Annotated in this window: 49 protein-coding genes and 1 pseudogene (1 of these 50 running past the window's edge); 20 read left to right on the top strand and 30 right to left on the bottom strand. The window is 57.0% G+C overall.

The features are described 5' to 3' along the window. Positions 1–402: the end of a 5'-3' exonuclease gene (locus AB4Y89_RS21260; RefSeq protein ID WP_442302948.1), read on the top strand. The gene continues 468 nt to the left of window position 1, outside the view; only the last 402 of its 870 coding nucleotides appear in the window; its start codon lies beyond the left edge, outside the window; the stop codon is at positions 400–402. 113 nt (positions 403–515) lie between these two features. Here the strand turns inward: AB4Y89_RS21260 and AB4Y89_RS21255 are convergent, their stop codons facing one another. Continuing rightward, positions 516–1,880, bottom strand: coding sequence for an amidohydrolase family protein (locus tag AB4Y89_RS21255; protein ID WP_442302947.1), 1,365 nt, complete (start codon positions 1,878–1,880; stop codon positions 516–518). 510 nt (positions 1,881–2,390) lie between these two features. On the opposite strand from AB4Y89_RS21255, the gene AB4Y89_RS21250 reads away from it, so the two are divergent. After that, on the top strand, positions 2,391–2,861 hold the full coding sequence (locus AB4Y89_RS21250) for a hypothetical protein (protein ID WP_442302946.1): 471 nt from the start codon (positions 2,391–2,393) through the stop codon (positions 2,859–2,861). Between the two features lie 260 nt (positions 2,862–3,121). Here AB4Y89_RS21250 and AB4Y89_RS21245 read toward each other — a convergent pair whose 3' ends face one another. The 7 genes and pseudogenes from AB4Y89_RS21245 to AB4Y89_RS21215 all read right to left on the bottom strand — a co-directional run bounded on the left by AB4Y89_RS21245 (position 3,122) and on the right by AB4Y89_RS21215 (position 14,611). Continuing rightward, positions 3,122–3,436 (bottom strand): Rid family hydrolase, encoded by a 315-nt coding sequence (locus AB4Y89_RS21245; protein ID WP_442302945.1) that lies wholly within the window; start codon positions 3,434–3,436, stop codon positions 3,122–3,124. 244 nt (positions 3,437–3,680) lie between these two features. Continuing rightward, complete coding sequence (locus tag AB4Y89_RS21240) at positions 3,681–3,887, bottom strand: hypothetical protein (RefSeq protein ID WP_442302944.1); 207 nt, start codon at positions 3,885–3,887, stop codon at positions 3,681–3,683. A gap of 141 nt (positions 3,888–4,028) precedes the next feature. Then, a complete protein-coding gene (locus tag AB4Y89_RS21235; RefSeq protein WP_442302943.1) occupies positions 4,029–5,069 on the bottom strand; it encodes a hypothetical protein in 1,041 nt (346 codons plus the stop codon). After that, positions 5,054–5,689, bottom strand: a pseudogene (locus AB4Y89_RS21230) (ABC transporter ATP-binding protein); the annotation flags it as partial. The pseudogene AB4Y89_RS21230 and the gene AB4Y89_RS21235, both read right to left, overlap by 16 nt. 343 nt (positions 5,690–6,032) lie before the next feature. Further along, positions 6,033–11,192, bottom strand: coding sequence for a DUF7948 domain-containing protein (locus AB4Y89_RS21225; protein WP_442303005.1), 5,160 nt, complete (start codon positions 11,190–11,192; stop codon positions 6,033–6,035). A 351-nt stretch (positions 11,193–11,543) separates the two neighbouring features. Then, positions 11,544–14,267, bottom strand: coding sequence for an ADOP family duplicated permease (locus tag AB4Y89_RS21220; RefSeq protein ID WP_442302942.1), 2,724 nt, complete (start codon positions 14,265–14,267; stop codon positions 11,544–11,546). Further along, positions 14,264–14,611, bottom strand: a complete 348-nt coding sequence (locus AB4Y89_RS21215; RefSeq protein ID WP_442302941.1) for a PadR family transcriptional regulator — start codon at positions 14,609–14,611, stop codon at positions 14,264–14,266. Before AB4Y89_RS21215 ends, AB4Y89_RS21220 begins: the two co-directional genes overlap by 4 nt. A gap of 956 nt (positions 14,612–15,567) precedes the next feature. On the opposite strand from AB4Y89_RS21215, the gene AB4Y89_RS21210 reads away from it, so the two are divergent. Further along, positions 15,568–16,089: a hypothetical protein gene (locus AB4Y89_RS21210; RefSeq protein WP_442302940.1), complete on the top strand. Its 522-nt coding sequence runs from the start codon at positions 15,568–15,570 to the stop codon at positions 16,087–16,089. 9 nt (positions 16,090–16,098) lie between these two features. Here the strand turns inward: AB4Y89_RS21210 and AB4Y89_RS21205 are convergent, their stop codons facing one another. Further along, positions 16,099–16,611 carry a L,D-transpeptidase family protein gene (locus AB4Y89_RS21205; protein WP_442302939.1) on the bottom strand — a complete coding sequence of 171 codons (513 nt, stop codon included), beginning with the start codon at positions 16,609–16,611 and terminating at the stop codon, positions 16,099–16,101. A gap of 29 nt (positions 16,612–16,640) precedes the next feature. Here AB4Y89_RS21205 and AB4Y89_RS21200 point away from each other — a divergent pair, with 29 nt between their 5' ends. Together AB4Y89_RS21200 and AB4Y89_RS21195 are read left to right on the top strand one after the other, a co-directional pair. Continuing rightward, on the top strand, positions 16,641–17,576 hold the full coding sequence (locus AB4Y89_RS21200; protein WP_442302938.1) for a tetratricopeptide repeat protein: 936 nt from the start codon (positions 16,641–16,643) through the stop codon (positions 17,574–17,576). A gap of 221 nt (positions 17,577–17,797) precedes the next feature. Further along, complete coding sequence (locus AB4Y89_RS21195; RefSeq protein WP_442302937.1) at positions 17,798–18,229, top strand: recombinase family protein; 432 nt, start codon at positions 17,798–17,800, stop codon at positions 18,227–18,229. Positions 18,230–18,233: 4 nt separating this feature from the next. On the opposite strand, the gene AB4Y89_RS21190 is transcribed toward AB4Y89_RS21195, so the two are convergent. From AB4Y89_RS21190 to AB4Y89_RS21180, 3 genes are all read right to left on the bottom strand, one after another. Beyond that, positions 18,234–20,375: a right-handed parallel beta-helix repeat-containing protein gene (locus AB4Y89_RS21190; RefSeq protein WP_442302936.1), complete on the bottom strand. Its 2,142-nt coding sequence runs from the start codon at positions 20,373–20,375 to the stop codon at positions 18,234–18,236. A 198-nt stretch (positions 20,376–20,573) separates the two neighbouring features. After that, positions 20,574–21,344 carry an SDR family NAD(P)-dependent oxidoreductase gene (locus AB4Y89_RS21185; protein ID WP_442302935.1) on the bottom strand — a complete coding sequence of 257 codons (771 nt, stop codon included), beginning with the start codon at positions 21,342–21,344 and terminating at the stop codon, positions 20,574–20,576. Positions 21,345–21,459: 115 nt separating this feature from the next. Further along, positions 21,460–21,924: a MarR family winged helix-turn-helix transcriptional regulator gene (locus AB4Y89_RS21180; RefSeq protein ID WP_442302934.1), complete on the bottom strand. Its 465-nt coding sequence runs from the start codon at positions 21,922–21,924 to the stop codon at positions 21,460–21,462. A gap of 126 nt (positions 21,925–22,050) precedes the next feature. Between AB4Y89_RS21180 and AB4Y89_RS21175 the strand changes: the two genes are divergently transcribed. Further along, the gene (locus AB4Y89_RS21175) at positions 22,051–22,728 is read left to right on the top strand and encodes a class I SAM-dependent methyltransferase (RefSeq protein WP_442302933.1); all 678 of its coding nucleotides are present in this window, start codon (positions 22,051–22,053) and stop codon (positions 22,726–22,728) included. 203 nt (positions 22,729–22,931) lie between these two features. After that, positions 22,932–23,681 carry a hypothetical protein gene (locus AB4Y89_RS21170; RefSeq protein WP_442302932.1) on the top strand — a complete coding sequence of 250 codons (750 nt, stop codon included), beginning with the start codon at positions 22,932–22,934 and terminating at the stop codon, positions 23,679–23,681. 278 nt (positions 23,682–23,959) lie between these two features. Here AB4Y89_RS21170 and AB4Y89_RS21165 read toward each other — a convergent pair whose 3' ends face one another. The 4 genes from AB4Y89_RS21165 to AB4Y89_RS21150 form a co-directional block, all read right to left on the bottom strand. Next, a complete protein-coding gene (locus AB4Y89_RS21165) occupies positions 23,960–24,868 on the bottom strand; it encodes an amidohydrolase family protein (RefSeq protein ID WP_442303004.1) in 909 nt (302 codons plus the stop codon). A gap of 26 nt (positions 24,869–24,894) precedes the next feature. After that, positions 24,895–25,212: a hypothetical protein gene (locus tag AB4Y89_RS21160; protein ID WP_442302931.1), complete on the bottom strand. Its 318-nt coding sequence runs from the start codon at positions 25,210–25,212 to the stop codon at positions 24,895–24,897. Positions 25,213–25,281: 69 nt separating this feature from the next. Beyond that, positions 25,282–26,157, bottom strand: a complete 876-nt coding sequence (locus AB4Y89_RS21155; protein ID WP_442302930.1) for an SDR family NAD(P)-dependent oxidoreductase — start codon at positions 26,155–26,157, stop codon at positions 25,282–25,284. A gap of 30 nt (positions 26,158–26,187) precedes the next feature. After that, a complete protein-coding gene (locus tag AB4Y89_RS21150) occupies positions 26,188–27,072 on the bottom strand; it encodes an SDR family oxidoreductase (protein ID WP_442302929.1) in 885 nt (294 codons plus the stop codon). Between the two features lie 121 nt (positions 27,073–27,193). On the opposite strand from AB4Y89_RS21150, the gene AB4Y89_RS21145 reads away from it, so the two are divergent. Continuing rightward, a complete protein-coding gene (locus AB4Y89_RS21145) occupies positions 27,194–27,775 on the top strand; it encodes a TetR/AcrR family transcriptional regulator (protein ID WP_442302928.1) in 582 nt (193 codons plus the stop codon). Positions 27,776–28,221: 446 nt separating this feature from the next. Beyond that, on the top strand, positions 28,222–28,755 hold the full coding sequence (locus AB4Y89_RS21140; RefSeq protein ID WP_442302927.1) for a DUF1097 domain-containing protein: 534 nt from the start codon (positions 28,222–28,224) through the stop codon (positions 28,753–28,755). 252 nt (positions 28,756–29,007) lie between these two features. Here the strand turns inward: AB4Y89_RS21140 and AB4Y89_RS21135 are convergent, their stop codons facing one another. The 4 genes from AB4Y89_RS21135 to AB4Y89_RS21120 form a co-directional block, all read right to left on the bottom strand. After that, on the bottom strand, positions 29,008–29,454 hold the full coding sequence (locus AB4Y89_RS21135; protein ID WP_442302926.1) for a VOC family protein: 447 nt from the start codon (positions 29,452–29,454) through the stop codon (positions 29,008–29,010). Positions 29,455–29,596: 142 nt separating this feature from the next. Then, on the bottom strand, positions 29,597–30,409 hold the full coding sequence (locus AB4Y89_RS21130; RefSeq protein WP_442302925.1) for a type 1 glutamine amidotransferase domain-containing protein: 813 nt from the start codon (positions 30,407–30,409) through the stop codon (positions 29,597–29,599). Positions 30,410–30,518: 109 nt separating this feature from the next. After that, on the bottom strand, positions 30,519–31,484 hold the full coding sequence (locus AB4Y89_RS21125; RefSeq protein WP_442302924.1) for a cytochrome P460 family protein: 966 nt from the start codon (positions 31,482–31,484) through the stop codon (positions 30,519–30,521). 558 nt (positions 31,485–32,042) lie between these two features. Continuing rightward, entirely contained in the window at positions 32,043–32,819 is a 777-nt protein-coding gene (locus AB4Y89_RS21120) for a class I SAM-dependent methyltransferase (RefSeq protein WP_442302923.1), read from the bottom strand. Positions 32,820–33,068: 249 nt separating this feature from the next. Here AB4Y89_RS21120 and AB4Y89_RS21115 point away from each other — a divergent pair, with 249 nt between their 5' ends. The 3 genes from AB4Y89_RS21115 to AB4Y89_RS21105 all read left to right on the top strand — a co-directional run bounded on the left by AB4Y89_RS21115 (position 33,069) and on the right by AB4Y89_RS21105 (position 36,088). Beyond that, positions 33,069–33,992, top strand: a complete 924-nt coding sequence (locus AB4Y89_RS21115; protein ID WP_442302922.1) for a LysR family transcriptional regulator — start codon at positions 33,069–33,071, stop codon at positions 33,990–33,992. A 182-nt stretch (positions 33,993–34,174) separates the two neighbouring features. After that, positions 34,175–35,047, top strand: coding sequence for an SDR family oxidoreductase (locus AB4Y89_RS21110; protein WP_442302921.1), 873 nt, complete (start codon positions 34,175–34,177; stop codon positions 35,045–35,047). Positions 35,048–35,287: 240 nt separating this feature from the next. After that, on the top strand, positions 35,288–36,088 hold the full coding sequence (locus tag AB4Y89_RS21105; protein WP_442302920.1) for a hypothetical protein: 801 nt from the start codon (positions 35,288–35,290) through the stop codon (positions 36,086–36,088). Between the two features lie 111 nt (positions 36,089–36,199). Here the strand turns inward: AB4Y89_RS21105 and AB4Y89_RS21100 are convergent, their stop codons facing one another. Next, complete coding sequence (locus tag AB4Y89_RS21100; protein ID WP_442302919.1) at positions 36,200–37,114, bottom strand: LysR family transcriptional regulator; 915 nt, start codon at positions 37,112–37,114, stop codon at positions 36,200–36,202. Positions 37,115–37,326: 212 nt separating this feature from the next. Between AB4Y89_RS21100 and AB4Y89_RS21095 the strand changes: the two genes are divergently transcribed. Further along, on the top strand, positions 37,327–37,788 hold the full coding sequence (locus tag AB4Y89_RS21095; protein ID WP_442302918.1) for a DUF3237 domain-containing protein: 462 nt from the start codon (positions 37,327–37,329) through the stop codon (positions 37,786–37,788). A 280-nt stretch (positions 37,789–38,068) separates the two neighbouring features. Here the strand turns inward: AB4Y89_RS21095 and AB4Y89_RS21090 are convergent, their stop codons facing one another. Beyond that, on the bottom strand, positions 38,069–38,779 hold the full coding sequence (locus tag AB4Y89_RS21090; protein WP_442302917.1) for an alpha/beta fold hydrolase: 711 nt from the start codon (positions 38,777–38,779) through the stop codon (positions 38,069–38,071). 14 nt (positions 38,780–38,793) lie between these two features. After that, entirely contained in the window at positions 38,794–39,417 is a 624-nt protein-coding gene (locus tag AB4Y89_RS21085) for a CGNR zinc finger domain-containing protein (RefSeq protein ID WP_442302916.1), read from the bottom strand. A gap of 166 nt (positions 39,418–39,583) precedes the next feature. Here AB4Y89_RS21085 and AB4Y89_RS21080 point away from each other — a divergent pair, with 166 nt between their 5' ends. The 3 genes from AB4Y89_RS21080 to AB4Y89_RS21070 all read left to right on the top strand — a co-directional run bounded on the left by AB4Y89_RS21080 (position 39,584) and on the right by AB4Y89_RS21070 (position 41,303). Then, positions 39,584–40,033 carry a group II truncated hemoglobin gene (locus AB4Y89_RS21080; protein WP_442302915.1) on the top strand — a complete coding sequence of 150 codons (450 nt, stop codon included), beginning with the start codon at positions 39,584–39,586 and terminating at the stop codon, positions 40,031–40,033. A 396-nt stretch (positions 40,034–40,429) separates the two neighbouring features. Continuing rightward, positions 40,430–40,945, top strand: a complete 516-nt coding sequence (locus tag AB4Y89_RS21075) for a hypothetical protein (RefSeq protein WP_442302914.1) — start codon at positions 40,430–40,432, stop codon at positions 40,943–40,945. Beyond that, positions 40,872–41,303 carry a TIGR03435 family protein gene (locus tag AB4Y89_RS21070; RefSeq protein ID WP_442302913.1) on the top strand — a complete coding sequence of 144 codons (432 nt, stop codon included), beginning with the start codon at positions 40,872–40,874 and terminating at the stop codon, positions 41,301–41,303. The genes AB4Y89_RS21075 and AB4Y89_RS21070 overlap by 74 nt, the downstream gene beginning before the upstream one ends. 123 nt (positions 41,304–41,426) lie before the next feature. On the opposite strand, the gene AB4Y89_RS21065 is transcribed toward AB4Y89_RS21070, so the two are convergent. Then, positions 41,427–44,426 carry an Ig-like domain-containing protein gene (locus AB4Y89_RS21065; RefSeq protein ID WP_442302912.1) on the bottom strand — a complete coding sequence of 1,000 codons (3,000 nt, stop codon included), beginning with the start codon at positions 44,424–44,426 and terminating at the stop codon, positions 41,427–41,429. A gap of 200 nt (positions 44,427–44,626) precedes the next feature. Next, positions 44,627–46,036, bottom strand: coding sequence for an amidase (locus AB4Y89_RS21060; RefSeq protein ID WP_442302911.1), 1,410 nt, complete (start codon positions 46,034–46,036; stop codon positions 44,627–44,629). Between the two features lie 113 nt (positions 46,037–46,149). On the opposite strand from AB4Y89_RS21060, the gene AB4Y89_RS21055 reads away from it, so the two are divergent. From AB4Y89_RS21055 to AB4Y89_RS21040, 4 genes are all read left to right on the top strand, one after another. Then, positions 46,150–46,713: a TetR/AcrR family transcriptional regulator gene (locus AB4Y89_RS21055; RefSeq protein WP_442302910.1), complete on the top strand. Its 564-nt coding sequence runs from the start codon at positions 46,150–46,152 to the stop codon at positions 46,711–46,713. A 450-nt stretch (positions 46,714–47,163) separates the two neighbouring features. After that, positions 47,164–47,697: a hypothetical protein gene (locus tag AB4Y89_RS21050; protein WP_442302909.1), complete on the top strand. Its 534-nt coding sequence runs from the start codon at positions 47,164–47,166 to the stop codon at positions 47,695–47,697. Between the two features lie 142 nt (positions 47,698–47,839). Next, positions 47,840–48,196, top strand: coding sequence for a PadR family transcriptional regulator (locus tag AB4Y89_RS21045; RefSeq protein WP_442302908.1), 357 nt, complete (start codon positions 47,840–47,842; stop codon positions 48,194–48,196). Positions 48,197–48,325: 129 nt separating this feature from the next. Beyond that, a complete protein-coding gene (locus AB4Y89_RS21040; RefSeq protein WP_442302907.1) occupies positions 48,326–51,022 on the top strand; it encodes an ADOP family duplicated permease in 2,697 nt (898 codons plus the stop codon). A gap of 343 nt (positions 51,023–51,365) precedes the next feature. Here AB4Y89_RS21040 and AB4Y89_RS21035 read toward each other — a convergent pair whose 3' ends face one another. The 5 genes from AB4Y89_RS21035 to AB4Y89_RS21015 all read right to left on the bottom strand — a co-directional run bounded on the left by AB4Y89_RS21035 (position 51,366) and on the right by AB4Y89_RS21015 (position 57,230). Beyond that, positions 51,366–51,920 (bottom strand): hypothetical protein, encoded by a 555-nt coding sequence (locus AB4Y89_RS21035; RefSeq protein ID WP_442302906.1) that lies wholly within the window; start codon positions 51,918–51,920, stop codon positions 51,366–51,368. A 191-nt stretch (positions 51,921–52,111) separates the two neighbouring features. Continuing rightward, entirely contained in the window at positions 52,112–52,570 is a 459-nt protein-coding gene (locus AB4Y89_RS21030) for a MarR family winged helix-turn-helix transcriptional regulator (RefSeq protein WP_442302905.1), read from the bottom strand. A gap of 43 nt (positions 52,571–52,613) precedes the next feature. After that, positions 52,614–53,495 (bottom strand): NmrA family NAD(P)-binding protein, encoded by an 882-nt coding sequence (locus AB4Y89_RS21025; RefSeq protein ID WP_442302904.1) that lies wholly within the window; start codon positions 53,493–53,495, stop codon positions 52,614–52,616. 536 nt (positions 53,496–54,031) lie between these two features. Next, positions 54,032–55,633, bottom strand: coding sequence for a hypothetical protein (locus AB4Y89_RS21020; RefSeq protein ID WP_442302903.1), 1,602 nt, complete (start codon positions 55,631–55,633; stop codon positions 54,032–54,034). Positions 55,634–55,877: 244 nt separating this feature from the next. Next, the gene (locus tag AB4Y89_RS21015) at positions 55,878–57,230 is read right to left on the bottom strand and encodes an alpha/beta fold hydrolase (protein ID WP_442302902.1); all 1,353 of its coding nucleotides are present in this window, start codon (positions 57,228–57,230) and stop codon (positions 55,878–55,880) included. Positions 57,231–57,671: the final 441 nt, after the last annotated feature.

Below are 57,671 nucleotides of genomic sequence, written 5' to 3'. Positions count from 1 at the left end.
GAACAGGGAGTTATCCAGAAGTTCGGAGTCAAACCAGGCTCCATTCCGGATTATCTCGCCTTGGTCGGTGACGCATCCGATGGCTATCCGGGACTGCCAGGGTGGGGCGCCAAGTCTGCTTCCGCCGTTCTCTCTCGCTTCGGCAAACTGGAAGCGATCCCGTCCGACCCACGGGATTGGCAGGTGAACGTTTCCAATCCGAAAGGCCTTTCCGAGGTTCTCAATAGTAAACGGGATCTGGTATTGCTATTCCGGGACCTTGCTACCCTTCGAACGGATCTTCCGCTCTTCGCAACCGTTGACGATCTGCTTTGGAAGGGTCCTACGACCACCTTTCCTCCCATAGCAGATCGCTTGGACAAGGCAAGCTTTTCGAAAGAGCGCGTTCCACGTTCCTCTTAAGACGGGAAGACCATTCGAATCATTGAAGCGCAGATCTATCGAATTTGAAATGGGAACGTCCCGTCTGTGCCCAGGTTTCTTATTGGGGTTGCAACCGACGCAAACGACAATACTCAAAACGCCGGGACACTCGCTGCAGCTGCAGTGGGTGCAGCGGCTACGTCGCTGAGTTTGTCGAGACTCTGGGGATGAGCGTCGTCTTTATAGATGACACCGGACTTCATCACGAAGTGAACTTCCTCGCAGGTGCGAATGTCCTTGAGAGGGTCGCCACTGACGGCGATAACGTCTGCCCACTTCCCAGGCTCGAGCGTGCCGGTTTTGGCGGTCCATCCCATCAGGTCAGCAGCGTTGACCGTGGCGCTCTGAAGCGCCGCGAGGGGTGACATTCCGTAGTCACGCACGTAGACGTTCAGCTCACGCGCGTTCAGGCCGTGGGGATACACGGCGGCATCAGTGCCCAGGGCAACCTTCACACCGGCATCGATAGCGCGTTTATGATTGGCGCGGGCTACGGAGGTCACGTTCCGCATCTTCTCCGCGTAGATTGCAGGCAGCTTCCCAAACTCGCGATTCCAATCGTAAAGATAGCTGGTGGGGACCAGGTAGGTGCCGTGTTTCTTCATTTCAGCGATGGAGGCGTCATCGATGTAGCTGCCGTGCTCGATCGAGTCGACGCCTGCCTCCGCAGCCCACAGGATGGCCTGCGCTCCGTGTGCGTGCGCAGCGACTTTGCGGCCAAGACGGTGAGCGTCGGTGACGATGGCCTGCATCTCTTCGAGCGTGTACTGCGACGCCTGCGGGTCATCCCCTTTGGAAAGCACTCCGCCTGAGGCGCCGATCTTGATCAGGTCGGCACCGTACTTGATGTTGGTGCGCACCATGTGCTGCACTCCGCCGATACCATCCGCTACGCCTTCGGCCTGCCAGCGATACTGCGCAGGCAGCAGGTTCTCATCCATGTGGCCGCCGGTAATGCCGAGCGCCGGACCGGAAACCTGCATGTGCGGTCCCGGGATATGGCCTTCGTTGATCTCATCTCGTAACGCGACGTCGGTCCAGCCATTTGCGCCGACATTCCGAACGGTTGTGAAACCTGCTTCGAGCGTGGTCTTTGCATTCTCCACGCCGAGGATGGCTTCCTTGCCGGGTGTCATGGAGAGTTCGAAATAAGGATCAAAGTTGTTGGCCCCGGTCAGGTGCGTATGTACGTCGATCAGGCCCGGCAGCAGGGTGTAGGCGCGCAGGTCAATTTCACGGTCACCAGCTTTTGCGGGAGTGCTGGAGGTGGCGGCGAGAGCGACGATGGTCTCTCCCTGCACGATGACCGTCTCGTCGGCCATCTCTCTGCCGGTGCGTACATCCACCACATGACCGGCACGTAACAGGGTACGGCCGGAGAAAGGCTTGTACGCTGGCTGAGCCAGGGCGGAAAGCGCGCCCAAAACGCAGCACACGACAGGCAGAGAACGAAGCATGACGGAGCACCTCACAGAAACGATGCAACCATCCTAACCGCTCTCTGGTCTGAGGACGTATCTCAATCGAAGGTCAGCGTTTGAGTCTCTTTGCAGAGAAAGCCGATCGCAAGAAAAGATGTATAGAACGCCCTTTCCACCCAAATGAACCTCCACCCGTGGCGAAAGAACGGTTCTCGCTTGATGACTTCAGGGCAACACACTCATCTACATTCGCTCGATCCGCACGAGCGTTCATCAGCGCATGCGGCTCTTATCTCGGATGAGTGGCGGCGAAGCGGTCAACGGGCCAGGGGGAGCACACGAGGTTGAGGAAGCCATTGCGCGGCCAGCTTGATCTACCACCTTCGGAATGGGAACGTCCCGTCTGTCCTCAGGTTTCCGTCCCCAGGTTTCCCGAGACTTCAAACCTAAGCTTCACCATTTGAAGTGCCAGTCCTGACATTTAATACTTCAGATCGATAGATTTGACGGTATTATGCCGCAATGCCGGTGAGGAAGAGTGACACGATGATGGCGCGGGTGAATCGGATCTTCCAGTTTGTGGGGTCCTGCCTGTTCTTAGTCTCGATGCTGTTGCCGGGGGCAAATTCGGCGCCCTTTACTGGGCCAGGTTGGCCTGGCTATTTCTGCGCAGGGGTATCACTTTCCACGATGTTGTCCCCAACGGCATATCTTTCATGGGCTATAGGGTTGCCGCTGGGTGGGTGGGCGAATGTGCTGGTTGTGGAAAGTTGGTTTAGTGCGTCATTTAAGGCTCTGAGGCGGGCGCGGCCGTTTGTTGCCGTAGCGATGGCTTTTTGCTTGTTTGCGACGCGGAGCTTTTTGAGGGCAAGCCTGTCGAAGGAAGAAAAAGATAAGTTGATTCCGATGGTAGGTTTTTATGTGTGGGGTACAGGGATACTAGTGATTGCGGCGACGGAGTTCGGATGGTGGTGGCTGGAGCGTAGAAGAGACTTCGAACTGTCGGCCGAAGCATAAGGCGGCGCAATCGTGAAATGGCACCAAATCGCCAATGCGCCCATTGACGGTTAGTACCCACAAGTCAGCTTATGTTGACTGATCACAACATCAACTGGCGATAACAGGACTTACCACTCATCGAATCGGAGCTTCTGGCAACAAGAACCGCTGCCGCCGTTGCGATTGCAACACCAGCTCCGTTATGCTGCCAGCCTATTAGCAGCCGACTCCGGCCCCCGGCAAGATCCCGTTGTTGTTGCTACTACGCGATGTGGCTGCTACTTCGACCGCACAGCGACCATGTCGATCTCTACCAAACCGCCTCGAGCGCCGGCGGGCAGAACCACCTGCACCGTGGTGCGTGCGGGCTTGTTCGGTTGATCTTTGGTGCCGAAGAACTGGGTGTATCCGGCCATCATTCCAGCGACGTCCATCTTGCCGTCTTTCTCAGGATCGCCTCCGAGATACACATGCATCATCACCACATCGCCCAGCGTTAGCTTCTGCGATTCGAGAAATTTTTGCAGGTCCTTGAGGATGCCCTCGGTCTGTGACTTGGATCCGGATGAGTCTTGATCTCCGGGTCGAGCCATCCACTCACATACAGCGTATCTCCGGCCCATACGGCCGCCGAGATTGGAAGATCAGCATTCGAGGGATTCTGACTAGGCGGCAACGGAATTCTTTTGATTTTTTGCGCTGAAGTTTCCATGGTGCGCGGAAGCGCGATTGCGCCACTGACGATGAAGGCTAGAGAGAGACCCATTACAAAGACGAGAGTACGAAGACGACGGTTCATGAAAGCTCCTTGCCGTAGAAGTGAGAGGATGCGCGCGATCATGCCACATCCTCCTTTTGAAACGCTCCCCATGGGCCGTCCATTATCAGGAGTGAATCGGAGTGGAGCGTCGTGATTGGATCGAAACGCATGGCGCGCAGTGCTGGAATATAGCTGGCTGCGAGTGCGACGGCGGTAAGCACAACGGTGAAGCCTCCTGCTCCCACAAGACCTCGAGTTTCAGCCAGAGACGAGTCCGACTGCATCCTCTCCGAAATGCCCCTGCACAGAATTTCGGCGCTGCAAAATGCCAAAGATCGGAGATTCGAATCATGAAGCCCAGATCTATCGAATTCGAAATGGGAGCGTCACGCCTGTCCACAGGTTTCCAGAGACGTGTTATTTGACTAAGCAGTCAGGGAGCATTTCCATAGCTGTTCACCCCAAAAGATGGAAACCACGTAGAGGGCGAAAGCAACGGCCCAGAGTCCCGTCCTTGCCGCTCCGATTCCAGCTAATCCGCCCAGGAGAACCTGTGCAACTCCGAAACGTGGATCTCCTCCGACGAAACGCCATCTACGTTGGTTCGCCCGCTGCCTCAGTGATGAGTACCGCCCGACTGCGATAGCGACCAAGCCAAATGCAATGCCTGTTCGTAGACTCAGGAGTGAAACCATGACGGCAAGCGGAATCAGGAAAGTCATGTCCTGCGTGACGAGCACTTTCCACCCTGCTATCGGTAGGAGACGATAGCGCAGCAATGCTCGCCCCTCATCCAGACAGAGCATGCGTTGCCCAATCGTGCTCATTGCGATACCCACGAATAACGCCAGCATCGGAAATGCTTCGGGCGCTGGTGCCCGCCCGAACAGTCGATACAAGGTTCCACTAACCGCTATAAGCAGCGCGGTCCAAAAGTCGAGCGTTCCCAGCAGCTCCCGCCATGTCTCTTGCGCGATCCCGCTGACGTCCAAGGGCGTCCTTGAAATGCTGAGGCCTGCAGGCGTCCTTATTTTGAATGGGAGACGGCAAACGGCGTATACGGCCCCATGCACGATGAGTGCCATTAGAAGAAAAAAGAGACCCGCGGCTAAGCCCATCCAGAACAGGTAGCCAAGAAACAGCACGATAAATAATGGATTCAACGCAAAACTTACGGAACTGAGCAAGAGTCTTTGTCTACGTGTCAGCGGCCACGTAGCGACTCGTTCCGGGGGCAACCTATGCTGTGTATCTACGGAAAAGGTAACAAGCAAAGGCGCAAGGAGGACAATTTGAAAGAGAAGCGTGCTCCAGAATGCTGCTTCCGGTGCCCTGCTTGTTAAACCCGCGACCATAATGAAAAGGATGCAGAACAGAAAGTTGTTGAAACGTACCGAGGAAAAGCTGCTCAGTTCTTTCAACATCAGTTTCTTCAGCAGGAACAGAAGGGCTAGGATCTGAGACAATCCAGCACCTCCGGCTGTGGTTCGCCGACGATGCTGAAATATACGTCCTCAACTCCTTCGTCTGCCGTGGATGGGTTGAAATCTGATTCAATGCGACCTTGGTTAAGAATGACTACGCGAGTAGCTATTTTCTGCACGATCGACAGAATGTGAGAGGTGAGCAAGATCGTAGCGCCATCGCTGGAGAGTTGGCCAAGCAGCATCTCAATGACCGCGGACGATGCGGGATCAATACCTTCAAACGGCTCATCCAGCAGCAGAACCCTCGGCTTGTGCAGCAGGGCCATAGCCAGGGCGGTCTTCTTCCGCATGCCGAACGAACAATTGCGTGCAACGGTGTGGCGTCCTTGTGTTAGATCGAGTAGTCCTAGCAGGTTCGTTGTTCGTGCTGCTGTTTCGCTTTTCGTGAGTCCATAAATAGGTCCAATTGCCATCAGGTTTTCGATGATGGTCAAAGACTCGAACAACCCGAGCCCCTCGGGGAGTACACCCAGATTTCGTCGGATTTCAACTCCATGATCTCGGAAACCCAGTCCACCGATGGACACGGAACCACTGTCTGGCTCTTCCAGCCCGGAGAGCAGGCGCAGCAGTGTGGACTTGCCAGCACCGTTAGCCCCTAGTAAGGCACAAATGCCAGGTTCTACGGCTAGGTCTATGCCTCGGAGAACAGGTCGAGAGGCATAACTCTTCGTCGCGGCTCTGCAGTCGATCACTCTGTTGGTCCCCCAAATCAGTTAACCATACGAAATATTCCGCGTCCGTTTACCAACCCGGCGCTCATTCCGCGACAACAGGGCAATGCGCTCATCCTCATTCGCTCGATAAGTGATTCGGCGATTTATCACTAATCCTGACGGGTGGCGTGTTTCTGGAGGCAACTCAGAAGTATAGATCCTCAGCAGGCCCCGCGCTGGTCGTAGAACATGACAAGCATGTCAATCTCGCTTCAGATATGTACGATCAATTGACGATCAACACGAGACCCTGAGTTATGACTGTTGAGCCCACGGATGCACTGATTGTGAGATTGTAGGTGCCGGCGGGCGTGCGGTGGATCTGTGTGGATCCGTTGCTGCCGGCGCTTCCAGAAGAGCAGCCGGAAAGAGCAAAAGGAGACAAGCATGCGAGCACGCTAAGGCCAAGGATCGCAAAGCGCCTTTTCCTGCGCGTGAGTATTCCAAGAGCGAAAAGCGGAGTGAAGCATAATCCGGCAAAGGTTACGTCTGGAATAGAATGCCTCGCAGCCATAGTCTGCCCGGTGGAGACGGTCACGGTGTAGTTTGCGACGCTTCCTGACGTGATCGTCACCGTGGACGGAGCTATGTCGCAGGTCGCATACTGCGGAGCTCCTGTGCAGGTAAGTTTGACCGTACCCGAGAAACCGGTGCCGCCGGCGATAGCGAGGGCGTATGTGGCTGTGTTTTCACCGCTCACGCTGCTCGTCGTTGATCCACCTGGCGAGGTGCCCATAGTCAGAGTAGGCACGCCAGTTCCTGCCAGTGTCACTGTCTGTGGAGTAGTGGGAGCGTTGTCTGTAACGGTAAGCGTGCCCGTCCGAGAACCTGTGGCAGAGGGAGTGAAGAGGACCGTAATCGTGCACGAAGTTCCGGCCGCAAGACTTGCTCCGCAGGTATTTGTTTCCGAGAAGTCACCAGTGGCCGCGACCCCGCTGATGGCAAGCGGCGCGTTTCCTGTATTTGTAAGTTGAATTGGTTGTGCACTGCTTGAGAGCGTCAGGGTTACGTTGGCGAAATCCAAAGAGGATGGAGATAAGGATGCACCCGGCAACGCGCCATTGATCGTAAATGCCGCGGAAACAGAGCTCCCCCCGCCTGGTCCAGGCGTATAGACAGCGACCTGCGCAGTACCCGCCTGAGAAAGGTTTGAGGCAGGAACCGTGGCTGTGAGCTGCTGGCCGCTGACGAAAGTTGTCGGAAGAGGCGTTCCATTCCAATCGATGACAGAATTCGAAAGGAAACTGCTGCCGCTCACCGTGATGATAAAGCTTGATCCACCGGCGATCACAGAAGCCGGTGAGATCGCATTGAGCACCGGACTTGGTTTTTGCGTGGATGCGGAGACGGCACTCGTTTTTACCAGGTAGACACCCGCATCGGAGAGAAAGGCGAACCCATTCGTTCCCCAACGGACAAGGTTGGACTGGATTGCGGAAGTGATCTGAGGGAAGAGAAGCGTCGCATCGATGGCATGGGACTTCAGGCCATACGCAGTGATGACAACGGCGCTGCTTGAGCCGACTGTCTGATCGCCGATGGTATAGAACTCGCCCAGTGATGAGTCGAGAGTGATGTTGTGCGTGTTGGGATAAGACGTTGCGTTATAAGTCGTTACCGGGAAGGTACCCACTTCGGTCCGGGTAGCCGGACTCCAGATTTGTCCTGCGCTCGTGTATAGCAACGTGCCATCGGAAATCACTTGGTTGCCTGTTGTGGTGTTGCCGCCGTGATTGGTCTCTGATAGGCGCGTGTAAGAAAGCCCGGCTGGCGTTAGGTTTGCTGTTTGGAAAAACTCTCCTGTGATCAGGAAAGGTAAGGCATATACGGTCAGGGGGCTTCCCGCCAGCGCGATGCTGCCGAAGTTAGGATCGGCCATGCAGCAGATTCCGTCGTTCGGTATATGATTCACGGCCCCGGAGTCGTTGTAGAGCGTAAGCCAGCTCCCTTGCGACATCAGCACCTGCTGCGGGTACCCGGGCACCGTTGCCAGGTCGGTCGCCGCTAAGTTCGTGCAGCTCGAACAGTAAAGATTCGGCGTGTAGGGAAACGTGCGCTCTACGGCGTTCGTGCTCAGGTTGATGCGCTGAACGGTCAGGTCGGTCTGGTTCGCGACGTACAGGTACGATCCATCGCTCGTCGCGGCCAGGATGCCGGGCTTGTTCCCAACGGCGATCGGCGTCTTTGGGGTCCCCGTTGTCGGGTCAATCGGAATCACCGTATTGGGGTTGCTTGCTGCGGTCTGAGAGTTGGCGGCGTAGAGCAGCCCCGTGGATGGAACGGACACAAGGAACGTTGGGCTGATCCCAATCGTCTGGTAAGGAGTGACAATCAGGCCCGCGCTGATACCGCCCGCCGGTTGCGGGTTCACTACGGTAAGGATTTGTTCTCCGAGGGCAGTGATGGCCCCAGCGGGAATGGTGGCTTGCAAGGTCGTGTTGCTCACGAACTTCGTTGTCAAAGGGGTGCCGTTCAGCTGAGCAACGGATTGCGGATAAAAGTTCGAGCCCGTCAGCGTTTCTATGGTTGCGGTGTTCAGCGGTACCGTTGGTGTGGTGAGTGAGGACAACATTGGAACCGGGTAAATGGCATCTCCGGTGCCAGTGAGAGCGACCGTGAGCTGTGGCGTTTGCGGGTCATTGGAGACGACCGTTACGGTTCCGGTTAGTGGACCTGCGGAGATAGGCGTGAACGAGATTGTGGCGACGCAGAAGGAGTTCGCGGCGATGCTCCGCGTCGTACAAGTCTGGTTTACCAGCGCGAAACCGGATCCGGAAACGGTCACGCTACTGATCGTCAGCGCCACTTGTCCCCTGTTGTAGAGAGCGAGTGTGCCGTTTGGAGCAGCCGTGCCGACAAGATAGTGACCGAAAGGAACGGGATTGGCCCCTGCGGAGATACTCGGTGCAATCCCTTGTCCCCCAAAGGCAACGGTTTTGGGAAGAGTCGCGGCGTTGGTTGAAAACGTCAGGGAACCCGTCGTGCTGGCGCTGCTGACCGGAGTAAACGTGAGTTGAATTGGGCACGCGACTCCCGGAGCGATAGAGCCGCAGCTCTGGGTGGCCACCACGGTCGACGCAGACGAAGTGATCGCATCAATGCTTAGCGCTGCGTTTCCGCAGTTTGTCAGTTGAACGGTCTTGCTGCTGGAGGTGTTCGCATTCACCTTTCCGAATTGGACGTTCAGGCTGCTGAAGCAGAGTGCCGGCGCCGCCACAGACATATCGATCTTCGCCACGAAGCTGTGCAGATAAGAAGTGTAAGGACTGGCGGCCGGTGGAGGAGTCGGCTCAAAACTGCCCGCGGTCGTTGGAAAATCCGTGGCAAAGGTCGTTCCCGCGGCGATTAGATGATCTTGCGGATCCACCGTCATGCCGCCGAAATTTGAACCTTCGTAGCTGGCGTTCCCAACGGCGTTGAGGAACGATCCGAACTTGACAGTGCTCAGGTCAGGGCTCATCTCCGCCAGCATCATGCCCCAGATGGTGCCCGTGCTGTTTAGCACGGTCACAAACGGACTTTGCATCGGAAAGTCCGGAGAACTCGTGGTGCCACCCACAAATACATTCAGCTTGCTATCCAGGCCAATCGCGGAAAAGGAGCTGGACTCATAGTTCTGGCCTACGCCTGTTCCGTCCAGGTACGTCGCAGCGAGTACGCTGGTTGCTCCAGGGGCTAGTTCCATGATGTATCCGGAACCGGATGCCGTAGAAGAGATGCTGCCGGTACTGGGTGCCTTTTGATAGGCATTCGCGCTCACAGGAAGTGTTGTCTCGGCCGTCTCACCGGCGATCCATAAGTTGCCGCTGGGATCGATGGCCAGGCCACCAGCGTTGTCTGTGCCCGGAAGATAACTGGCGAAGTCGAGCGCAGTAGCCGTCGCGTTCAGGCGCAGCACGACGCCCGCGGAGGGATTCGCAACATTCACATAAGCATTTGGAAACTGTGGCGCAACCACACCAGGGGTGGTCGTCAGACCCAGACCTCCCCAGCCAAGAACGGTCGCGCTGCCACCGCTGTCCACGGCAATAGCGGTTGGAAGAAACGCGTTGGTGTAAGACTGGGTAGAAGAATTCGATGCGTTGCCCGGAACAATCGTGGAGTAAACCAAGCCGCCGGACGTATCAACCTTGAGCACGAACATCTGATTGTAGGGGTATCCGAGTGGGCTACCTCCCAGTGTCCCGGGCGTCACGTTGAAGTTGCGGTCATCCGTCACTCCTGCAAGATACGCATTGCCCGAAGCATCAACGGCCACGCGGCCGTTCACACCGTTGGTGTAGTTTCCTTGCTCGCCGCCAATTCTGCCCGCATAATTCAGACCCGAACCATCAGGCTTGATGGAGGCGATGAAGTAGCAGGAGCTGGTGTATTGGCAGCTCACCGTGGAAGGAACGGAACCCGCGTGGGGAAAGTTGCTGGAGGAGGCGATGCCGCCGACAATTGCGTTCCCGGCTGAATCCACGGTGATCGCTCCGCCGAAATCACCGAAGCTTGTAGAGGAACCACCAAGATAAGTCGAATAGATTAGTGTCTTTCCGGTCGGGTCTAGCTTGGTGATGAAGACGTTCGTAGCGCCAGAGCCACCAAGTCCTGATTGAATGGGATTCTTCGTCGGGAAGTCCGTTGAAGTGGTGTAGCCGGTGACGAAAACATTGCCGCTTCCGTCTGTGGCGACGCCCGTCACGTGGTCCGCGCCGGTCCCAGCCAGGTAGGTAGCAAAAGTGATGACGGGATCGATCACCAGCGCTTGAGAGTGGTCATACTCGCCTAGTTCGAACTGGATTTGGTTGTCGCGTGTGAGATGGAACTTTGCCGAAACATTCGTTTTGCCTCCAGCCGAGATCTGGTAAGCGACGGGTTTGTGAAACTCGATCGTGCCACTGGGAGATACCATGGCCAGGCTTCCATCGGGCCGCAGACGTACCGAAGAAGCGCCTCGAACGGACAGCCTGATTTGTGACGGATCTGCACCCGGAGATACTTGAAAATCGTGCTCAAGCTCGTGGTCATTCCCATAAAAGTAGAGAGAAATGCCTCGGTAAAGCTCTTTGTACTCAACTTCCGAGTAAAGGGAAACATTTCGGATCCATCGTGACTCATCTGTTCCTATGAAATAGTTGGTGTGCCCGGCCAGAGGCTGCATGCCTTTGGGAGTAGCGTTTCCCCCGCGAAAGTCTATATGCAGTGGCTGTGAGGCGTTTCCGCGCAATACGATGTCCAGACCGTTGCTCGCGAACAAGGCATCAGCTCCATCGCGACGAAACCTGTACGCGTAGGGCTCAACAATCTGGCCTCGATTAGCTTCGAAGGCTATTGGCAGGGTCTGAGGCGCCTTCCTCGCTGCTTGTGCTTGGCTCAAGAGAGCAGTGAGGAGGCACAGCATAGAGGCGAAGTAGCAACGGGCAGGAAAGCGGAACATGGAAACCCCGGTAGAACTCGATCTGTATATCGCAGTGCTCCTAATTGAGGAAATGTGCGCTGAAGGCAACATATTCTACAATTCGGTCGATCACGGTGAGAGTCTACAGAATTGTAATCGAGAGGCGGGACCTTCATCTGATGCGGATTCCCAAACTGGGCAGTCGTTTCTGTGCGCTTTTCAGAAATTATTGGGAGAACGATTGTCAGTATCGAGAAGTAAGTCTCACGGAAGCAATCCGCCCACGCGTTCTCCATTGGCGCTAACAGGGCTTACCACTTATCGAAACATGTGAACGCGCAGCAACAAAGAAACTCATTCAGAGTGGAGCGTTGTGATTGGATCGAAGCGCATGGCGCGTAGCGCCGGAATATAGCTGGCGGCGAGTGCGACAGCGGTCAGCACAACGGTGAAGCCTGCGAAGGTGGGTAGATCCGTAGGCGACACGCCGTAGAGCAGACCGGACATGAGGTGAGAGGCGATGAGCGCACCAGCTACACCCAGTCCGGTGCCGGCGGCAGCCAGACTAACTCCCCGGCGCAGGACCATCTTCAGGATGGTGCCTTTTTGCGCTCCCAGCGCGAGGCGAATGGCGATCTCACGTCTTTGTTCATTCACGACATACGAAATCGTTCCGTAGATGCCGAGCCCGGCGAGTAGTAATGCAGTGGCTGCAAAAAATCCCACCATCTCCATCGAGAATCGCCTGACGGAGAGCGACGCGGAGAGCACCTCATCCAGAGTCTCGCCATGGAAGACCGGGAGCTCCGGATCGATGGATTGGATCTGCGTGCGCATCTGCGAGGAGATCGCGCCGGGATCGAGCTGTCCGCGAAGAAAGATGGCCAGGTCTTTGGCGGGGCGCTGGTAGACGCTGCGGTAGATCTGCGGAACGGCTGCGTCGGCCAACGATTCCGTGCGTGCATCGGCAATGACGCCGATGATCGTTGTCCAGGGTGGCGTGGTCCCCGTCCGCCGGTCGCGGCTATCCAGGCGCAAGCGGACGCGTTTGCCCAGCGGGTCCTGATTTGCCCAATAGGTAAGAGCGGCAGCCTGATTGATGACAGCCACCTGCGGCGTGTCTTCAAGGTCCTGATCGTTGAAGAGGCGCCCGCGCAACAGCGACACGCTCAACAGGTGGAAGTATTCGGGCGAGACGATGGGGCTATTGATCACAGGCGCCTCATTGTCCTTCATCTCGATGCCTTCGCGGAGCAATGGCAGCCGGCCGGGCTGGCTGTGGCCCAGGGGAAGCGCGGCTTCGTCACCGATGGCCGCTTCTTCTACGCCCGGCAGGGTTCGGCTGCGGCGAAGAATCTCGCGTACCAGGACCGCTTCCTGCGTGGCTGATCGGTAGATATCAGCACTGGGATCGTTAGGCCCGGGCAGCCAGGTTTGAATGGCCATGACGCGGTTGGGATTGAAGCCGGGCTGCACCTTGAACAGATCCCAGAAGCTGCGCAACAGCAGCCCCGCGGCGATGAGGAGCACCAGCGAAAGCGCCAACTCACTGATGACCAGTATCTGGCGGGCACGCGCACGTTCCCGTGATCCGCTGGAGCCGCGTCCTTCCTGGCGAAGCGTTCCGATCAAGTCGAAGCGGCTCATCAACCACGCTGGAGCAAGGCCAAAGACGATGCCGGTTGCGACAGAGACAGCCACCGCAAACATCAGCACGCCCCAGTTGATCGCTATGTTGTTCAGATGCGGAAGGCTCTCCGGAATGAGCCTCAGCAGGAAATGCTGGGCACTGAAGAGAATGGCAACACCGGCGAGTCCGCCAAGCACGAAGAGCAGCAGACTCTCGGCGAGGAACTGGCGGATGAGCCGCGTTCTCTGCGCTCCCAAAGCCTGACGAACCGCGATCTCACGGCCTCGCCCACTCGCCCTGGCGAGCAGCAGATTGGCGACGTTGACGCAACTGATCAGCAGGACCAGGCCTACCGCGCCGAACAGCAGAATGAGAGAGGAACGAATGCTGCCGACCACGGTTTCGGTCAGTGGAATCAGACGCACGGTCCATTGGGTCTGTGCCGGATACTCCCCCGGATATTGCTTCTTCAGCGAGTCAACCAGCGCATCGAGATGCCCCTGCGCGGCCGCAATCGAGAGACCGGGCTTCAAGCGCGCGATGACAGCGCGACTCGCCAGACGCAGATCGCGCTGCGCAGGCCGAAACGGCAGACCGGTAAAGCCTGCGCCCAGCCACAGGTCTACATTCTGCTCGTCACTGGTTGAGCCCTGATCGCGAAAGCCGCGCGGCATCACGCCCACAACACGATAGGCGTCGTTGTCCAGGCGCAGCACCCTGCCAACAATCTGCGGGTCCGCTCCGAACTCTTTCCTCCAGAGCCCGTCGCTGATTACAACCTCCAGGTTGTAGCCGGGAGTGGGATCGTTCGGATCGAAGGTGCGGCCCAACTGCGCGTCCGCGCCGAGGACCATGAAGTAGTTCGGCGTAACCTGCTTGAAGCTGAGACGCAGGGGCTGCTCACTGCCCGTGAGGTTCACGTTTGCGCCGGTGCCGGTAAGCGCCACGGACTGGAAGATTCCGGAAGCCTGCAGGTCTCTCCACTCAGGGATGGAGATGCCGACGCCGTGCGCGCCTACACCGGGAAGGTCGTCCTGAACGCGCACCAACTCAGTGGGATTTGGATATGGCAACGGGTGCAGCAGCGTGGCATCGATCACGCTATAGATGGCAGCGGTGGCTCCGATGCCCAGCGCCATGGTGCCGATCGCAATGACAGCGAATCCAGGAGATCTCAAAACCATGCGGACCGCGTAGCGCAGGTCGAAGAGCAGATTCTCAAAGAAAGGAATGCTTTGCTCGGCATGGTGACGCTCGCGGATGGCTTCGACCGGTCCGAGCTTGAGCGCGGCCTGTCGCCGCGCCTCGACAGGCGGCATACCGGCGCGCATGTTCTCCTCTACCTCAAACGCAAAATGCCCGGCGAGCTCTTCCCGCAGACGTTCATCGGTGCTCCGCCGAGTTACAAGATTGAAAAGCCGAATTCTGAACCGTCGCAGGAATCTCACGGTAAGTCCTCCGCCTTGACTTTGAAAAAGCGCGCGATGATCGCCGCGGTTTGCTCCCACTCGCGGGTCTCTGCCTGAAGCTGCTTGCGGCCGGCCGCGGTAAGCCGATAGAAGCGCGCGCGGCGCTTGTTCTCCGATACACCCCACTCGGACGCAATCGAGCCTTCATGCTCCAGCCGAAGCAGAAGGGGATAAAGCGTGCCCTGGTTCACAGCCAGAAGATCGCCGCTGATCTGCTCGATACGACGGGCAAGCCCCCAGCCATGCTGCGGCCCAAGGACGTCGAGTGTCTTGAGGACCATCAGCGCGAGCGTACCTTGCAAAACGTCTGGCTTTTCCTTCACGGGGCTTTCCTTCATGGCATATGAACCTTTAGGTTTCCAATAGGAGAATAGTGACACGCTTCCTTTTGGAAAGCAACAGGGGATTTTAGGATCCATAAGAGTGAAATAGCACCAAGGATTCGGGACGGGAAATTGTGCTTGGGCTGAATTTGCCCTCAGCGGCTGAAGCCGCTCGCGTTTCATGTCCGACTGCGGCACGGCTGAAAGCCGTGCCCTTAAGCAAAACATTCGCGCGTTGCGCGAACGAGAGGCTCGATGGTTGTTGCGCTTGGCGCAACTATTTCGCACCGGAGGTGCGAATGCCTTGCTTAAGCGCACGGCTTTAGCCGTGCGATAACAAGCCACAAAATACGGTGGCTTTAGCCGCTGAGGGCAAATTCAGTTCCGCCCGAAATTTGTGGGATATAGTCCAATGCGCAGTCACCCATCCACGGGACCATGACATTCTTTTTTTGACATTCTTGAGACCATCGAGCCTCTCGTTCGCACACCGCGCGAATGTTTTGCTCTGGCGTCCCCGATCGGCTCCGCTGGATGGAGTCGCTTGGTTACTGATAAGCGAGGAGAACCGTCCACTACTTGAATTTTTCTTTACAAGGTTTCTAATTGAATTGAGTTATGCAGCCGAAGAAGGCACTATAACGTTGCAGCACAGATTCTTTCGGAAGAGAAACGATGACAGATTTGCTTTACGTCAAGCGCCGTGATGATGACTCCGATGGCGGTGAGCCGCCAACCAAGCCTGGAACCCCAGTTCCACCAAACCCGGGAATCAAATAAGAAGAACACCCTCCTCCCGGAGGGTGTTCTTGTATTACAGAAGATTCTGCGCAGAAGAGACACGGTTCTTTTGGAAAAACAACAGGAGATTTAAAACTCCGAACGGGGCATCTTGAAGCGAGCTATGATGGGCCTATCCATGCTGTAGACTTCAACCGGACCCTAAAAAATCAACTATGCGATTCTCTGGCAAGCTTTTCGCAGTAGTCCTTTTCGCCTCCATTTCTGTCCTGGCTGAAAGCAAGAACCCGGCAGACTATCCGCTCCGTGTCCATGTCTATCCCCATCAGAAGGTTCATTTCTACAACGGCACCACCGAGGAAGAATCCAAGGGCGAGGGTATCGCTAACCTTTATGAAAACGGCATGCCGCACGGCGTCGAATTCACCTTTGACTGTTCGCAGAATGTTAAAGGAAACTCTGGATTTGAAACTTACCCCGCGAAGTGGAAGAAGCCCAATCAGGAACTGGTCGTACTCGTACCCGTGTTCGCTAAGACGAACGCCTACTTCACCTGCAACTTCAAAACCAGTGTCAAGGACGAGGTCTACGCGTTGAATAAGGGCAAGCTCATCAAGGTGCCGGGCGTTCAATACAAAGACTGGATGACGAAACACAACTACGATCCTGAACATGGCCTGAACACCCCTACCAATATCCAGCAAGGGAAGGAAGACAGCGGCGCACCGGCGAACTAAAACCTGCGTTTAATGCCTGATTTCAATAGGCGTACCGATGGGCACGAGTTTCCAGACTTCGTCCATTTCAATATTCGTCAGAGCGATGCAGCCGAAGGTCCAGTCGGGGAGCTGCTGCCCGGGTTTGACCCAGTCGTTTCCGGGCGGCAGCCCATGGATCATGATGTCTCCGCCGGGACCTACGTGAAGCTTGCGAGCGCGTTCGAGATCTACCGCGTTCGGATACGAAATGCGCAGGGACAGGTAGGCAGAGCTGTGCGCATTCCTGCCGGTGATGGTGTAGCTGCCTTCGGGGGTTTCGTTATCGCCTTGTCGCTGCTTTGCTTTGCCTGTGCCACGGCCAAGCCATACGTGGTAAACCTTTAGTTCCCTGCCTTGCGCATACAGTGTCATGGTGTGCGCGGATTTGACCACAACAATGCGATCGGCGCGGGTCGAATGGTTGACTGAAGTTTCCGCTTTGATCTCAAACGCAATAGAAGCGGTGATGAAGAAGACTGGACGCAGCACGTTCCTGAGCATGGGACAGACCCTGACAGTGGAATGGAACGATGCGAGCGTTCGGTGGTTCGACGAGAGCATACTACGGACAGAACGGTTTCGCCACCGCAGTCTATGGTGGCGAAACCATAGTGACATCGATGCCACAAGACCCTAATTCACTTACCAGCGAACAGATTGATGCCCTCTGGAGCATCAATGATCCAGTGAATGGCGAGACCAAACTGAAGAAGGCCTTGACCGAGTACCCCGCATCAGCCGATGAACTGCACACCCAGATTGCAAGATCCCAGGGGCTTCAGGGAAGATTCCACGAAGCATGGGAAGAGATCGCGAAGGTGTCAAAGGCGTCCTCGGGAGTTGTCCCGGTCAGGGTTCAGTTAGAGTCCGGACGACTGAAAAACACCTCGGGCGACAGAAAAGAGTCGCAAGCCTATTTTCTGAACGCCTTTGCCTTGGCCGAACAGGGGCATTTCGACTTCTATGCGGTCGATGCCGGCCACATGCTCGGCATCGTCTCAGAAGGACAGGAATCGGTCCAATGGAATGAGAAGGCGTTCAAACTTGCGACAAACTCGAAGGAGGAAAGAGCACAGAAATGGAGGGGCAGCCTACTCAACAACCTGGGATGGTCGTATTTCAGCGTGGGCGACTTCAATACGGCACTGATCACGTTTGAGTCCGCTCTGGACTTTCAGCAAACGACTGGCAATCCGGTGCGTATTCGTATCGCAAGGTGGGCTGTGGGCCGGTGCCTCCGCGCTTTGAAGAGATACGATGAGGCGTTTGCCATCCAAAATGACTTGATCCAATACCCTGAGCAGGGTTATGTCTCAGAAGAACTCGGAGAACTTCTGCTTGTTATGGGGCGCCCCGACGAGGCCAAGCCTCGCTTCAGAAGGGCATACGAGCTTTTGAGCCCGAGTTTGAGTTCCGACCCGAATGAAAAAACACGTCTTGCTCGGCTCAAGGAACTGAGCCAATAGAAGGCAGGCAGCCAACGGCGGATTCGCTCATCGAATCCCGCCCGTTCCTCGTGTACGTCCCGTCTCGATCTTGAGTTAGCCGAATTTCGGAAAATTGTCCGAATGCGGACAGCTCTGTCCGAAGATGTACAGCTTGCGAAAGCCGTCGCGCATCAGCCGCTTGATTTTGAAGCAAAATTCTTTGGCGTGGCGAGTGCAAGTCCATAGGCAGGAGGGAACACATGCCTTACTTTGAACGAATCAAGGACAGGATCTCCGGCCCCTTCAGCCCGACTCTAATCACCGAACGCCAGAAGGCCGGATGGCAATTGGTTTCGATCGAGTGGCGTCGAGAACTTCCGGCGTCGGAAGCACCTCATGAAGCAGAACACGCCGAAGAGATTCCGTACGGTCTTCGGCTATCCGACGATGGCCTGCGTTTGGAGATCGACCCCTACGAGAACTCGGTCTTGACGCAGATGATGGAGCTGCTGAGCCAGGATTTTTCCTATTCCCAGATCGTCAGTGACCTCAACGAGAAAGGACTGCGAACCCGGACCAATTCTCCGTGGGATCGTGTGAGCTTACATAAAATGATGCCAAGACTGATAGAGGTCGGACCCAGGCTCTTCGCGGGGGACAAGTGGAAGAGTTTGCAAACACGACACAAGTAGCCCCCTACTTCATCTTGATTCCAGCCGGGACAAAGCTCTCGCCCTTCAGATAGACGCCCAGGTAGACCGGGCTGGCGTGCTCGATCGTAATCGTCCGTTCCGCCTTTTCTCCTGGCTTGAGAGAAAACGGAATCTCCGGTGGCGTCACAATCCTGGCGTCGACACCCGGCTCGATCCACACCGCGAACACTCCGCTCTGCGCGCTCCGCCCCTGGTTCTCGATGGTTAGCTTTGCCTGCGTCGGGCTTACCGCCGTCAACCGGCGAGCCAGCAATGATGTATCGATATCGAGCCCCATGCCTTTTACCCATTCCGGATTCCACACCGCCTTCTCCGGATGAGCCTGGTTACCCACCGAGTCCAGGTTTTTCTCCGTCAGCTTGTCACGATAGTCGACCCAGATGCGGCACCAACAGTCGTTGTCGTGAATGGCATTGCCTGTGGGCAGCCCCGGTGTTTGGTCCAGAAATCCCGGCAATTGCGGATAGCGGCTGCGCCATGGTTCTTCTTTGTACGGCATCGCCTTCAACCGGTTCAGCAGCGCCGGGTTGGTACCGTCAAAATAGGCCTTTTGCCAACCCATACCGCGTGCGTCAAAGTGGATGCCGATGTCGTCGTCGACAAACTTGTTCTTCTCGAGAACGTTGTCATTGCCGCCGCCAATCTTCACGCCGCGGGCCGCCCCCCGAATCACGTTGCCAATCACAAACGACCCACTGGATTCGTCGTCCAGGTAAACGGCGTTTACATCTCCCAGGCCGAGGTTGTGGAAGTAATTGCCGCGCACCGTGTTGCCGCGTTCGGTGGTGTCCGCACCGATGTAGTATGCGCCCACGTCTCCCGTCTCCATCGATACGGTATGCACATCGTTCCCCTCAATCAGATGGTCGTTGCCGTGCACCCAGATGGCAAAGTGTGGCGCGTGATCGATGGTGTTGCCAGTGACGCGATTGCCCACGCCGGACACGCTAATTGCAGGCGTATAAGTGCGCGACCAGCGGGCATAGTCGTGAATATGATTGCGGGCAGCAATGTGCGCGGCAGCCGTGAGCGTCTTGCGGTCTCCGCCGTCGAGAACGATGCCGCCATCGCCAGTTCCGCGAACTTCCGAATCTTCCACTGCGTCCCCGGCCCCGCCGCGGATAACTACACCTGCGTTGCCGGTATTGGCTATGCTGCAATGCTCAATGCGGTCGTGGCTGCCGCCATCCATCACGATGCCGTCGGCGCGCGTCACCTCAAACGCGAGATCGCGGAACTCCACATACGACGCGCCTTCGACGCTCACCAGCGGCTTATCGAGCAGAGAGACCTCCGCCACTCCAGAAGCAATCGGAGACGGCGGCCAGAAGTACAACATACCCGCCGCGCGGTCCAGATACCACTCGCCTGGTTCGTCCAGTTCGTCCAGCATATTCACCAGCTGCCAGCGCTGCCCTGCCCTGTAGCCATAGGCAGGATTGGGCGCTGCGGTATCGATGACATGATGCGCCGTATCAATGGACGTGATGCGCTCGTAGTGATCGGCCCAGTCGTAATACCAGTAGCCATGTAACCACGCATCGGGGGCCTTGTCCAGGGCAATGCGCCACCGCGCTGCACGCTCCCCCTCATACGCAAACTGGCTCTGCGCTTTGTCCCTGGTGGCTGCGCCGGTGTACGCCCAGCCAACGTTCGGCCAGCGTGCCAGCGTCATCGGCTGGCCATTGAAAAATAACTCCAGACCTGCAACGTTCGCCCGCCCTTTGCCTCGCGAAACAATCTCTCCGTAGTTGGTGATTCCCTGCGCGCGCAGATCGGCGCGCAGAATCTCTCCCCGCCACTTCTTGAAGTTCTTTACCGGTACGCCACCAACAATCCGCACCCTCTCCCCCGGCACGGCGCGATAGACCATCGGCGCGGCTGCTGTCCCGCTATCCTCGGGGATAAGGGCGAAGGCCGCGGTTCTACGGTAGTCGCCACCCCGCAGCCAGATGGTGATGGGGGCGTCATGCTTCGCTGCACGCGCTGCATCCCGTGCTCGTTCGAGAGACGCAAAGGGCTGCGATTTGGTACCGGGATTCGTGTCCGCGCCTTTCGGCGAAACATAAAACTCTTCACCACACATCTGCGCCGCAGAACAAAGCACCAAAAGAACAAGGACCACAAAAGGCCTCACATACGTCAAGGTCAAAGTAACGCTCCCTGGATGCACATCCCTGCTTTCGCCACGCGATGTTTCATTCCGCGCGGACGACCGCAGGCGTGACCCCAGCCATTCTGTCATGCTGGTTGGGGCCGAGTCAGTACCGACAAACGCGCTTCACGGAAGGTCTGCCTACCGCTGCCGTACGGCGAAAGTGCTCTAACGCTTGCGCATGCGCAGGCTTTGCCAGCTTCCATCGGAGGTCCAGCCGCCATCGACAGCCAGAGCCTGGCCGTTGATGAAGCCACTCTGGGCCGGATCGGCGAGGAAGAGGATGGCGCGGGCGATGTCATCGGGACTCGCGAAGCGAGCCATGGGAACACGGCCGGTGATGTCATCGTCGGTATAGCCGCCGCCGGCCTGGTCGGCGACATCCATCTCTGTCTTGACCCAGCCGGGACAGACGGCATTCACACGAACACCACGCCCGCCCCACTCTCCGGCGAGAGTACGAGTCAGCCCGATGAGTCCGTGCTTGGAGGCGTTATAAGCCGTACGGTCACTGACACCGACCAGACCAGCGATCGACGCAACATTCACGATACTTCCCTCTCGCTGCGCGAGCATAACGGAGCCGAAGGCCCGGGAGAGAGCGAAGGGTGCGACGAGGTTTACCTCAAGCACACGGCGGAAGGCGGAGGCTTCAATGGTCTCAGCAGGAGCGATAAAGCTGATACCTGCGTTGTTGACGAGGACATCGACACGGCCCCAACGTTCTGTGACAAGGGATACAGCCCGCGCGATAAAAGCCTCGTCAGTGATATCACCAATCAGCGCTTCTGCTTCAGCGCCGGCCGCGCGCACTGCTGACAGCGTGGCTTCGCAGGGCTGCATATCGAGCAGCAGAAGAGTGTACCCAGCCTCACCGAGGACTTCAGCAGTTCTGCGCCCGATGCCCTGCGCGGCTCCCGTTACGATGGCAACTCGCATCTCTTCACTCTACTTGAGCGTCCGGCGGATGGCACCCAATGGCGTTATTGAAGGTGGCTATCGAAAAATTTCGCCAATGCCGTCATCCCGTATGCCGACTTCTCGGGACTAGTCTTCAACGTTTGTCTCTCTTAGCTCGCACCAGGGCGAGCGCTTCAAAGAAGCGGACGACCGCTTCGAGATCACGTTGCGAAAGAGTAGCGAGCTGCTGCCTGGTTGCGGCCTCAACACTTTCATACATTGCCGCGATATGGGCCAATCTCGACGGCACAAGGTTAATGAGAAGACTCCGGCGATCTAACGGGTTGGGATCACGGCGAATCAATCCGCTCTTTTCCAGCCGGTCGAGCGCGACCGTGACGCCCCCACTCGACAAACCCGTAGCTTCGGCCAGCCGACTCGGAGTAGTTGGCCCGTAGAGCTGCAGCATGTGAAGCATCTGCATATCGGTAAGCCCGAGCCCGACTTTCTCCGCCGTCTTCGCATTGAAGAAGATGCTGGAGGCGATGAATTTGCGGATCTCAAGCACAATACGATCGGCCGGAGTCACCGGCGCAGGCAGCTTCGCGATTGAACTCACTTCGACTTCAACTGGTGGCTTTTCTGAAGACGTTCGGCTTTTTTTCTTTGTAACCCTGGACATAGGCGTCTGCTTCTGATTTAGTATACAGATATCTTATTAACTAAGATATCTGGAGAATAAGACATGAGCGCCTCGGCAAAGGCATACAAAGGAATGGGCATGGAGGGCGGCATCGCACGATGGTATGACCGCACCACGCGTAAAAGCATGGAAGACTTTCGCGTGCTTGCCACAAGAATTGCAGCAATGGTTCCGGCAGGCGCCAGAGTGCTGGAAGTCGCACCCGGCCCCGGCTTCCTCTCCATCGAACTTGCAAAGCGCGGTTTCGACGTGTGTGCCGTAGACATCAGCCGGACCTTTGTAGAGCTTGCTCAAAAGAATGCGGAGGATGCCGGCGTAAAGGCCACATTTTTACGGGGAAACGCCTCCCAGCTTCTGATCGAGAGCAACAGTGTTGACTTTGTCATGTGCCGCGCTGCCTTCAAGAACTTCACCGAGCCAGTAAAGGCGATGCGCGAGATACTACGAGTGCTACGCCCCGGCGGCATGGCAATGCTCATCGACATGCGACGCGACGTGTCCATGCAGGACATCAAGCAATTCGTCCAGGGGATGGGGCTGAACTGGTGGAACCGCGTCTTCACCAACCTCACCTTCAAGCACATGCTCATCAAGCGGGCGTATTCGCTCGACGAGATTCGAACGATGGCAAGCGAGGCTGGATGGAAAGAGTTGCAAACCGAAACCTCACCAACGGGATTTGAGGTGATTGTAAGAAAGCAACGTTGCGACGTCGGATAAATCGAGCATGGACCTAAACTTCAGAGCCGACGTATCGAGTTCCTCTACAAAGTTCATTCTTTGAATCCGATGGAGTCAGCAATCCAGCACGATAAACGCGCTACCCGAAAGTTGTAAAGGTTTCACCGAGGTACAACTGTGCCCGAAGCGCACACATCGTAGCCATAATCTGCCCGGAGGCGATGACGGGAAGTGAGGCTGATATGACACACCGTGCTGGGTCCGTCCTATTCACGATTCTTCTAGCCGTCACTGGCTGCAAGCAATCTCACACCTCACCGCCCGCACCCACCCAGCCCCCGGTCAAGGCTGCACCCGCCACGCCGCTCTCTGAAAAGAAGGACGAACTCGGTACCGAAAACGCGTGGACGCCAGCATGGGATGTCTTCATTGAGAAAAACCTGCCGACCGAAATGCTCTCTGCCAAGGCTGCAAAGGCTGTAGCGTCGTATTGCCCGGCCTTCTCAACCGCCTCAGAAGTCGACAAGCGGGCGTTCTGGGCGTACACGATACAGGCCATGGCGGCCGCTGAAGCAGGCCTGAAACCCGAGGCAACCGCCCACCACACGCAGCCCGCCGTCGCGAAAACGGATAAGATCACGCACCGTCCCATGCGGCAAGAAGGCCTGTTGCAACTTTCTTATCAGGACGGAGAAACCTACGGCTGCGACTTCGATTGGCAGGCCGACAGCCGGCTCGGTCTCAAAGACCCAGCCCGCACGATCCTTCAGCCTGAGCGCAATCTTGCCTGCGGAATCCGGATACTGAAGACCCAAATCATTGACCATGATGAGCCTCTGCTCTCCCGCAGCAGCTACTGGTCCACGCTGCAACCGGGCACACAAAGCTACCGCGTCTTTGCAAAGCAGATGGCCAATGTCCCGCCCTCGTGCGGCAAGCAGATACCAAAATCCGCCAGACGGCGAAAGGCAACGCGCCGAGCACAACAGTAGTGAACGGCCATGTCTGCCGGTCGCGGAACCGGTCCGAAGTCAAATAGGTTCTTGAGCAGAACCGATCTTCGATTACCGAGGTCTTCGAGCCAGAAGCCGGCTGAACATAAGATCAGTCCTGATAAACGCCGATCGCGGCAGCGATCTAAGCTATCGAGCTGTTCCCTTCCTATAAGCCGACATCGGGACGGATCATGCTTCACGATGAGTGATTTGGCGATTATGCACTCGGGATCACCGTGGATCGATAAAGCGCATCTGTGGGAATTACCTTTTCGCTAGTGTGAAGGGGTTCCCGACATCACTAACCTTCCAGCGCTAAACACATACTGAATCTGTTCGGCATTGTGGATATCATTGAGTGGATTCGCTCGCAGTACCACCAGATCCGCACACTTTCCCGTCTCGACCGTGCCAATCTCCTTTTCAAGGCCGAGCGCCAGGGCAGCATTGCGCGTCGCCATCGCCAGAACTGCCTCGTTCGGTATGCCTGCCTGGGACAGTAGCTCCATCTCCTGATGCAGGCTCACTCCAGGAACGACCCACTCGTTCGGAAGATCTGAGCCCGTCGTGAGCAGAACACCCTCGCGATAGTACCGATCGACGATCTGCAGCATCCTGGGCCACGCGCGGCTCATTCGTGCAAAATCGCTCGGTGTCCAGTCGGCCGTCAAACCACCATCCTCCCAACTCTGTTGCATTGCTGCTGGAGCAAGACTTACATTCTGCTTTCCCCGATACTCCTCCGATGGGACGAACTTTGTCTTATAGGCAATAAGGGTCGGGTCATCTGAGATGTGATGTTGCTTTAGGCTTGCTATCACGGCACCGATTTCAGGTCCATTGACGTCCACCGATTCCAACCAGAAGATGCGGGCCTTGATCGGCCCCACGCTATTCTGCTCCGCTTGATATGCGGCTCTTTTGCCGGGAGGGAGCGCGCTTGCCGACCAGCTTACGGCATGTGCCACAAAATCGATTCCCTCTGCTGCAGCTGTCGGCCAATCCGTATTTTGCAGGTGTCCAATCACCTTCAGTCCACGTTTATGCGCTTCATCAATTGCAACAGCAGTCTGATTAGGGTCTGATTTAGCGTAGACCTTGATGTAATCGACTCCGGCTGCCGCCTGCCTGTCGACCTCGTTGCGTATCTCCTGTTCTGTTGAAAACGGCTTGCCGTTTAATATTTCGCCCGCCGTCAGAATGCGCGGCCCTACGACGATCCGCGCTTTACGTCCTCGCGTAACCTCACGGCCTCTGTGGCTGGAGCAGCAGGGTTTCGCACAGTCGTGATGCCATAGTCCAACAAGAGCTTTAATACTTGCTCGCTCGTCGCCCGGTCATAGCTGGAAAACGCGCCCGTCCGAAGGAACGTCACATGCGCGTGCATGTCGATAAATCCAGGCAGAATGTACTTGCCGGATACATCGAGAACGCGTGCATCTGCCGGGACAGGCAGGTTCTTTCCGATGGCTTGTATGTGGCCATCGCGAATTGCAACATCTGCTTGGTAGGGGGCTTTCCCGGTCATGTCGATAACCGTTCCGCCCCTCAGATATCCTTGCCTCTGGCTCGCGAATGGGAGATATAGATCCTGTGCTTAATTCTGATCCAGGGTTCCAGGGGCCCGTTGCTCAATCCACTCCGCCATTGATTTCTTCGGCTCGCCCATCGCTGCATTCGACACGTCCTCCCATGCTTCCCATGTCTTCAGCCGCTCCGCATATGCGGCACGGGCCCTGGGCAGAATAGAGTTACCCAGGCCAAGTCGCAGCGGAGGATTTTCCGCGTCCACGAGCTTCAGGATTGCTTCTGCCGTCGCTTCTGGATCGCCGCGTTCAACATGAGCAAGCTGTTTCAGGAACTGCTGCCGGAATTCCGCGTATGGTTCCAGAACATCCGCGACCTGTGAGGACTTTCCGAAGTCGGTTGCGTAAGCTCCGGGTTCAACAAGGGTCACCTTCAACCCGAACGCCTTCACCTCCGGCGCGAGGGATTCATGAAGCGCTTCGACAGCCCATTTCGTAGCGGCATAGAAGCCGATCATAGGCAATGATGCTATCCCCAGCCCGCTGGAGACACCGAGAATGTGACCGCTCCCTTGTTTCCGCAGTAAAGGCAGAGCCGCTCGGAGCACTCGGACCATGCCGAAATAGTTGGCGTCGAAGAGGCCGCGGATCTGCTCGTCGCTCGCTTCTTCAGTAGCCGCGAACAGGCTAGCGCCGGCATTGTTGACAAGAACGTCCAGTCGGCCGAAGTGCGCGTATGCCTGCTGAACTGCCTGCTCAACCTGCGCGGAGTCGGTGACGTCGAGGGCAAGGGGCAACACTGTGTCGCCAAAACGTTCCGCGAGATCGGTTACGTCTGCCAGTCTGCGGGCGGTCGCAGTGACCCGGTCGCCTCGTTGTAGAGCAGCTTCGGCCCAGATGCGGCCGAACCCGCGCGAGGCGCCGGTAATGAACCATGTCTTTTGCATTTTCGATTCCTCCGTGATTGTGGGTTAAGTTCAAGCCTCGGAATAACGCATGTTTCCGAGATCGGTAAGAAGAGAGGGGCCGGTGGGGTTCCATCCGAGCTTGGCACGGGTCTGCGCACTGGAGGTCAGAGGATCTCTCCCGGCGAAGAACCCGAGGAAGCCGAAGTGTTCCTGGGACTGTTCCTGCGCAATGGAAATGACGGGTGCATTCAAGCCACGGCCGATAGCCGTGGCAATGTCTTTGAGCGTCACTCCCTCTTCTGCGACTGCGTGGTAGCGGGCTCCCGCAGTGCCTTTCTCCAACGCGAGCCGGTAGAGCCGTGCGACATCCGAAACCTGCGCGGCCGGCCAGCGGTTTTGACCGTCGCCGATGTACGCCGAGACACCCCTCGCACGCGCCACCGCAATCAGGGGAGTGACGAGGCCCTGCTTTACGGTGTCGTGGACCTGCGGCAAGCGCATCACAATTGCGTGGATTCCACGATCCATCAGTGCGACAGCCGTCACCTCGGATACACGAGGAAGGGATGGAGAAGATAGCGGCGGATCGTCCTCTGTGGCAGCGCGGCCCTGAGCCACTCCCACGCCAGAGCTAACGATGAACGGACGGCTCGATCCCTGGAGCACAGCGCCGATGGTCTCGATGGCGCGCTTGTCCAACTCGCAGCTCTCCGCAAACTTTGACCAGTCATGCTGGAAGGCGGTGTGGATGACGGCATCGGTTGCGGCTGCTCCGGTGCGCAGACTCTCCAGGTCCTCCAGATCGCCTCGATGGGGCTCGGCGCCAGCGGCTTCAAGCGACTTTGCACCAACGTCCGACCGCGTCAGTCCAAGTACGGGATGGCCTGCGCCGACGAGTTCTTTTACGACGGCGGAACCGATGAATCCGGTAGCGCCAGTAACGAATACACGCATATGTTTCTCCTTGATCTCATGCGAGCTTGATTGACGAAAGGATGCGACCTCCACTAAAACGGAGGCAGCCTCCGAACAAATAGATATCCGGAGGTAGCCTCCGGATGCATTAATTTTGAAGATGACGAAGAACCATTTGACGACCGACCGGAAACCGCGCGCAGACGCTTTGCGCAATCACGAGCGCATTCTTGAAATCGCGAAGGTTGCCTTTACCAGCGAAGGCGCCAACACCAGCCTGGAAGAAATCGCGAAGCAGGCGGACGTTGGAATTGGCACCTTATATCGCCATTTCCCTACGCGCGATGAGCTGATCGAAAGTGTTTACCGAGCGGAGGTGGAGAAACTCGCGACAGCCGCGAGCCGCTTCGCCGAGACCATGTCTCCACTCGAAGCGCTTCGAGCCTGGATGCTGCTGCTGGTCGATTACATCGCAGCAAAGCACATCATTGCACCCGCTCTCAATACCATTGCCGGCGGCCCGTCCAGGCTCCATGAGGGGTCACGCACCATGATTCGGGGTGCGATCGGTGAGTTAGTGAAGCGCGCCAAGAAGAGTGGTGATCTGCGCAGAGATCTGGATGCGTACGACCTGCTTCGAGCGCTGATCGGCGCCTCCCATGTGGGCTCCGACGCCGACTGGCAGCAGAGCGGCAGGAGACTGGTAGACATACTCATCGCAGGCTCACGTCCGCTCGAATAGACCGCGTCCCACAAGACACGGCCTCCGCGGGCATGCCTCAAGCACCGCGCAGCAAAATCCAAGCGGCCTCACGCTTTCGATTCTTGATAACAGGGCAAATCACTCATTCAACTCGGGCGTGGTCTTAATCCCCGGAAACGCGCATTTGCGACAGCGATCTAAGCTATCGGACTGTTCCCTTCCTATAAGGCAGTGCAGGTCAAGTCAGAGTCTTTCGCTTGCTGAATGGGGAAAGCTGGTAAGAATCCGGCGTTGACCTCGGTCGCAGAGTGCCATGCCGCGTCCGCTGCAGACGCCACTTGTTCGCTTCCACTCCGATGGGTATTATTACGCCACTCGAACAAATGCAGTCGGCTGCAGCCTGAAATATAGGAACTCGGTGTTCTCGCCTCGACGTGATGCCACCTCACCGCTGATTAGTGAATTTTCAAGGGAACGACATGTCCATGAAGAAGATTGGAAACGCACTCCTGATTGGCAGCCTTGCCGGTCTTGCCACTTGGCTAACCACACCGCAGGTGCTCAACATTCCCACTTGGGCCGTATTTATTTGCTGGGCCTGTTACTTTCTCTTCGGCGCGGAGCCGCGAAAGTCCGGCAAGGGCCTGTTTCAGATGATTGTGGGCATCGTGCTCGGTGCCATCTTCCTCATCCTCGCGCCACACCTTACGCCGTTGCTCGGTCTTGCCACGTTTCCGTTCATGGTGTTTGTCGTAGCCGCCGGTCTTTCTTTCATGGAGTGGACTCCGCTGCACATCGTGGCGGCCTACTTCATCGGGCTGGCGCTTGTATTCGCATCTGGCTTTCCGCCAGACGTTCGCCATGTCCTCATCTTGAGTTCTGCCGTGGTAATGGCCTTCTTCCTCGGCTGGATCTATATGTCTTTGCGCACAGCGCTCTTCGCCGTATTGGACCGCCGCAACCAGGCAGCGGTCGCTGATTCCGGACAGACTCACCGTGATCAGGCGTTGCCGCAGTGACCACCGGAAAGCGGCCTTATCGGGAACTGCGGAGATTGGTCCCGTGAAGTCGGTTCAGGTAAGCGCTCCGATAAGCGTTCTCGTCCGGCCGCGAGTAGATTGGCGATCTCGTGCAGTCGTTGACGTCGCGCACGAGATCGCAGAGCCGAAGCCTCTTTTGCCGGTACCGAACCAGACAGTGTTTCCCTCTATATAGCTGACGAGTGGTCAACAACTCGCCCGGGCCATGAGAATGCTTTTTCGGACCGAGCGTCAACCGTACGTCTGGTCGGTGCTCTGTCCGACCTCGATGATATAACCGTCAGGATCACGGATGTAGCAGCGGATCTCACCGTACTTGGGGATTGGCGCCGTGATGAACTCCGCGCCTCGACTCTTCCATAACTGATAACACGCCTGAATATCTGCGACCCGGAAATTCAGAAAACTGTTGATGTGATTCGGGTCGGGAACGCTGAGCGACACCGTCGGCTTATCCGGCGTCGGGCCGCCCCCTACGTTCACAATCATCCAGATATTCGCGAGTTGAAGGTACCCGGGCGCGTTGCCGTCGCCTCTGCTCAGAATGCGCGCACCGAAGATGTTCTCGTAGTAATCGAGCGATCGGTTGATGTCGCCCACAGTTAGAAAATGCGCGATGCTCATCCCTTCTCGCGGAGGCATCTCATAGCTCTTCTGGTCGATTTGTACGCTACTCATTGACGGCTCCAATTCCGGTAAACGGTGCTTATCTGGGCGGTTGGCCTACACTTGCCTGATTTCAGGCGGCATCGTGAAAACCGACGAACGTGGTTTCATTGATATTTACGCCCTCCAAAGCTGTCGTCGGACTCTCCGATTCTTATGCCGCCGAAACCGACTTCGTCTTCGCATCGAGCGCCGGCAAAAGAAGTTTCAGAAGCTCGTAATCAGAGAACGGGTTCTGACCTGAGATCAACTCGCGATCTTGAACGACATAGCTCTTCCATGGAGGGAGCACACTCACGGCGCCACCCGCCGTGGTCAAGGCGAAGTCCGGATAAAAGAGGACCTTACCGCCAATCTCAAGCGGCTCGCGCTGCTGCTCTTCCGCTGTCGAAAAGATAGTCATCTTATATCCGGAATAGATCCAGCCTTGAGCCTTTGCGTGTGCTCCAGCGACATCGCCCGCCGACAGCGCGGCGACTACCTCCGTCGAATTCGGAAGAGCCGAAAGAAGTGAAATCGGGCCATGGCAAAGCACGGCCGTAGGCTTGGATGTTTTATGAAAATGTCTCATCACGGTGCCGGCGTCGGGATCATCGAGCAGGTCCATCATCGGACCATGGCCGCCGGGGACGAAAACAGCGTCATATCGATCCAGGCCTGATGCGATGACGTCCGCGATACGTGTTGGATTTTTGAGCCCAGTCAGGGTGTCACGGAATTTGAGATAGTCCTGCAGCTTAGCCTCGTCTCCACCGAAGAAGTCGGGGATAGCTGAATTGACATCCATTTGCGGCGTGTTGCCTTTGGGGTTAGCGAAAGTGATTTCGTAGCCCTCGTTCATGAGGGTGCGAACCGGAACCGTAAGTTCGTTGAGATAGTAGCCTGCGCCGGTATAAACCTTGCCATCTTTCAAGGGCAAGCCATGACCGCTCGAGACTAGCACCAGGACTTTTCCTTTTGTTGTCATCTTGTTCTCCTCTTGAAATCGGATTCTGTTTTTCCCGAATAGGGGCCCGCTTCGAAGATCATTGAGGCAACGGCTTAGAGCACAACAGGAACAGTCGGCGCATACCGCTTCACCGATGTCCATAATCCGTGAAGACATAGTCTTTATTCTTCACGCTTGTGTGGCACGTGAACCCGCACTTGGCGTCATTGCCCTGCGGCGGCTTGTCCGTCAAGTTGGCGAGCCTGAACTTACCGGATGCGGCTTCATACTCGAAGGCGCCGTAACCCCATCCGCCGCTGTCCGCAAATCTCCTGGAGTCCTTCAGCATGAAGTCAACGTCGTGCTGGGTGCCTGGCACCGTCGGCGCACCGGGTTCACTGGCATCCACTTTCGCGTTCCAATGGATCTTCGCCATCTTGGCGCCATCCGGAAAGGGCTTGCCATTACCGGGAATACCCGTCTTATAGGCGTCGATCATCACAGGATTCCCGAGGATCGCCGCGAGCTTATCTCCGTTATGGCTAAGGGAAATCACAGACCAGCCCTCGAAGCCTTTGAACTCTGAGAACGCAAGGCCATTCGGAATTTTCAGGGTGTACTTGTCCTGCGTGGAGATAGCGGTTTGTGTCTGCGATGGGGCTGCTGCGGAGGCGGAGACAGCGCCGGCGCGGGAAAGATTATGGATATAACGTGCAAGCTTCCAGGTGTCGTCATCGGAGATGCTCGACTTCCAGGCAGGCATGCCTGTGTGGCTAACTCCGTTCTGTATGATCCAAAACAGCTCCGCGTCGTTCCAGTGCTGCACATGGGGTGAACTCAGGTCCATGGCAGGCGGGGCCATGTTGCGTCCCACGGTGGTATCTCCGCGCGCTTCCGCACCGTGGCATTGGGCGCAAGCCCCAAGAAACACTTCCTTGCCCTGGCTCACCACCTCATCCGTCTGAGGCAGCGGATTCTTCATCTTCCCCGCCGCCAATGGAATGGTGACGTCTTTAGCCGCATTGGCCAGGCTGGTTTCCCCTTGGGAAGGCTGTCTATTCGCTGAACAACCCTGCAGAAACGCGCCCAGCATCGCGCCGGTCACGCCAAGCATCAGGTTGCGTCTTAGAACATTTTCCCTGTTGCCGGGTGGTCCGGAAGGGGTGTGCAGCGGCGTTTTCATTGAGGAAAACGCCCATAGATGCGAAAGCCCTACTCTACACCTACAGATAAAATGCTCTAGCGCCACGTTGCGGTTCCCGCCACGCAACCCACTCATCCACGGCAGTTCCACAACAGCTCTCATGCGTTCAGGCATCGAGTGTTCTCCTCTCTCAAAGAAAGTTTCCAGGTCCGATTCGGCGTGCGTCGCCTTTTAAACCTTTGATGTCCCTGGATCTGGAGTGGAGAGATCTATTTTTACTCCCGCGTTGGGAAGACGACCTTTGCCTGCTGCAGAAGGATGTCTCGAAAGTTCTGGGTCAACGAACCTGCGGCTTCACGCGCCCGCCGCCATCCGCGGCGACTGGCGAATCAGGGGGTAAATTTGGAATAATTCTCGCATGGCGATCACAGGGCAAATCACTCATCCAACTCGCCCTTGGTCTGAATCCCCGGAAACGTAGCGGCAGCGATCTAAGCTGTCGAGCTTCCACGAGAAGGCTGGCCCACGTCAAGTAGATTTGTCTTCTTTGCGGGCGAGCACGATCGGTTGATAGAACGTTGTCTCTTCTGGCATCAGCCACTCGATTTCTCTGAAACCGTGTGATTCAAGACCCTGCGTAAGCTCGGCGCGCGTTATGGCGCGATATCGAGACGCGTAATGCTTGCTTGTCCAGAGTGAGGCTGAGTTCCAGGTTAGGTATAGATGAACGTCGTATTGGTTCTGATCCCAGTCCCACACCTGATGAACAATGCGCCTGGTCTCGTTCTCAGAATAAAAAACGGGGCCTTGAAAAGATGGACGGGTGGATAGCAGGCTGTCATAGTCGCGAATCGTAGCGAGCAGGACACCTCCGGGCTTTAGCCGAAGAGAGATATTCTCTAGCGCCTGGCCCAAATCCTCATCAGACAACAAATGAGGCAAAGAATTATCCCCAACCAATACTGCATCGAAATTTGACTTGGGAAGAACGGAAAGATCTCGCATGTCGGCCACATGGAATTTGATATCCAGGCTCAATTTGCGCGCTTCACGGGCAGCTCGCCTTACCGCCGCCTTACTCAGATCAGAGGCAACGACAGTATGACCGCGTTGGGCGATCCCGATGGCTTGGGTTCCAATCCCACAGGCACAGTCGAGAATCTTTAGAGGGCCTCCAGCCAGCTTATCTTCGACCAACGGCCCGAGCACACCCGCCTGTCGTTCAATCGAATGACCCCAATCCTCAAAGATCAAGTGATAGTGCTCTGCCAAGTCATCGTAGAATCCAGCGGTGTCCGTACTCATGGTCCTCCTCGACTGTGGGGTATCTATCTGGTGTTGCTCCGGGTCATCTGTCGCCACCCTTCCATCCGCACTTCATGAGCGCATTGGCCATTTGGCGCCAGTCCAGAATTATCACTATCGAGATCTTAGGACCGGATGGTCTCTAACCGTAGATATATGAGATTCTGACCAGGCCGGAACCTTAGACGCAGGCTTCACCGAAGGGTAGATGCTGCCCCGCTCCGGATGTGAACGACAGGAAAGAACTTTATGCGTTTCCTTGCAGACTTGGCGCTCTTCGTGGAGGTGGCGAACACGCGCAACTTCAGTCGGGCAGCAGCGGCGCTAGGGATGCCCGCATCGACACTGTCGCGACGCATCAGCGCGCTCGAGAGAGAATTGGGCTTCAATCTTATTCATCGCTCGACACGCACTTTCAAGTTGACCGATGCCGGGCAGGCTTGCTACGAACAATCCAAAGCTCTTGTGGCCGAAGCGCGACGCATCCAGGAGGATGTAGCGGGGATCGCCTCCAGAGCATCCGGACATATTCGCGTGGGTGTGCCGTTTGATTTGGCACAAACCATCTTCCTTCCTCTCTTCGCCCGTTACATGCTCGACCATCCAGAGATCTCGATCGAAGTTCTCTCTATCAGCGGCCATCCAAACCTTCTGACCGAAAGCCTCGATTTGGCGATCATGGTGGGACATCAGTTGCGTTTGCCCGATTCATCTTTCTGGTCTCGACGGGTCGGCACATTCCCTCGCCGTCTGTTTGCCTCTCAGGAATACTTGGCGAAGCACAAGAAAATTCAAGACCCCGCAGAACTCGCCGAGCACTCATGCATTCGTGGTATTCACGGTGAACCAGTCAGTCAGTGGGAATTGCGGCGGGAGCGCGAACATAGAACCGTGAAGGTTGATGGCAAGGCGAGCGCAAACTCGGTTGGAATGCTTGCGAAGCTGTCGAAAGAAGGCATGGGCATTGTGATTCTTCCCGATTTCCTCGCATTTCATCCAGCGTTCGGCGATGGTCTCGTGAGAGTGCTAAGCGACTGGGAAGCAGTACCTGCCCATATCTTCGCAGTGACGCCTTCGGCGATGCAATCTGCCCGGATTCGCAAGCTCGTGAGCTTTCTCAAAGAGCACTTCGAAGCCATGCTCGACGAGTTGAGCTCTCGCCGAAAATCTTAGCCGTCAGACCTTCGCCGCAGAGATTCCGCATCGGGTGCCGTCTTTGACGGGGCGGCCTTAAACCTTCATTCCAAAACTGCAATTCTATTTTCCAGTAGATGTTGACTCGCGTGGATATCCCAAAGAGTCTCTTGTATCGTGCCGACCGCGGTCCTGGGCGGCACGAATTCGAAGGAGACTCAATGAAGATTCTTGTTACTGGAGCAACAGGGAATGTAGGTGGAGAGCTTGTAAAGATGCTGCATCAACGTGGAGCTGAAGTCCGGGCTCTGGCGCGGAAACCCCAGGCAGCCAAATTTCCGGCGGGCGTAGAGGTTGTTCCTGGTGATCTAACCGATCCGGAGTCCATCAGAGAAGCAGTGAAAGGGATTGATAAGCTCTTCCTCCTGAATGGTGTTGTGGCCGACGAACTGACCCAGGCATTGATCGCCTATGGCATGGCAAAGCGAGCGGGCGTCAAGCACGTAACGTATGTGTCGGTCTACAAGGCAGACCAATTCAAGGACGTACCCCACTTTGCCTCAAAGGTCGCCGTCGAAAATGCTTTGCGCGAGTTCGGCGTTCCTTACACGATCCTACGGCCCGGCTATTTCTTCCAAAACGATCTGACGCTCAAACCGGTGTTGCAACAGATGGGTATCTACCCGATGCCTATCGGTACGGCAGGAATATCCGCCATCGACTCGCGCGACCTTTCCGAAGCGGCGGCGGTCACGCTGACCGAGCAAGGTCACGAAGGTCAGACTTACGATCTCGTCAGTTCCTCGCAGATCGATGGTCCCGGCAATGCCTCATTGTGGGGCGAGGTTCTGGGCAAACAGATCGTCTACACAGGCCACGACTTTGACGCGTGGGAGAAGCAGATGAGCACGATGGCCCCAGGCTGGATGGCGTACGACATGCGGAAGATGTTCCAAGAGTACGTTGAGCGCGGATTCGCTTCGACAGAAGCCGATGTAAGCCGCGTCACGAAGCTGCTCGGTCATGCCCCGCGAACGTATGAGGCATTCGTTCGGCAAACCGTTGCCGAGTGGGCCGCAAGCGAGCAGGTCTGACTACCGCGTGAAGAACTCGAAAGGGAAAGGACAATGAAAGCACTGCGCATCAATGACTATGGAGCACCGCTCCAGAGGAACCAATCATGTATTAGAAATTGAGATTTTGCTCTGGCATAGTCGGCTTTAAATAATTTCCCCAACGTTGATGAGCTGGCGATTTTCAACGAATCGAGAGTCGGCGGCGATCGTCAGTATCTAGAATAGTCTCTGTTAGCGAGCACTAAGCGCGGCGGTGCCATGCCACTTCCAAGATTGCAACTCTTCGAACTCGAGGATCTCGCCTGGTTCCCGCCGCTCATCCGCGATCTTGCAACGGATTACCTCCACTTCATGGAGGCTCGATTCAAGTTGCATGAGCCGGTTGTACCTTTGCTGGCACAGGCAATCAAAGACTCCCACCAGACCCGTGTCGTCGATCTCTGCTCAGGTGCCGGCAGCCAGGTTGTGGACTTGCTTGAGCATTTGGCTGCAGATGGCCTGTCTCTGGAGTTCACGCTTACCGACCGTTTTCCGAACGTCAACGCTATGAGCCGTGTCGCCGCGCTTTACCCTGCGCGCATTCACTTTCGCACCGATCCGGTCGACGCAACTCTCGTGCCGGCCGATCTCCGCGGTCTGCGCACCATCTTCAACGCTTTTCATCATTTCACCCCCGTGGCCGCGCGCGCCGTACTTCAAAACGCTGTCGAATCCTGCCAGCCCATTTGCATCTTCGAGATTCCGGAACGCAGTGTACCCATGCTGCTGCCGTTTTTCTTCACGCCCGTTTACGTGTGGCTCGCTACGCCCTTCATCCGCCCTTTCAGGGTGTCACGGCTGCTGTTCACCTATCTGCTTCCGCTGGTTCCTCTCACTTGCTGGTGGGATGGCCTGGTGTCGGTGATGCGCGCGTACACGGTGAAAGAGATGCTCGCGCTTACGCAGGACTTCGACGGCTACGACTGGCGAGCCGGTCGAGTTCCCATTCCCGGTACGCACGCACACATCACCTGGCTGCGCGGAATTCCGCGGACGCCTGGCAATGGTGCCGAACAGTAGACGCTGGTTTCCTGGAAACGGGCTTCAGCGATTTGCGCTAGAGCATTTGGCGCCAGTTGAGGCAACACATCGGAGGCAGGTCGTGTGCGGAGCGAATGTACCGAGGATTTACTAACTCCTTCGGTCGAGTCGCTCTCCAATTTCGAGAACCAGCTCTCGGAGCCAAAGGGATGCCGGATCTTGAGCAGCCCGAGTTGGATGGAATAGGAATTCACGGTATTCTCCTGGATCGATCGGAGGTGGGAGCACCGTCAGTGACAATGAGCTTTGCAGAGACTCCACCAGCCGCTTGGGAACAAAGGCCACCAGATCGCAACGCGCTACCGTTTGCAGAGCTTGTACATAGCTAGGAACACGAAGCGCCACGTGCCTCGCCATTCCCTCTTCCCGAAGCCAGCGATCGACCGGATCTTCCGTCAGACCTCTACCGACAACGGCCACATGACTCGAGTGGAGGAATGTTTTCAGGTTCTTCATACGCGATACGGCCGGATGCCCTTTGCGGACGACCGTAACTTCTGTATCAGTGAACAAGGTCTCACGCTGAAATCCCGCGATCTCATCGGTGGAGCACGAAATAATCAGATCGATGAAGCGAAAGCGCTCCGCCTTGATGGAGGAGGGACTCTGCCAGGGCAGAACATCCAGCCTGATACCCGGCGCCATGGAATGCGCACGTTTGACCAGCGCCGGCACAACCAGGTGACCAATATGGTCCTGCATCATGATGGAGAAGTGACGAGTGCTGGCTTTGGGTTCAAAGGATTCTGCGTCGAAAACCCGACGCACCCGGTGCAAGGTTTCGGCCAACGACTCTCGCAAGTCGTTTGCCCTTGGGGTTAGCTCCATTCGCGAGCCTACCCGCACCAGCAGAGGATCGCCCAGAAGGTCTCTGAGCCGCTTCAGAGCATGGCTTGCCGCTGGCTGTGAGAGCCCAATCTTTCGAGCAGCGCGACCGACATGCGCTTCCGAGATGAGCGCGTCCAGCGCAACCAGCAGATTCAGATCGATCGACGCTAAATTCATGAGGTGAATCACGAATATATAGTCAATCGATTGGACGAATCAATCTCATTGCGCCAAACTCACTTTCAGAAGAACTCATGCGAAGAGCCAAACTTCAGACTGCAATGTTCCTTCTTCTGGTGGCGGTTGCGACATTGGCACCCTGTGTGGTGCCCGCGCAAGAGACGCCGCAGCAGTTCCCCGCGCAGAACATCCCAACACGGAGTCCCGCCATGACAGAACTCAAGTCGCGCCATTTGTTTACCATCACCATGAAGCTGCCTCCCACGATGGAGTTGGGAGACACCCCCGTAGGGAAACGCCGCATCTTTACTGTCTCTGGCGGACAATTTGCCGGCGATCGGCTTCGAGGAGAAGTCCTCCCCCAAGCAGGTTCAGACCTGTTGTTGGTTCGACAGGACGGGTCCGCTCAGCAAGATGTGCGCCTGATCCTGCAAACCGACGATGGAACTCTGATTCTGATGACCTATCGCGGGGTACGACATGCTTCCCCTGAGGTCAATGCTCGGATTGCTCGTGGTGAAGCGGTCGGTCCATCGGAGTACTACCTGCGAACAGCACCTTTTTTCGAAACCGCATCGCCGAAATACGCCTGGTTGAACAAGATCGTGAGCGTCGCAGTCGGCGAAAGGCAACCGGACGCAGTGACTTACGAAGTATTTGAGATTCTCTAACGACGAAAAAGGAGATCCATGCCGGCTAGAGCATTTCTCCTGTAGGTGTAGTGCGGGGCTGATGCATCTATGGGCGTTTTCCTCAATGAAAACGCCGCTGCACGTTCCTCGCGGGATACCCAGCAACAGGAGAAATGCTCTAGTGTTCAGGAATCCGCGAACTCCTGTCTTTCCATTTATGAGAACAGGACAACGCGCTCATGGAACCGATATATAACCGTTTCGTAGAGTGATGCTGTCAGCCACTTGTCCGCAAGGCTGGCTACATGACTAAGTGGAGTTATTCCCCCGCCCTGCTTAGCCATGCATCGATCGCGTTCATAAAAAGACTGAAGTCTTCGCGAAACATCGAGTGGCTTGAACCTGGTACGATCTGCACGTCGAATCCCCCAGCCTGCAAGAGCATCGCATCCTGAGCCGTAACAAATGGGCTCGGATCGGCCAGCAGGACCAATGAGGGAACGGAAGCAGTTTGAGGCATGTGATCGTGGCCACTGCCGGGAGCCAAACCGTCAATACAGGCAGGGTCGAAGCGCTTCATCGAACCGAGGCGCGCCTCGATGTCACCCGACGCCCAACGCGGATTCGCCGACCTCCATTGTTCGTCGCTCCATCCGAGTTGTCCTCGCCATGTCGCACTGAACGATGCATGCTGTTGTGCCGTCATCTTCCATGTGGGATCGACATAGATCGCGCGCGCTGCGTTGAGAGGCTTTACGGCGAGAGCGAGGGCCATACCTGCGAGCGAATGCCCGATTGCAAGCTCTGCGTTCTGAGGAAGGCTCTCGACAAGGTCAGCCGCCCATAGCTCAGGCGAGTACGGACCGCGTGGACTTGCGCCATGCCCTCTCAGGTCCGGCGCCAGAACCCGATAACCACGATCGGCGATCGCAGGGCCGACGCGATACCAGTTCTGATGATCCGCAAAGAGACCGTGAATCAAGAGAGCAACCCGGTCACCCGTGCCCCATTCGTGCACCTTCAATTTCATTGTGATATCTCCAATCAAGCAGGCTTCGTTGCATTCTTTTTGGCGAGTGCGGACTTCGAGCGCCGACGATAAGCAACTGTTTTTGCCCTGTTTCCACAGGCGTTCATCGAGCACCAGCGACGGCGGCCGCTGCGGGATTCATCAACAAAGAGCAAGGTGCAGTCCTCGCGCGCGCATCTTTTGATTCGCTTCTGCTGTTGACCGCCGAGAAGTGAGACGGCGTCCCTGGCGATTTCAGCAACCACCGATTCGGCTCTCTGTGCGACGGCAGTCTTGATGACGAGGCTCTTTCCGTCGGCAATGAGCTGCGGAGACTCTATTCGGAAACTTGCCCAATGGTTCACCGTGTTCAAGTCTTCGACATCGAAGGGCTTCTGGTGCAGAATCGCATTCACAATTCGGTAAATCGCTTCGCGAAGCTTATGTGCCTCGATCAGCATTTTTGTTGATATTCGTGGTGAGGTTGTCGCAATCCCAGCTTCCACGATCCATCGTTCAAAGTCCGCCGAGCCTGGTAGCCGCTCAATAGGCTTGGGTGAATCTCTCCATCCAATCGTCGCGACGAAATTGAGGCAAAGACTGCCTCCTCGAAAGCGAAAAGCAAAGAGATCATCCGATGCTGGTTCAGAGGTATTCATAGCGACACCATATAGTATGGTGTCGATTTTCTCAAGGCCCCATGTTTAACAACCTGCTGAACGGTGGCGGAATGGGCAAAGGACAGTCAGGCTGTTTTTCTTCCGATTGGGGGAATACCGGTACAGCACCTTGCATGGACACCGCGAAAGTTGTGATCATGGGTTCATGCAAAGCGTCTTTGAGGCAGCGGGCGGCATGGACGGCATACGCCGCCTTGCCCACGCCTGGCATCGTCGCGTGATGGAAGACGAAGAGGTCTCCCACGCCTTCAGCCACGGCTTTCATCCCCAGCATACCGAGCGACTCGCCGCTTACTGGGCTGAGGCGCTCGGCGGTCCGACGACGTATTCCGAGTCCTTTGGGGACGAGAGCAGTGTTGTCAGAATCCACAGCGGCCACGGGGAGCACCACGAAATGGATCGCCGCGCAATCGCCTGCTTCGATCAGGCTCTGGCTGATGTGGGGCTGGCTGAGGACGCCACTTTGCGTCAGGTGCTGCACGACTACTTCGCGTGGGCGACCACGACGACGATGGCCCGGTATCACGAGTCTGCTGATGACGTGCCGAAGGGCCTCGGCGTTCCACGGTGGTCGTGGGATGGACTTGAGGTGTAAGTCTCTGCGGCAGACCACGATTTAGAATTCTGGCGAGAACAGGGCAAATCACTCATCCAACTCGCGTGGTCTGAATCAAGAATAGGTCAGGAAACGCGCTTCGCGGCGGCTATCTAAGCTGTCGGGCCGTTCCCTTCCTATAAGCCGACTAATGAGATGGTCCGCCGCTGTAACCCTCCGTTTGGGCGGAGGGTTACAGCGGTTTTCCGAGGAGGATCATCGACATGCAGATGTCTTCTCGACCAAACTTACCCTTGCAGTCGCGCGGCGGACCATACATAATCGGGACTGCCGCCGCGTCCTGTCGAAAGCGTTGGGCTCTCGCACGAATTGTTTGGCTAGCTTTGAAACTATTTGTGAGAATGCCAGTCTAGTGCGGGCATGAACGCTCCTGGGATGAAACGCTTTCGTAACATGGCGGAGTACATGGCCGTCGCTGCGATGCTCTCCACGCCGATTCGCACCTGTGCTCAGACAGCGGGCCAGCCGATGAGCTTCGATGTAGCTCTCATCCGTCAGAATGTAGACAACATCGGAACGTGTAGTCCGGACCAGGTGCAGCCTACACCGAACGGATTTCATATGACCAATTGCCCACTCCTGATGGTGGTGGGCGCGGCTTATATACCGACATCGGGCGACCCGCTCGGATACCTGGTGCAGGAGCGCATTCTAGGGATGCCGCGAGAACTGTCGCAGGAGCGCTATAACATCGAGGCTCGCATCGCCGATTCGGACGCCGCGGCCTGGCGAGATCCGGTGCAGCGAACAAATATGCTTGCATGCCATGATGCAGACTCTGCTGTCCCAGAGGTGCAAGCTGGTGGTACATCGCGAAATGACAGACAAGCCCATTTTCGCGCTGCAGATCGCGAAGAATGGACCGAAGTTGACGCCCGCCAAGTCGGGTGAGGTGGAGGCAGCCCAGGCCAAGCATCCGGGTGCGGTGGCAATCCCCGGAGGGAGCGGCGTCTTCGTCCGTGGGCAGGTCGATGGGCATATCGATATTTATGGCGCCACTACAGGCACGCTGGCGCTGCTATTGTCCGGACCTGCGGGCCGACCTGTCGTTGACAAGACTGGTCTAACCGGGATCTACGATATGCATCTTGACATGGGGCGAGCCGGACTAGTCTCGGATAGCTCAGCGGATTCTGGAGTGTCCGTTTTCTCTTCGCTGCAGGAGCAGCTTGGGTTGACATTGAAGTCACAGAAAGACAAGGTGGAGTTACTGATCATTGACCGCATTGAGCGGCCTTCACCGAACTAATTCTTTCGGCACTCTCACCGTCCGTATGGCCAGTAACGATAAACGCTCTTAGCGGAGGCCGCGGCCAGTCGCTACCAATAAGCCGACTTTATCGGTACTGATCCGCGCGACTCCCGCGCCTATCTAGTGAAGCGCGTAGACATCGATTTCGCCCATGGGGTTAGTGGCAGTAGTGAGGTCGTGGCCGGTGGAGATGTAGACCTTGCCGTTGCCGACGACAGGTGAAGTGAACTTGATGCCGTAGCCGGGAACGTCGGCGGAGTTCATTGAGCTGCTGTAGAGTGTGTTCGCGAGGTTGCCGGCGTCGAAAGCGAAGAGGGTAGCGTTCGTGGGCGTCACCTTGCCACGGTTCTGCAAAGGTTGGCCTTGATCGAGCATCCAGACGATACCATTCTGGCTTCCGTTAGCGGAGATGAAAGGTGTGGCTCCGTTGCTGTTCATCGAGACATTGGGTGTAGTGATGGAGCCCGGCGTAAGTGTGCCTGCGTAGTTGAACTGCCGGATACCGGCGGGAATGCCAGAGACAGTAGGTGTAACGCCGACGTAGGCGGAGTTATTGAAGTAGGCTGCGGTGCCGAAGTTCTCGTAAGAGACGATGCTGGTTGCGTGGGTGCCTGTGCTATCGGTGCAGCTATCGGTGTATGGCGACACGAGGCCGCTGCTGAAGAAGAAGGTCTGGGTTGCGCCTGCGTCGCTGGCCTGTTGTCGTCCGAGGTTGCCGGAGTCGAGCAGGTAGAGCTTTCCGGTCTTTCCGCCTACAAGGAGGTGGCCGGCGCCGGGGATGAGCAGCAGCCCACCGGAGGCAAGGTCGGCGTCGCGACAGTTCATGTACTGATAGCCAACGGGTGTGAAGTAGTCTTCGAGCCTGAGCTGGCTGCTGAACTTGAGTACGGAATCGCCATAGGCGGTCTGGCCGTCCCATGGGCCATTGCCGGTGGCGATGTAGATGTTACCGGAGCTGTCGGCCACGGGGCCGCCGCCGCCCATCCAGACGCCGCCCGCGGCAGCGTAGGTGCCTTCGCCGTTGAGGTTCGGACTGGAGTTGAATGCGCCGACCTGCGCGAGGGTTGTGGCGTCGTAGGCAAGCAGCCAGCCGCTCTTGCAGCCGCCCAGGCCGATGTAGATATTGCCGTTGGCCAGCAGGAGCGCGGCGCGCTGCACGCACGTGGTGTTGAGGTTCACAACTCCGTTGACGGCTTCCTGACTGGTTCCGGGCACCGAGGCTTGCAGGGTGACGGGGCCGCCTAACTTCTGGGCGCCGGTGGTGATGTCAAGCGCATTCAGGCGGAAGGTCGCGCCCGTGTCTGAAACCTGTGTCGAGACGACATAGAGCGTGTGGGTAGAAGGATCAATCACCGGCGTTGAGGTGACGCCGAGATAGGGTGCGATGGCCCCACCCGTCAACGGACGTTCACCGGACTTGAGGAGTGAGACCTTCCAGAGCGGCGCCATATTGGTGTCGGCATCAAGCGCGTAGACCGAGTCGTTCTCGGTCGCAGCAAAGAGGACGTTGTGTTTGGCGCCTCGTATGGTGAGGTTCGAGATGAGCAGCGGCTCGCCATAGACATAGCCGTCGAGCAGGTAGGAGAAGACTTTGCCGAAGGTCTGCGGGCTGACGTTGGCAGGCGTGAGCGAGGCTTCGTTCGCATTGAGGCCGCTGCGATTCGCATCCATATGCCACGTGGGAATGTTGACGCCGGTGCCGGGTGCAACGGAGACTCTGAGCGGGACGGCGCCGGTAGATCCGTTGTAGCTGACGGTGATCGTAGTAGAGCCGGCAGCAAGCGCCGTGGCAAGACCTGGGGAGGAGATGGACGCAACTGCGGTGTTCCCGGCAGTCCAGGTGGCCTGCGAGGTGATGTCCTGCTTTGTGCCGTTAGGCAGGGTCTCAATGGCGGTGAACTGTTGCGTGGATCCCATGGCCAGGGTGGCGGGACTGGGCGTGATGGCGATGTTGCTTACCTTGAGCGCAAGCGGTGCTGTAGAAGCTCCTCCGCAGTAGTCCCATGCCTCGATGACGGCATTGTAGGAACCGACGGCGAGCGTGAGCGATGTGTTAAGCGAGCTCCCGTTGGTCTGGTACACAAGGCCGTTATTGATGTAGATGCCCATGGCAGCAATGCCTTCTGCGCAGATGGTGCTGCCGGCAGTGGCGACAAACTTCACAGGAGAAGTAACGGTGCCTCCGGCGGCGGGTGAGGTGACGGCGACGCCGTTCAGGGTCGATCCGCTGGAGACGGTGATGTTAATAGGCGTGGTGGATGCTCCACCACAGTAGTCCCACTCCTGGACGACGGTGTTGTTGATGCCGGAGTTGAGAGCGATGGAGGCATTGAGGGAGCTGCCGTTAACGTGATAGACGAGCGAGTTGTTGGCGTAGACCCCCATGGCTGCGACACCCTGGGCGCAGCTACCAGCGGCCGTAGCTGTGGCGACATACTGGACCGGAGAAGCGACGGTGCTTCCATTGGTGGGCGAGGTGACAGTCACGCTGCCGTTCGAGGCTGTGACGTTGATGTTCACAACGCTGGTGTAGGCTCCGCCGCAATAGTCCCACGCTTCCACGACAGTGTTGTAGAAGCCGGGTTGGAGTGTGAGCCTGGTGTTCAAGGAGCTCCCGGAGACATCGTAGGCGAGGGCGTTGTTGACGTAGATGCCCATTGCGGCGATGCCCGCGGCGCAGCTGGTGGAACCAGCGGTAGCGACATAAGCGACGGGAGAAGCTACGGTGCTTCCCGTGACGGGCGAGGAGACGGAGACGCCATTCAGGTTCGATCCGCTGGTGACGGTGATATTGATGGGCGTGGTGGATGCTCCCCCGCAATAGTCCCACTCTTCGACGACGGTATAGTGCATGCCAGGCTGCAAGGTGACGGCCTGGTTGATGGTGTTGCCGGCGACCTGATAGACGAGAGCATTGTCCACATAGATGCCCATCGCGGAGACGCCTGCCGAGCAGGTTGAAGACGAACCGCTGGCGACATACTGGACGGTCGTGCTGGCAGTCGTGGTGTTGTTCGCAGGGCTGCTCACAGTGACTGTGGCAAAGGCTTGTGCGGCGGTGGCCAGGAAGAAAAGACAAAACGCGTCTATAAGACGGCGGATGCTTGAGGAGGTTTTCATGACGCTTCTTTTGTGTGTCAGCGTGCGTGGTTCAGGTCGTTCAAAAGGGAGAAGCCAAACGCCCTCTAAGATGAGCGGCTCTCCTCCAGGAGTTGCCTGTAGAAATGCTTGCTCTAGAGCATCAGTAGTGCCGATATCTGGAGGCCCAGTGAGCAGGAGCGGTCTCTCCCCTGCCCACTTGCTCCATTCCCTGGTGCTATTTAGAGATTTGGGTGCAGATCCCGCAAGGGACTTACCTGCTCCAAAAGGGACGCTACATGAAGAATCGTGGACTCGGTTTGCCAGTTACCAACGATCTGCACGCCGATCGGCATCTCGTCATGGCTCGTACCGAACCGCATGGAAATGCCCGGCAGGCCCGTCACGTTTAACGGCGATGTCGCGGACATGATGCCCATGATGTTCACAGCCTGGCCGTTGATCAGCAACTCCCCCTGGCCATGGCTGAACGACGGGGCAGGCAGGACCGGAGTGAGCAATACATCGTACTTCTGGAAGTACTCGGCATAGCCATCCTTTAACCGCTCCGCCGCCTGTACGGCTTCGATGTACTCCACTGCCGGCGTATCGGGCAACGAGAGCATAAACCTGGCCATATAAGAGACTTCATCCTCGCTGCGGCCGGCCGTCGTCTCCACGAATCCAGGTTTCATCTCAAGGACATGCAGACGGCTGAACACGTCAAGCGCAAAATCCCGCTCCAGTGCAGGGATGCGCACGGATTCAACGGTGTGCCCGAAGTCCTTGAGAGCTTCCGCGGCAGCTTTCACCGTCGCCGCGACCTCGCGGTCGATCGGCCCGAAACCGGGCTCCACCAACCAGCCCACACGAAGCGGACGCTTGTTGGAACTACCGATGCCGTTATCAAACGGGATAGCACTGCTGGAGTAGCCGTCTTGTCCGTCCGGTCCGGCGAGTTGTGCAAAGGCCAACGATAGATCGCGAATGCTCCGTGCCATCGGGCCCACATGCCATAAACGGCGCGGCTCACGCGGCCAGATGCCGGTCATGGGAACTCGTCCGTGAGTCGCCTTGAGCGAGACAATGCCTGTGTGGGCTGCCGGACCACGTACGGAGATCGCAAGATCGGTCCCCAGACCAAGCGGAGACATACCCGCTGCGATCGCCGCGGATTCGCCGCCACTTGAACCGCCCGGCGTAAGATTCAAATTCCAGGGATTATTCGTCCGGCCGGTGAGAAGATTGTCGCTTTCAATCCCATAGGAAAATTCAGGAAGGTTCGTCTTCGCGAGCAGAATGCCCCCAGCTTTCTTCAGGCGCGCGACGCTGGTCGCATCGGTGTCGGGCGTTCGCCCCCTGAAGATCGGAGTTCCGCGTTGGGTCTGCACCATGGCGGTGTCGATCGAATCCTTTGCCGTGAAAGGCACACCGTGCAGAGGCCCCAGGTCGTCTCCTCGCTGCACCGACGCCTCTGCTTTCTCGGCAGACTTCAACGCGTCATCGGCGATCGTGACGATCGCATTCACCTTCGGGTTAACTGCCTCAATGCGATCGAGGTGTGCCTTCATAATTTCGACCGGCGAGACCTCACGCGTGCGGATGAGCTCGGCCAGTTTCGTTGCGTCGGAATAGATCAGTTCAGTGTCCATTGCTTTCTCCCTACCTGCCACTTGGCAGGTTATAGTGTTTGAGATTCTACCTGCCACATGGTAGATTCAGAAATCGAGAAAGTTTTTGTCATCCAGAAGAGCGGAGGTGCGTGATGAGTGCAAATGCCCGGGAAGACATCCTGGCCGCCGCGAAGCTTGTTGGCCAGGCTCACGGTTATGCGGGGTTGAACTTTCGTGATCTAGCCCAGCAGGTCGGTATCAAAGCCGCGAGTATCTACTACCACTTCCCCAGCAAAGCCGACCTGGCCGCGGCAGTGGCAAAGCGCTACTGGGAGGATGCCGCAGCTTATCTTGAGTCTCTGCTGCAGAACTCAGCAAAGCCGCTGGAAGCACTGCGTCGCTATCCGGAGACCTTTCGCTGGGCACTGGAGAACGGCAATCGCATCTGCCTTTGCAGCTTTATGTCGGCGCAGTTCGACGACCTACCTGACGAAGTGAAGACGGAAGTTCAGATTTTCGCCGATGTCAACATTGCGTGGCTGAAGAAGACGTTGGTTGCTGCCAAGGTCGCAAGCCCCAGGGATGCCGAGAAGCGAGCACGTGCTATCTACTCCGGAATCGTGGGTGCTCAACTGATGGCAAGAAGCCGGGCAGATATCACTCTCTACGACAACCTGATCGAAAGTTACCGCACAACAGGATTGCTTCCTGCCTGACGGCAGGACGCTGATGAATACAATTTCCCTACAGGTCGTCGGCCCTTTGAAGGTCGGATAGCTCGGCGAGGCAATTTGCCGCTCAGTTGGGTGGGAGCAGCCGGCTTCAGCCCGCTGATAAGCGGCGTAAAAGTAAATGGGCTTTAGAGCATTTCTCCTGTTGCTGGGTAGCCCGGAAGGGGAGTGCAGCGGCGTTTTCATTGCGGAAAACGCCCATAGATACCGAATCCCTACACTACACCTACAGGAGAAATGCTCTAGCCCTGGGCTTTCTTTCTCAGTTAGGAAAAAGCCCAGGGCTAAAGCCCATTTCTATATTGAGCCGATAGACCACGGGCTGAAGCCCGCGGCTCCCACCCGGTTCGAGCTTCGCTCGAATCGTTCACCCACAAATATTTATTCCAAAGTATGGTGTCCGAATCTGTCGATACGCCCTAGAATGGCCTTTCTATGAACCTCGAGTGGAACCTGCACCTCTTTCGCGTGGTGATCGAAGATGGTGAATCAAAAGAGATCCACGTCAATGACGTGTTGGATTGGTTCGCAATCACCTTTTGGTCTGACGCTGTGCTGACCCGGGCTGCAGAAAGGACGAAGTCCGCAGTTCTAATCGCTGACAACTACTACCGCGTGAACGCTGAGGTCGTCTATGTCTCGCATGACCCCAAACAGGCGGCTTGCATTCTCGACTTCGGCATTAAGGCCATATCGGAGTCGGGTGGGATTCTGGAAGTTCCTCTTCCGCCGGGATGTCAGGAGGGCGATTATGTGAGTGGCGAAATTCGACTGGTGCTTCCGCTTTGTACCGCTGTCCACCCCCACAACCTCTTTCACAGATGGCGTGTGAATAGAATTTCCGCCAACTTGGCCCCTTTCATGAACCATCCAGGCGACATCTCTGAAGTTCGCTATCAGGACGTCTCTGGCACCGATTCCATTCAGGCAGGCTCTTATCTTCTGCTCTGTTCCGATCTCAACCCTTGATTTAAGTTATTTCTCAAGTTCACTTCATATTCGGTCTCACTGATTTCATTGATTGACTCCGTCGCAGAGTCTCCTTGCGATGAATTCCAAGTTGACGCCTCCTCATTACTGTTTTACTCTAGGCATGTTTCGATAAGGCCTTATGGAAAACAGCAAGAACGAATCTCGCGATCTCTTTCCCGGCGCACTGGAGATGATGATCCTGGAATCCCTCCGCCGCCAACCCGCGCACGGATACGCTCTGGTTCAGCACATCCAGCAGCGTTCGAACAACCTGCTTCAGGTGGAAGAGGGCTCGCTGTATCCCGCCCTGCAGCGCCTGCTCAAAGGTAAGCTCGTCAAGGCCGAGTGGACCGTATCGCCTTCGACCAACCGTCGCGTGCGCGTCTACCAGATCACGAAAAACGGTTTGCTCCACCTGGAGCGCGAGATCTCCAGCTTCGACCGCATGCTGGAAGGCATCCAGATGGTCCTCGGCCCCCAGAAGCGCAATGCCTGAGCATTTCTCCTGTAGGTGTAGTGTAGGGATTCCGTATCTATGGGCGTTTTCCGCAATGAAAACGCCGCTGCGCTCCCCTTCCGGGATACCCAGCAACAGGAGAAATGCTCTAATTCCTAGGAGACTGCGATGAGCTGGTTCGAGCGAATCTTCCGCCGTCGGCGACTCTACGACGAACTCTCCGAAGAAATCCGCGAGCACATCGAAGAGAAGATCGAGCAGATCATGCGTCTCGAAAACCTCTCGCGGCCCGAAGCGCGGCAAGCGGCTCTTCGGGCCTTCGGAAACGTGACTCTTCTGGAAGAACGCAGCCGCGGAGTCTGGCAATGGTCCACGCTCGAATCCATCCTCGCCGATCTCAAGCTCACGCTACGGCGCCTGCGAAGAGCTCCGGGCTTTGCGGCGACCGTTCTTCTCACGCTCGCTATCGGCATCGGCGCCAACACCGCAGTCTTCAGCGTGATCAATAGCGTGCTCCTTAAGCCGCTGCCCTATCCGGACTCCAACCATCTGATCGCGCTGCGCCTTGACGCGCCGGGCGCAGGCGGGCTCGCCAGTTTCTCGAGTGGACTGGCAGTCTCTCCATCGATGTACCTGACCTTCGCCGAGCACAACCGAACCTTTCAGTCGATCGGGTTATGGTCTCCCAGTACCGCCAACATCACCGGCGTTGAACAACCCGAGTGGGTGCAGGCAGACCAGGTTAGCGACGGCGTGCTCCAGACGCTCGAAGTCCCACCTCTGCTGGGCCGCTGGTTTTCAGCTGCGGATCAGGATCCCCACGGCTCCAAAACCGCCATGCTGAGCTACGGATACTGGCAACGCCGCTTTGGTGGCGACCGCAGCGTTATCGGTCGCGCCATCCAGGTCGATGCCCAGACCAGGACCATCGTCGGCGTCATGCCGCGTGGCTTCCGCATGGTCGATCAGGACTTCGATCTCCTGGTCCCATTCGCGCTCGATCGCAGCCAGCTCAAACTCGCGCCCTTCTGCTGCAATGGCATTGGCCGGCTGAAACCGGGAGTCGGCATCGACCAGGCCAATGCCGATATTGCCCGCCTTCTTCCCTTATGGATGGATTCGTGGTCCAACGGCCCCGGCACCAATCCCCACTGGTACGAAAAGTGGAAGATTTCGCCGAACTTCACTCCACTCAAGCGCCAGGTCATCGGCGACGTGGGCAACGTGCTCTGGGTCGTTATGGCCACCATCGCGGTCGTCATGCTGATTGTCTGCATGAACGTCGCCAATCTGCTGCTGGTGCGGGCCGAGTCTCGCCATCAGGAGATCTCCATACGGGCCGCACTCGGCGCCGGACGCGCCCGCATCGCCCGCGAGCTGCTGCTGGAAAGCGTCGTGCTCGGCCTGATCGGCGGTGTGCTCGGCGTTGGCGTCGCCGCTGCGGCGCTGCGTCTCCTCGTCTCCATCGGCCCGGCTAGTCTGCCGCGTCTCAGCGAAATATCTCTCGACACACGTTCCGTCGCATTTACCTTTGCGATTTCACTGTTCTCCGGACTCCTCTTCGGCTCGCTGCCCACATGGAAATACGTCTTCCGCCAGAGATCTACGCTGCTCGACGGCTCCGTGCGCACCACCAGCATCAGTCGCGAACGCCATCGCGCACGCAACGTGCTGGTCGTCACTCAGGTGGCAATGGCCCTGGTGCTGCTGGTGTGCGCTCTCCTCATGGTCCGCACCTTCGCCGCGTTGCACAATGTCGATCCTGGCTTCTCCGACGCGTCACACATTCAGACAGTAAGCACGTGGATTCCCGATCAGCTCATCAGCAATTCCGAAATGGTCACTCGCACCGAGAACGACATCACCGACAAGCTTGCCGGTATCCCCGGCGTCACCTCTGTCGGCTTCGCTCGCGCTGTGCCCATGGACGGCAACCAACCCAATTGGGACAGCCTCTACCTAAAAGGAAAGGACTACGGAGCGACCGAGCCGCCAATCCGCTTCTTCAACTACATCTCGCCCGGCTTCTTTCACGCCATGGGCACGCGCCTCGTCGCCGGACGCGACTTCACCTGGAGCGACATCTACAGTCTGCGACCCAGCGTCATCGTCTCCGAAAACTTAGCCCGCGAGTCATGGGGCTCCGCTCAAGCAGCGATCGGCAAACAAGTACGCGAGTTTTCCAGCATGCCATGGCAGGAGGTGATCGGCGTCGCAGAAGATGTACATACTCTGGGCCTGGACGAAAAGGTCCCCGCAACCGTCTACTGGCCGGCAATGGTCAGAAACCCATATGATCCGCAGCCGGCGATCATGGCCTCGCGCTTCGTGACCTTTGCTATCCACACCAACCGTGCCGGAACCGCCAGCCTGCAGAGTGAAATGCAGCAAGCTGTGTCGTCGGTCAATGCAAGCCTGCCCCTGGCATCCGTGCAGACCATGCAGGAGATCTACGGCAAGTCTCTCGCGCGCACTTCCTTCACACTCGTGATGCTGGGGATCGCCGCAGCCATGGCGCTTGCGCTCGGCATCATCGGCATCTACGGCGTCATCTCCTACGCCGTCTCACAGCGCACTCGTGAGATCGGTATCCGTCTTGCGCTCGGCGCGCGGAAGAACGAGCTCCGTTGGATGTTCGTCCGTCCCGCCTTATTGCTCACCGGAATCGGAGTCGTCATCGGCCTCGGAGCCGCCGCGGCAGTCGCGCGGCTAATGAGAACACTGTTGTTTGGCATCAGCCCTATTGACCCATTGAGCTTCGTGGCCGTGCCGCTCATCCTCGTTCTGGCAGCAGCGCTCGCAAGTTTTCTGCCGGCCTCTCGCGTGGCCACCGTCAACCCCGTGGACGCGTTGAGAGTCGAGTAACCCAAAGAGTCATCTTCACTCGAATGGAATGTCGGCTGCTCCGCATCCGCTGGGCGGCTCCCTTCCTGTAAGCCGACTTACGAGTACTAATCCGTCTCCAATGTAGAAGCCCCTGTCGCAGGCGAAATGAAAGATGAAATCAGGTCGATCCCGGATTTCTCCTGGGCTTTTCTCTTTGCTCTTCGCGGCGAGGCCGCATGTCACTGAAGGCTTCTGCGGTCTATCGGTTTAATTGCTAGACCGACTTGAGGAAAGGAATCAACGCGCGGAAGTAGTCGGTCTGGTCGTCCCACAGGGGTAGGTGACTGAAGGCGGCTCGAAACTTAGCCGGTCGACTTCGTATTTACCTGATCGTTTGTTCTTGAGGCGGAGGAATTGCCCGTCGTTCGCGGGAACCAATTCGCTTGAAAACGCCAGACTGCCACTTGTATCGCGTGATGAGCACGCCGGAAGAACAGCAGTCGCCCTCACTTCTACTCGGATCGAACAACTCAAACACCAACAGCCCCTTTTGTCCGTACACGCCGTAGAGCCCGGAGTCTGATCTGCTTCCCGTGTGGCAGTAGGCGAGGAGCTTTGGCTGGTGCTGATCGAGTGTGTAAACGTACACATAGTCGGTCGTTTGCGTTCCGCCGGAGTAATACCTAAGGTCGACGATAGCCTCCTCGTTACCATCTCCCGTGAGGTCGGCATAGCGGACAAACTCAAATGTGAACCCTTGGTATTGGGCGTATTCCTTACCATCCATCACGAAGCTGGAGGTTTTCCTCAGGTCCTTGCCGTCCACTAGTAGAATCGGCTTTCTACTAGGGTTGGTCGTGGAACCATCAAGCCATTGGAGGCTGTTGTGACCGAGTAGGTGTCCGCTTACTGGATAGGTAAAGCTCTTGAAATCCACTTGGTGGATGTTTTCCTGAGCACTGAGATGCAAGCAGCAGTGCAGAAGAACCAGGATGAGTGTTAAACGGGGCACACATCCACTGTAATCGTGTAAAGCGCAATTTGGCGTCGCATTTCTTTCCAGGCGTATGTCGCCATGCTCATCGCTGAGCAGGCAGGCTTTACTGTTGCAGCCGTTGATCTGGACGCTCAGCCTTTCGATGCATCTGTCGTGACATCGCCAATAGCGATGCTTTTGAGTCGCCTCCGCAGCTCCGCAGCATTTTTCCCATTCAGCTCCTCGAATTCGTGCTGCGCTTTGCGCCAGAGAGGGGCTGCTTTATCGTGGAGGCGCTGTCCTTCCCTGGTGAGTTCCACAAGGCGGCTTCGGCCATCTGTCGGTGACGGCTTGATCGTAACGAAGCCATCACGCTCAAGGAAACCAACCATCTTTCCCATCGCTGTGCGTTCGATATCCAATCGCTCCGCAAGGGCGTTGACCGGGGCGCTACCCACTTCGTTCAACGCAGCGAGTGTAAGGAATTGCGTAATGCGCACACCCGCAGACTCCAGATAGCTGTCATAAAGGCGTGAGACCTGTCTACTCGCCTTCCTTACCGCGAAACAGTAGCACTGGTCGATCCCGAGCGATTGGTTGAGCTGCAGCATACGTTTTTACCCTCTCGATTTCCATTGATTGTTCAAACTCTCATCACGCGAATGCTTTGCGGTATTTCTCGATGAAAGCCGCGACCGAAAGCGCAGGCGTTCCGGTGATCGTCTCGACATTATCTTTGACACCGGAGAAAATGCCGTCTCGATAGTTCTGAGCGACCTCGACCAGGTGCTGCACCAGGAATGGAGGAAACTTATAAAGATTCTCCATTTTCTCCCTGAACTCTTCGATCGTTGTCGGCGCATACCCGATCTCTGCACCGAGTACATCGCTCATGACGGAAGCAATCTCGGTATGGTTCATCTCGACTGGTCCGTGCAGTGTGTAGGTCTTGCCTCCGTGCCCCTCGGGATTGGCGAGGATATGGGCGATGACCCTGCCCTGGTCGTCGCTCGCGATGGGCGCGTGGCGTCCGTCGGCGAAGGGAAACTCGATCTTTTTCTTAGCCCAGATCTCCTTCGCAAAATGCGGGTAAACAAGCCAATCGGCGAAGAAGGTCGGGCGGAGATGTGTCGTGGGCACGCCTGACCAGTCAAAAACCCGCTCTGAGATCCAGTGATCCTGCGCAGCATGGCTTGCCGACTCGCGCCGTGCGGAAATCTGCGACATGTTGACGATTGCCGTAACGCCTGCTTCCTTTGCAGCCTGAGCGAAATAGGCAGCAGCTCCAATAATTCCCGGCGCAATTGGATGAAGAAAATAGGCCGACCGGATACCTTCCATAGCGGCACGGATCTGGTCGATGTCTGTGAAATCCCCTACGGAGATATCGACTCCGCGATGTCTCAGTTCGGCAGCCCGATCGTCATCGGCGCGCACATAAGCCCGCACGCGTCTACCCATCTTGAGCAATTCATTGATGGCTGTTCCCCCGGTCCGTCCAGTTGCTCCGCTCACCAAAATCTCGAATTCATTCATGACGCCCCTCCCTTTGATGTGCGAGCATATGCTCGCATACAGAATATGAGTAGGAGCATATGCTTTTAGTTTCAACTTTTTTTACCGGTGTCAGTTGGTAGGGCAGGGTTGCCGGATCGCAGCTCTATGCGCTAACGAAGGTGAGCAGCGGTGCTTGCCGGTACCGTCTCACCCACTTGCCCACCGTCTGCCTGCGCTCGGCTGCCACCTCGCGCTGGCTCAGCCCTCTTCCAAAACCCGCTTTATCAGTTGCTCTCGACCACGCACTGTCAAACGGGCATGATGGTGATAGTCCATCTGGCCTCCGAAGATACTGCTTGCTCGTCACATTCAGCTTCTCCGTTCTCGGTCAGATGGACAACAACCTATTGAAACTTCACATTTAGCCGCTGAGGGCATAGCCTTGATACCTCAGGGGCTAAAGCCGCATATCGTCGGGACTCAATACGGGACGGCTAAAAGCCGTCCCCTTAAGCAAGGCATTCGCACCTTCGGTGCGAAATGGTTGCGCCGCCGCGCAACGGCGCTGAGACAGCTTAGAAGTTCCGAGCATACGTGTCGCGTGGGAGCCCAACCTGCCGGGCGCGGTTGCGGAGGTCCATCGCAGTTGTCTCGTTCGACGGATTACCCAGAGCTACGAAATAGGGTGCGTGTCCCGTCGGCGTGAAGACCTGCGGATGGAGACTCACGTATTTGCGCTGCAGCTTCATGGCCTGTGCCTGGGCCTGCTGCTCATACTTATACGTGTAGGCGATGACGTGCCAACCGGCCCGCTCGCTCGAGGCGAGTAATGAGTTCTGTCCCTGGTGAGCTTCAGGAACGGCGGAGGGCTTAGACGACGGCGGCGGTGCAGATGTCTGCTTTGGAACAGTCTGCTTTGCAGCTGTGGTCTGCGAGGTTGCCGGTTGACCTTGGACGATCGGCGCGGGCTGTTCCCTGACCTCCGGCTTATTGGCCTCCTGTTGGTTGACCTCGTGCTTGCCACCCCCGGCAGCCCAGATCACTACTCCCAGCAAGACCGCAGCGGCACCCGATGCGATATAGGCGTTGCGGCTGATGGGCCTTGGCCTCATCGGCCTGAGCCGTCGTATCAGATCCGCGCCGATGGATTTGGTGCCGAGGTGCTGGCGCGATTGCTCAAGCAGACCGTCAAGCCCCATCTGGAGCCGCTTCCCCACCCAGCCGCTGCCGGGCGTTGGCGACGCGGTCGCGTCCGAGTCTGGGCCATCCTCCGTGAAGGGGAGTCTGTTGTGAGCGAGCACTGGCTCATCCTGGACGGAAGACGAAGCCTGGACGGAAGACGAAGCCTGGATGGAAGACGAAGTCTGGGTAGAGGGCGAAACAACCCGGCGAGAGATTGTGGGCTCCGTATCCCTTGTCGTTGAAGCGACGGCCGGCGGCATCGTTGCCGCTGCAGGAACCTGCTGCGCCGCGGGGACAACGGGGGTTTGCTTCGGCGGTTGAAGGATGCCGACGATATCTTCCGACCTCAGCGTTCCATTGAGCGCGCCCGGAATGATGCGATCGAATGGCTTTGGAAACCGTGTGGATGTATGCGCTTGCCCATCCAGGCCAAGGCAGCGAAGCAGCAGCAGGCCGAGGTCGTGAACGTCGCGCTGGCGTAGAGCTTCGCGTGCCTCAGGAGTATCCGCTTCGAAATCGCCGACGCAATCGCGGCAGCAGTCGCTGCGCAGCTTGATGACCTCTCCTGATGCGAAGACGTTGGTTGCATCCACGTGCTCATGAATCAGACCGGCGGCATGGAGGGCGGCGAGCGCACCACTCACTGCTTCCGCGACCTCCTTCGTCTCATCGACAGAGAGCACCTGCTCGCGAAGGGCGTCAGAAAGGCTGCTATCCGTGGGCTCCAGTAGACAGCATGCCAGCGACAGACCGTCGAACGTGGTCTGGCCGGCACGCTTGATCGCCTGCAGATTCGAGTGTGAGACAGCCGCGATCCTGCGCCAGCGGCCAATGAGTTCCGACTCATCGAAGTGCGCCTCCGTAAGGCGCAGCAAGGCTCGTTGGCCATCGGGGGTTGCAGTGGTGAAAAAGGCGTTGCGTCCCTCTGAGCGGTTCAGCCGGCCAATCGGATATCCGGCAAGTGTATTGCCTTCGTAATCTGTCCACAGATGCATGGGTTTAAGTCCTGCAATGAAATCACTGGATTATGATGCACGTTTTATTCCAAAGGCAGGCTCAGGCGCAGATGCGGCTCATCTCCGGTTTTTCTCTGGTTTCATGGATAAAATGTCGTGCAGACTGAGAATTTTCTCCCTTGTTAGTACCGGCGAGACGGAAGTTATTCGGCATCTAGCGAGGTACCTGCTAGAGCATTTTCCCTGTTGCTGGGTAGCCCGAAAGAGGAGTGCAGCGGCGTTTTCACCAGAGGAAATCGACGATGGGCAATTCTGTCGCGATGTCCTTCGAGGCCCGAGCCACGATTGACTCATTGCGTAGCGCAATGGAGACGGCATTCGTGTCAGGGATAGAAACCAGGAAAGAATCCTGGATAGGAAGGCCGTGCGGCTCCTCCGTCACAGGTTTCCCGTTCACTGTGACAGGGTCGCGGCCCTGTGAGAAGTATCCTTCCGGACGTGCAATCAGAAGAAGAGCCGTTCCGGGTGCGCGTGTGACCGTATCGTGCGGGGCGGGTGCAAACCTCAGATTCAACAATGTTGTTGAGCGAGGAAGCGGCGCCTTGTAGTAGCGGATATGACGGCCTTCAAATTCCAGATCAAAGCAATACTGCTGTATGGCCGAAGCCTGGAACGGCCCCCACTTGCCATCTGCCGCGGTTGTGGTGCTGTACACGGGAGCCCCATCGCCGGTTCCGCTCGCACCGACGGCAAAGATCCTCAAGTGAACGCCCTGCAGGGGAAGATTCGTAGGTGCAGTTCCGGCAAATCCCGTAACCACTCCAGAGAGTTCCACCGTAGACTCGGGCTGAACCGTCAGCGTTTTGGGGTCAGAGCCAGTGATGAAGTGAAACATCTCGCGGAATGCAGTCGGCGCGAACGCCAACTCACGGTGATCGAGGTTGGGAAGTACCGTATTCGTAGCTCCACGCAACTCAGGCCCGTCGAAGCTGATTCCAGTCTGGCTCTGTGGCGCTCCGAGGCCAATCCCCGTGGGCTGTGCGTACTTGTCCAGCTTGTCACTCCGCAGGGTTAGAAAGCGAATACCTTCTACCACCTCGCTGCGGCCTTCACCCACGTGGTTCAGGTTCTGCAGGTATTGGCCGCCACCGTTGAATTCTCCATTAGGGTTCGCGGTGGAGATAAGGACACCATGATTGGGCGTACCGGCAAGAATGGCCACCGCAACATTGTTCCGTCCACCGCCGTTCTGAATGTAGTTGCGGATCGTGAGACCTCCGCGGCTGCTGCCAACCAGAATGACTTTGCTGCTATGGGTCTCAAGCAACACCCGAGTGACCATGCTGCTCAGCTCTGCAGCCGCATCGACGGTGGAAGAGTGATTGGCTTCGGGCTTTGTGTCGTCGGCACGGGCTGCCGGGTTTGAGAAGCGAATGGCAAAGAGCCGGTCTTTGGGATAACCATTCGATTCAAACAGCCAGATGATGCCTATCCATTTGGCCGCATCGTCTCCGTTCCCATGAACAAACACGATGGGATACTTCGCCTCTGCCTTCGGATCGATGTTCTGCCCAAATGCCGGAAGCATAGCAAACAACAGCGCAGAGGCCAGGAAGCAGAAGGTCCGTCGATTCACTATTTCACCGTCAAGTTCTGGAATCAGCTCAGACACCGAATTGATTCAGAGGATGATCAAGATGCTTATACCCCATGATCGCCCATTCCAGAGGGGCATGGGCCCGAAGAAGCAGCGCGGGGACGTCGTATCCGAGGGGCACTGGCAGCTGTTTGCCCCGTGATCGTTGCGCGACGGCACAACAGAATAATGCAGCCAGGTGGCGATCCGTCGGCGACAAAAGCATGTCCCTCCTTCGCGCGAAGCTCAATGTTTTGCTTAAGGGCACGGCTTTAGCCGTGCCGTATAGATGGGTACAGACCGGGCAGATGGGTAACAGATTAGACCGGGGACATAGGTAACACTTTCGCGAGGTCGAGCGGAGGCGTGTAGAAGTCTGGCATGCCTTGGAGAGCGAGCGGAGTGTTGGAAGAGCGTGCCCGGTTTGCAGTGGAGTGGGAG

Source organism: Terriglobus sp. 2YAB30_2 (assembly GCF_052114765.1).
Lineage (GTDB): Bacteria > Acidobacteriota > Terriglobia > Terriglobales > Acidobacteriaceae > Terriglobus.
This window is presented reverse-complemented; position numbering and strand designations above follow the sequence as displayed.

Bases quoted from the DNA above. Each gene is read 5' to 3' on its own strand.
- AB4Y89_RS21255 (WP_442302947.1), bottom strand. From the start codon at position 1,880: ATGCTTCGTTCTCTGCCTGTCGTGTGCTGCGTTTTGGGCGCGCTTTCC.
- AB4Y89_RS21250 (WP_442302946.1), top strand. From the start codon at position 2,391: ATGATGGCGCGGGTGAATCGGATCTTCCAGTTTGTGGGGTCCTGCCTG.
- AB4Y89_RS21245 (WP_442302945.1), bottom strand. From the start codon at position 3,436: ATGGCTCGACCCGGAGATCAAGACTCATCCGGATCCAAGTCACAGACC.
- AB4Y89_RS21240 (WP_442302944.1), bottom strand. From the start codon at position 3,887: ATGCAGTCGGACTCGTCTCTGGCTGAAACTCGAGGTCTTGTGGGAGCA.
- AB4Y89_RS21225 (WP_442303005.1), bottom strand. From the start codon at position 11,192: ATGCTGTGCCTCCTCACTGCTCTCTTGAGCCAAGCACAAGCAGCGAGG.
- AB4Y89_RS21210 (WP_442302940.1), top strand. From the start codon at position 15,568: ATGCGATTCTCTGGCAAGCTTTTCGCAGTAGTCCTTTTCGCCTCCATT.
- AB4Y89_RS21205 (WP_442302939.1), bottom strand. From the start codon at position 16,611: ATGCTCAGGAACGTGCTGCGTCCAGTCTTCTTCATCACCGCTTCTATT.
- AB4Y89_RS21200 (WP_442302938.1), top strand. From the start codon at position 16,641: ATGCGAGCGTTCGGTGGTTCGACGAGAGCATACTACGGACAGAACGGT.
- AB4Y89_RS21195 (WP_442302937.1), top strand. From the start codon at position 17,798: ATGCCTTACTTTGAACGAATCAAGGACAGGATCTCCGGCCCCTTCAGC.
- AB4Y89_RS21185 (WP_442302935.1), bottom strand. From the start codon at position 21,344: ATGCGAGTTGCCATCGTAACGGGAGCCGCGCAGGGCATCGGGCGCAGA.
- AB4Y89_RS21175 (WP_442302933.1), top strand. From the start codon at position 22,051: ATGAGCGCCTCGGCAAAGGCATACAAAGGAATGGGCATGGAGGGCGGC.
- AB4Y89_RS21170 (WP_442302932.1), top strand. From the start codon at position 22,932: ATGACACACCGTGCTGGGTCCGTCCTATTCACGATTCTTCTAGCCGTC.
- AB4Y89_RS21160 (WP_442302931.1), bottom strand. From the start codon at position 25,212: ATGACCGGGAAAGCCCCCTACCAAGCAGATGTTGCAATTCGCGATGGC.
- AB4Y89_RS21155 (WP_442302930.1), bottom strand. From the start codon at position 26,157: ATGCAAAAGACATGGTTCATTACCGGCGCCTCGCGCGGGTTCGGCCGC.
- AB4Y89_RS21150 (WP_442302929.1), bottom strand. From the start codon at position 27,072: ATGCGTGTATTCGTTACTGGCGCTACCGGATTCATCGGTTCCGCCGTC.
- AB4Y89_RS21145 (WP_442302928.1), top strand. From the start codon at position 27,194: ATGACGAAGAACCATTTGACGACCGACCGGAAACCGCGCGCAGACGCT.
- AB4Y89_RS21140 (WP_442302927.1), top strand. From the start codon at position 28,222: ATGAAGAAGATTGGAAACGCACTCCTGATTGGCAGCCTTGCCGGTCTT.
- AB4Y89_RS21135 (WP_442302926.1), bottom strand. From the start codon at position 29,454: ATGAGTAGCGTACAAATCGACCAGAAGAGCTATGAGATGCCTCCGCGA.
- AB4Y89_RS21130 (WP_442302925.1), bottom strand. From the start codon at position 30,409: ATGACAACAAAAGGAAAAGTCCTGGTGCTAGTCTCGAGCGGTCATGGC.
- AB4Y89_RS21125 (WP_442302924.1), bottom strand. From the start codon at position 31,484: ATGCTTGGCGTGACCGGCGCGATGCTGGGCGCGTTTCTGCAGGGTTGT.
- AB4Y89_RS21120 (WP_442302923.1), bottom strand. From the start codon at position 32,819: ATGAGTACGGACACCGCTGGATTCTACGATGACTTGGCAGAGCACTAT.
- AB4Y89_RS21115 (WP_442302922.1), top strand. From the start codon at position 33,069: ATGCGTTTCCTTGCAGACTTGGCGCTCTTCGTGGAGGTGGCGAACACG.
- AB4Y89_RS21110 (WP_442302921.1), top strand. From the start codon at position 34,175: ATGAAGATTCTTGTTACTGGAGCAACAGGGAATGTAGGTGGAGAGCTT.
- AB4Y89_RS21105 (WP_442302920.1), top strand. From the start codon at position 35,288: ATGCCACTTCCAAGATTGCAACTCTTCGAACTCGAGGATCTCGCCTGG.
- AB4Y89_RS21100 (WP_442302919.1), bottom strand. From the start codon at position 37,114: ATGAATTTAGCGTCGATCGATCTGAATCTGCTGGTTGCGCTGGACGCG.
- AB4Y89_RS21095 (WP_442302918.1), top strand. From the start codon at position 37,327: ATGACAGAACTCAAGTCGCGCCATTTGTTTACCATCACCATGAAGCTG.
- AB4Y89_RS21090 (WP_442302917.1), bottom strand. From the start codon at position 38,779: ATGAAATTGAAGGTGCACGAATGGGGCACGGGTGACCGGGTTGCTCTC.
- AB4Y89_RS21085 (WP_442302916.1), bottom strand. From the start codon at position 39,417: ATGAATACCTCTGAACCAGCATCGGATGATCTCTTTGCTTTTCGCTTT.
- AB4Y89_RS21080 (WP_442302915.1), top strand. From the start codon at position 39,584: ATGCAAAGCGTCTTTGAGGCAGCGGGCGGCATGGACGGCATACGCCGC.
- AB4Y89_RS21075 (WP_442302914.1), top strand. From the start codon at position 40,430: ATGAAACGCTTTCGTAACATGGCGGAGTACATGGCCGTCGCTGCGATG.
- AB4Y89_RS21070 (WP_442302913.1), top strand. From the start codon at position 40,872: ATGACAGACAAGCCCATTTTCGCGCTGCAGATCGCGAAGAATGGACCG.
- AB4Y89_RS21065 (WP_442302912.1), bottom strand. From the start codon at position 44,426: ATGAAAACCTCCTCAAGCATCCGCCGTCTTATAGACGCGTTTTGTCTT.
- AB4Y89_RS21060 (WP_442302911.1), bottom strand. From the start codon at position 46,036: ATGGACACTGAACTGATCTATTCCGACGCAACGAAACTGGCCGAGCTC.
- AB4Y89_RS21055 (WP_442302910.1), top strand. From the start codon at position 46,150: ATGAGTGCAAATGCCCGGGAAGACATCCTGGCCGCCGCGAAGCTTGTT.
- AB4Y89_RS21050 (WP_442302909.1), top strand. From the start codon at position 47,164: ATGAACCTCGAGTGGAACCTGCACCTCTTTCGCGTGGTGATCGAAGAT.
- AB4Y89_RS21045 (WP_442302908.1), top strand. From the start codon at position 47,840: ATGGAAAACAGCAAGAACGAATCTCGCGATCTCTTTCCCGGCGCACTG.
- AB4Y89_RS21040 (WP_442302907.1), top strand. From the start codon at position 48,326: ATGAGCTGGTTCGAGCGAATCTTCCGCCGTCGGCGACTCTACGACGAA.
- AB4Y89_RS21030 (WP_442302905.1), bottom strand. From the start codon at position 52,570: ATGCTGCAGCTCAACCAATCGCTCGGGATCGACCAGTGCTACTGTTTC.
- AB4Y89_RS21025 (WP_442302904.1), bottom strand. From the start codon at position 53,495: ATGAATGAATTCGAGATTTTGGTGAGCGGAGCAACTGGACGGACCGGG.
- AB4Y89_RS21020 (WP_442302903.1), bottom strand. From the start codon at position 55,633: ATGCATCTGTGGACAGATTACGAAGGCAATACACTTGCCGGATATCCG.